The 56,910-nt window shown below is 39.7% G+C and carries 64 protein-coding genes (1 of these 64 only partly in view); 38 read left to right on the top strand and 26 right to left on the bottom strand.

The features are described 5' to 3' along the window. From ACO1QW_RS00650 to ACO1QW_RS00640, 3 genes are all read right to left on the bottom strand, one after another. Positions 1-1,065: the 5' portion of a hypothetical protein gene (locus ACO1QW_RS00650; RefSeq protein WP_486254740.1), read on the bottom strand. The gene continues 21 nt to the left of window position 1, outside the view; 1,065 of the gene's 1,086 nt are visible here — the first part of the coding sequence; its start codon is at positions 1,063-1,065; its stop codon lies off the left edge, out of view. 55 nt (positions 1,066-1,120) lie between these two features. After that, complete coding sequence (crcB, locus tag ACO1QW_RS00645; protein WP_486254738.1) at positions 1,121-1,483, bottom strand: fluoride efflux transporter CrcB; 363 nt, start codon at positions 1,481-1,483, stop codon at positions 1,121-1,123. A gap of 95 nt (positions 1,484-1,578) precedes the next feature. Further along, positions 1,579-1,980, bottom strand: coding sequence for a hypothetical protein (locus ACO1QW_RS00640; RefSeq protein WP_486254736.1), 402 nt, complete (start codon positions 1,978-1,980; stop codon positions 1,579-1,581). Between the two features lie 47 nt (positions 1,981-2,027). Between ACO1QW_RS00640 and ACO1QW_RS00635 the strand changes: the two genes are divergently transcribed. Next, entirely contained in the window at positions 2,028-2,177 is a 150-nt protein-coding gene (locus ACO1QW_RS00635; RefSeq protein ID WP_486254734.1) for a hypothetical protein, read from the top strand. A gap of 8 nt (positions 2,178-2,185) precedes the next feature. Here the strand turns inward: ACO1QW_RS00635 and ACO1QW_RS00630 are convergent, their stop codons facing one another. Next, positions 2,186-3,175, bottom strand: coding sequence for a PhoH family protein (locus ACO1QW_RS00630; RefSeq protein ID WP_486254732.1), 990 nt, complete (start codon positions 3,173-3,175; stop codon positions 2,186-2,188). 280 nt (positions 3,176-3,455) lie between these two features. Between ACO1QW_RS00630 and ACO1QW_RS00625 the strand changes: the two genes are divergently transcribed. The 6 genes from ACO1QW_RS00625 to ACO1QW_RS00600 all read left to right on the top strand — a co-directional run bounded on the left by ACO1QW_RS00625 (position 3,456) and on the right by ACO1QW_RS00600 (position 9,106). Continuing rightward, complete coding sequence (locus tag ACO1QW_RS00625) at positions 3,456-4,994, top strand: DUF4403 family protein (protein WP_486254730.1); 1,539 nt, start codon at positions 3,456-3,458, stop codon at positions 4,992-4,994. A gap of 55 nt (positions 4,995-5,049) precedes the next feature. Next, positions 5,050-5,892 carry an MBL fold metallo-hydrolase gene (locus ACO1QW_RS00620; RefSeq protein ID WP_486254729.1) on the top strand — a complete coding sequence of 281 codons (843 nt, stop codon included), beginning with the start codon at positions 5,050-5,052 and terminating at the stop codon, positions 5,890-5,892. A gap of 78 nt (positions 5,893-5,970) precedes the next feature. Then, positions 5,971-7,287: a hypothetical protein gene (locus ACO1QW_RS00615; RefSeq protein ID WP_486254727.1), complete on the top strand. Its 1,317-nt coding sequence runs from the start codon at positions 5,971-5,973 to the stop codon at positions 7,285-7,287. 11 nt (positions 7,288-7,298) lie between these two features. Further along, positions 7,299-7,958 carry a TatD family hydrolase gene (locus ACO1QW_RS00610; RefSeq protein ID WP_486254725.1) on the top strand — a complete coding sequence of 220 codons (660 nt, stop codon included), beginning with the start codon at positions 7,299-7,301 and terminating at the stop codon, positions 7,956-7,958. Further along, positions 7,958-8,689 carry a tRNA threonylcarbamoyladenosine dehydratase gene (locus ACO1QW_RS00605; RefSeq protein ID WP_486254723.1) on the top strand — a complete coding sequence of 244 codons (732 nt, stop codon included), beginning with the start codon at positions 7,958-7,960 and terminating at the stop codon, positions 8,687-8,689. Before ACO1QW_RS00610 ends, ACO1QW_RS00605 begins: the two co-directional genes overlap by 1 nt. A 78-nt stretch (positions 8,690-8,767) precedes the next feature. Continuing rightward, complete coding sequence (locus ACO1QW_RS00600; RefSeq protein WP_486254721.1) at positions 8,768-9,106, top strand: hypothetical protein; 339 nt, start codon at positions 8,768-8,770, stop codon at positions 9,104-9,106. On the opposite strand, the gene ACO1QW_RS00595 is transcribed toward ACO1QW_RS00600, so the two are convergent. Then, entirely contained in the window at positions 9,107-9,826 is a 720-nt protein-coding gene (locus ACO1QW_RS00595; protein WP_486254719.1) for a hypothetical protein, read from the bottom strand. Beyond that, positions 9,823-10,782 (bottom strand): hypothetical protein, encoded by a 960-nt coding sequence (locus ACO1QW_RS00590; protein ID WP_486254717.1) that lies wholly within the window; start codon positions 10,780-10,782, stop codon positions 9,823-9,825. The genes ACO1QW_RS00595 and ACO1QW_RS00590 overlap by 4 nt, the downstream gene beginning before the upstream one ends. 179 nt (positions 10,783-10,961) lie before the next feature. Between ACO1QW_RS00590 and ACO1QW_RS00585 the strand changes: the two genes are divergently transcribed. Continuing rightward, a complete protein-coding gene (locus ACO1QW_RS00585; protein WP_486254715.1) occupies positions 10,962-11,390 on the top strand; it encodes a hypothetical protein in 429 nt (142 codons plus the stop codon). 1 nt (position 11,391) lies between these two features. On the opposite strand, the gene ACO1QW_RS00580 is transcribed toward ACO1QW_RS00585, so the two are convergent. The 6 genes from ACO1QW_RS00580 to ACO1QW_RS00555 all read right to left on the bottom strand — a co-directional run bounded on the left by ACO1QW_RS00580 (position 11,392) and on the right by ACO1QW_RS00555 (position 18,425). Beyond that, positions 11,392-12,033, bottom strand: a complete 642-nt coding sequence (locus ACO1QW_RS00580) for a class I SAM-dependent methyltransferase (protein WP_486254713.1) — start codon at positions 12,031-12,033, stop codon at positions 11,392-11,394. 22 nt (positions 12,034-12,055) lie between these two features. Further along, the gene (locus ACO1QW_RS00575; protein WP_486254711.1) at positions 12,056-13,699 is read right to left on the bottom strand and encodes an AMP-binding protein; all 1,644 of its coding nucleotides are present in this window, start codon (positions 13,697-13,699) and stop codon (positions 12,056-12,058) included. Between the two features lie 144 nt (positions 13,700-13,843). Then, on the bottom strand, positions 13,844-16,327 hold the full coding sequence (locus tag ACO1QW_RS00570; RefSeq protein ID WP_486254709.1) for a TonB-dependent receptor: 2,484 nt from the start codon (positions 16,325-16,327) through the stop codon (positions 13,844-13,846). Positions 16,328-16,373: 46 nt separating this feature from the next. Continuing rightward, complete coding sequence (locus ACO1QW_RS00565) at positions 16,374-16,826, bottom strand: hypothetical protein (RefSeq protein WP_486254708.1); 453 nt, start codon at positions 16,824-16,826, stop codon at positions 16,374-16,376. A gap of 89 nt (positions 16,827-16,915) precedes the next feature. Next, positions 16,916-17,563, bottom strand: coding sequence for a ribulose-phosphate 3-epimerase (rpe, locus tag ACO1QW_RS00560; RefSeq protein WP_486254706.1), 648 nt, complete (start codon positions 17,561-17,563; stop codon positions 16,916-16,918). A gap of 37 nt (positions 17,564-17,600) precedes the next feature. Then, entirely contained in the window at positions 17,601-18,425 is an 825-nt protein-coding gene (locus ACO1QW_RS00555) for a tetratricopeptide repeat protein (RefSeq protein ID WP_486254705.1), read from the bottom strand. A gap of 92 nt (positions 18,426-18,517) precedes the next feature. Here ACO1QW_RS00555 and ACO1QW_RS00550 point away from each other — a divergent pair, with 92 nt between their 5' ends. Beyond that, positions 18,518-19,624, top strand: coding sequence for a TolB family protein (locus ACO1QW_RS00550; RefSeq protein WP_486254704.1), 1,107 nt, complete (start codon positions 18,518-18,520; stop codon positions 19,622-19,624). Between the two features lie 97 nt (positions 19,625-19,721). Here ACO1QW_RS00550 and ACO1QW_RS00545 read toward each other — a convergent pair whose 3' ends face one another. Beyond that, positions 19,722-20,087 carry a hypothetical protein gene (locus ACO1QW_RS00545; RefSeq protein ID WP_486254702.1) on the bottom strand — a complete coding sequence of 122 codons (366 nt, stop codon included), beginning with the start codon at positions 20,085-20,087 and terminating at the stop codon, positions 19,722-19,724. 76 nt (positions 20,088-20,163) lie between these two features. Between ACO1QW_RS00545 and ACO1QW_RS00540 the strand changes: the two genes are divergently transcribed. Continuing rightward, complete coding sequence (locus tag ACO1QW_RS00540; protein WP_486254701.1) at positions 20,164-20,643, top strand: hypothetical protein; 480 nt, start codon at positions 20,164-20,166, stop codon at positions 20,641-20,643. 37 nt (positions 20,644-20,680) lie between these two features. Here the strand turns inward: ACO1QW_RS00540 and ACO1QW_RS00535 are convergent, their stop codons facing one another. Continuing rightward, positions 20,681-21,106 carry a nuclear transport factor 2 family protein gene (locus ACO1QW_RS00535; RefSeq protein ID WP_486254700.1) on the bottom strand — a complete coding sequence of 142 codons (426 nt, stop codon included), beginning with the start codon at positions 21,104-21,106 and terminating at the stop codon, positions 20,681-20,683. 121 nt (positions 21,107-21,227) lie between these two features. Continuing rightward, complete coding sequence (locus ACO1QW_RS00530) at positions 21,228-21,728, bottom strand: metallophosphoesterase family protein (RefSeq protein ID WP_486254699.1); 501 nt, start codon at positions 21,726-21,728, stop codon at positions 21,228-21,230. Between the two features lie 325 nt (positions 21,729-22,053). Here ACO1QW_RS00530 and ACO1QW_RS00525 point away from each other — a divergent pair, with 325 nt between their 5' ends. Beyond that, on the top strand, positions 22,054-23,211 hold the full coding sequence (locus ACO1QW_RS00525; protein WP_486254697.1) for a homogentisate 1,2-dioxygenase: 1,158 nt from the start codon (positions 22,054-22,056) through the stop codon (positions 23,209-23,211). A 44-nt stretch (positions 23,212-23,255) separates the two neighbouring features. Here ACO1QW_RS00525 and ACO1QW_RS00520 read toward each other — a convergent pair whose 3' ends face one another. Further along, complete coding sequence (locus ACO1QW_RS00520; RefSeq protein ID WP_486254695.1) at positions 23,256-23,627, bottom strand: SPOR domain-containing protein; 372 nt, start codon at positions 23,625-23,627, stop codon at positions 23,256-23,258. Between the two features lie 99 nt (positions 23,628-23,726). On the opposite strand from ACO1QW_RS00520, the gene ACO1QW_RS00515 reads away from it, so the two are divergent. The 7 genes from ACO1QW_RS00515 to ACO1QW_RS00485 are packed head-to-tail and all read left to right on the top strand — an operon-like array spanning position 23,727 to position 30,504. Next, complete coding sequence (locus ACO1QW_RS00515) at positions 23,727-24,344, top strand: TetR/AcrR family transcriptional regulator (protein WP_486254693.1); 618 nt, start codon at positions 23,727-23,729, stop codon at positions 24,342-24,344. A gap of 46 nt (positions 24,345-24,390) precedes the next feature. Further along, positions 24,391-25,641: a TolC family protein gene (locus ACO1QW_RS00510; protein ID WP_486254691.1), complete on the top strand. Its 1,251-nt coding sequence runs from the start codon at positions 24,391-24,393 to the stop codon at positions 25,639-25,641. 6 nt (positions 25,642-25,647) lie between these two features. Next, positions 25,648-26,583 carry an HlyD family secretion protein gene (locus tag ACO1QW_RS00505; protein ID WP_486254689.1) on the top strand — a complete coding sequence of 312 codons (936 nt, stop codon included), beginning with the start codon at positions 25,648-25,650 and terminating at the stop codon, positions 26,581-26,583. A 5-nt stretch (positions 26,584-26,588) separates the two neighbouring features. Beyond that, positions 26,589-27,506 carry an ABC transporter ATP-binding protein gene (locus ACO1QW_RS00500; RefSeq protein ID WP_486254687.1) on the top strand — a complete coding sequence of 306 codons (918 nt, stop codon included), beginning with the start codon at positions 26,589-26,591 and terminating at the stop codon, positions 27,504-27,506. Position 27,507: 1 nt separating this feature from the next. Then, on the top strand, positions 27,508-28,254 hold the full coding sequence (locus ACO1QW_RS00495; RefSeq protein ID WP_486254685.1) for an ABC transporter ATP-binding protein: 747 nt from the start codon (positions 27,508-27,510) through the stop codon (positions 28,252-28,254). Between the two features lie 28 nt (positions 28,255-28,282). After that, positions 28,283-29,389, top strand: coding sequence for an ABC transporter permease (locus ACO1QW_RS00490; RefSeq protein WP_486254684.1), 1,107 nt, complete (start codon positions 28,283-28,285; stop codon positions 29,387-29,389). Next, positions 29,386-30,504: an ABC transporter permease gene (locus ACO1QW_RS00485; RefSeq protein WP_486254682.1), complete on the top strand. Its 1,119-nt coding sequence runs from the start codon at positions 29,386-29,388 to the stop codon at positions 30,502-30,504. Before ACO1QW_RS00490 ends, ACO1QW_RS00485 begins: the two co-directional genes overlap by 4 nt. 2 nt (positions 30,505-30,506) lie before the next feature. Here the strand turns inward: ACO1QW_RS00485 and ACO1QW_RS00480 are convergent, their stop codons facing one another. Together ACO1QW_RS00480 and ACO1QW_RS00475 are read right to left on the bottom strand one after the other, a co-directional pair. After that, positions 30,507-31,118 carry an outer membrane beta-barrel protein gene (locus ACO1QW_RS00480; protein WP_486254681.1) on the bottom strand — a complete coding sequence of 204 codons (612 nt, stop codon included), beginning with the start codon at positions 31,116-31,118 and terminating at the stop codon, positions 30,507-30,509. Positions 31,119-31,139: 21 nt separating this feature from the next. After that, positions 31,140-31,697, bottom strand: coding sequence for a DUF4136 domain-containing protein (locus ACO1QW_RS00475; protein ID WP_486254680.1), 558 nt, complete (start codon positions 31,695-31,697; stop codon positions 31,140-31,142). A gap of 217 nt (positions 31,698-31,914) precedes the next feature. Between ACO1QW_RS00475 and ACO1QW_RS00470 the strand changes: the two genes are divergently transcribed. The 10 genes from ACO1QW_RS00470 (at position 31,915) to aroQ (ending at position 37,911) form a co-directional block, all read left to right on the top strand. Then, positions 31,915-32,322, top strand: coding sequence for a hypothetical protein (locus tag ACO1QW_RS00470; protein WP_486254678.1), 408 nt, complete (start codon positions 31,915-31,917; stop codon positions 32,320-32,322). Positions 32,323-32,373: 51 nt separating this feature from the next. Then, the gene (gene infA, locus ACO1QW_RS00465; protein ID WP_486254919.1) at positions 32,374-32,661 is read left to right on the top strand and encodes a translation initiation factor IF-1; all 288 of its coding nucleotides are present in this window, start codon (positions 32,374-32,376) and stop codon (positions 32,659-32,661) included. A gap of 59 nt (positions 32,662-32,720) precedes the next feature. After that, on the top strand, positions 32,721-32,837 hold the full coding sequence (ykgO, locus tag ACO1QW_RS00460; protein ID WP_010519235.1) for a type B 50S ribosomal protein L36: 117 nt from the start codon (positions 32,721-32,723) through the stop codon (positions 32,835-32,837). Positions 32,838-32,884: 47 nt separating this feature from the next. Beyond that, positions 32,885-33,265: a 30S ribosomal protein S13 gene (rpsM, locus tag ACO1QW_RS00455; RefSeq protein WP_486254676.1), complete on the top strand. Its 381-nt coding sequence runs from the start codon at positions 32,885-32,887 to the stop codon at positions 33,263-33,265. A 169-nt stretch (positions 33,266-33,434) separates the two neighbouring features. Then, positions 33,435-33,839: a 30S ribosomal protein S11 gene (gene rpsK, locus ACO1QW_RS00450; RefSeq protein WP_294906200.1), complete on the top strand. Its 405-nt coding sequence runs from the start codon at positions 33,435-33,437 to the stop codon at positions 33,837-33,839. Between the two features lie 141 nt (positions 33,840-33,980). Then, entirely contained in the window at positions 33,981-34,586 is a 606-nt protein-coding gene (gene rpsD, locus ACO1QW_RS00445) for a 30S ribosomal protein S4 (protein WP_486254673.1), read from the top strand. A gap of 68 nt (positions 34,587-34,654) precedes the next feature. Further along, positions 34,655-35,653 carry a DNA-directed RNA polymerase subunit alpha gene (locus ACO1QW_RS00440; RefSeq protein WP_486254671.1) on the top strand — a complete coding sequence of 333 codons (999 nt, stop codon included), beginning with the start codon at positions 34,655-34,657 and terminating at the stop codon, positions 35,651-35,653. Between the two features lie 94 nt (positions 35,654-35,747). Continuing rightward, positions 35,748-36,251, top strand: a complete 504-nt coding sequence (rplQ, locus tag ACO1QW_RS00435) for a 50S ribosomal protein L17 (protein ID WP_486254669.1) — start codon at positions 35,748-35,750, stop codon at positions 36,249-36,251. Positions 36,252-36,322: 71 nt separating this feature from the next. Beyond that, positions 36,323-37,444 (top strand): glutamine-hydrolyzing carbamoyl-phosphate synthase small subunit, encoded by a 1,122-nt coding sequence (carA, locus tag ACO1QW_RS00430; RefSeq protein ID WP_486254667.1) that lies wholly within the window; start codon positions 36,323-36,325, stop codon positions 37,442-37,444. A 47-nt stretch (positions 37,445-37,491) separates the two neighbouring features. Beyond that, the gene (aroQ, locus tag ACO1QW_RS00425) at positions 37,492-37,911 is read left to right on the top strand and encodes a type II 3-dehydroquinate dehydratase (RefSeq protein ID WP_486254665.1); all 420 of its coding nucleotides are present in this window, start codon (positions 37,492-37,494) and stop codon (positions 37,909-37,911) included. On the opposite strand, the gene ACO1QW_RS00420 is transcribed toward aroQ, so the two are convergent. The 6 genes from ACO1QW_RS00420 to ACO1QW_RS00395 all read right to left on the bottom strand — a co-directional run bounded on the left by ACO1QW_RS00420 (position 37,856) and on the right by ACO1QW_RS00395 (position 43,508). After that, the gene (locus tag ACO1QW_RS00420) at positions 37,856-39,082 is read right to left on the bottom strand and encodes a sulfatase-like hydrolase/transferase (RefSeq protein WP_486254663.1); all 1,227 of its coding nucleotides are present in this window, start codon (positions 39,080-39,082) and stop codon (positions 37,856-37,858) included. The two genes, aroQ and ACO1QW_RS00420, sit on opposite strands and share 56 nt — an antisense overlap. Before the next feature lie 385 nt (positions 39,083-39,467). Continuing rightward, positions 39,468-40,844 (bottom strand): class I SAM-dependent methyltransferase, encoded by a 1,377-nt coding sequence (locus tag ACO1QW_RS00415; protein WP_486254662.1) that lies wholly within the window; start codon positions 40,842-40,844, stop codon positions 39,468-39,470. Continuing rightward, on the bottom strand, positions 40,825-41,001 hold the full coding sequence (locus tag ACO1QW_RS00410) for a hypothetical protein (RefSeq protein ID WP_486254660.1): 177 nt from the start codon (positions 40,999-41,001) through the stop codon (positions 40,825-40,827). Before ACO1QW_RS00410 ends, ACO1QW_RS00415 begins: the two co-directional genes overlap by 20 nt. Continuing rightward, the gene (locus ACO1QW_RS00405) at positions 40,998-42,107 is read right to left on the bottom strand and encodes a M20/M25/M40 family metallo-hydrolase (RefSeq protein ID WP_486254658.1); all 1,110 of its coding nucleotides are present in this window, start codon (positions 42,105-42,107) and stop codon (positions 40,998-41,000) included. The genes ACO1QW_RS00410 and ACO1QW_RS00405 overlap by 4 nt, the downstream gene beginning before the upstream one ends. A gap of 84 nt (positions 42,108-42,191) precedes the next feature. Then, a complete protein-coding gene (locus tag ACO1QW_RS00400; protein WP_486254656.1) occupies positions 42,192-43,022 on the bottom strand; it encodes a UbiA prenyltransferase family protein in 831 nt (276 codons plus the stop codon). A gap of 12 nt (positions 43,023-43,034) precedes the next feature. Continuing rightward, entirely contained in the window at positions 43,035-43,508 is a 474-nt protein-coding gene (locus tag ACO1QW_RS00395) for a hypothetical protein (RefSeq protein ID WP_486254655.1), read from the bottom strand. Positions 43,509-43,558: 50 nt separating this feature from the next. Between ACO1QW_RS00395 and ACO1QW_RS00390 the strand changes: the two genes are divergently transcribed. The 6 genes from ACO1QW_RS00390 (at position 43,559) to ACO1QW_RS00365 (ending at position 50,503) form a co-directional block, all read left to right on the top strand. Beyond that, positions 43,559-44,539, top strand: coding sequence for a LuxE/PaaK family acyltransferase (locus ACO1QW_RS00390; RefSeq protein WP_486254653.1), 981 nt, complete (start codon positions 43,559-43,561; stop codon positions 44,537-44,539). Positions 44,540-44,627: 88 nt separating this feature from the next. Beyond that, a complete protein-coding gene (locus tag ACO1QW_RS00385; protein WP_486254651.1) occupies positions 44,628-45,575 on the top strand; it encodes a class I SAM-dependent methyltransferase in 948 nt (315 codons plus the stop codon). Positions 45,576-45,690: 115 nt separating this feature from the next. Further along, positions 45,691-47,910 (top strand): ATP-binding protein, encoded by a 2,220-nt coding sequence (locus ACO1QW_RS00380; RefSeq protein ID WP_486254649.1) that lies wholly within the window; start codon positions 45,691-45,693, stop codon positions 47,908-47,910. Positions 47,911-47,990: 80 nt separating this feature from the next. Further along, the gene (locus ACO1QW_RS00375; protein ID WP_486254647.1) at positions 47,991-48,689 is read left to right on the top strand and encodes a CoA transferase subunit A; all 699 of its coding nucleotides are present in this window, start codon (positions 47,991-47,993) and stop codon (positions 48,687-48,689) included. Positions 48,690-48,789: 100 nt separating this feature from the next. Then, entirely contained in the window at positions 48,790-49,446 is a 657-nt protein-coding gene (locus ACO1QW_RS00370) for a CoA transferase subunit B (protein WP_486254645.1), read from the top strand. Between the two features lie 187 nt (positions 49,447-49,633). Next, a complete protein-coding gene (locus ACO1QW_RS00365; protein ID WP_486254643.1) occupies positions 49,634-50,503 on the top strand; it encodes an OmpA/MotB family protein in 870 nt (289 codons plus the stop codon). 72 nt (positions 50,504-50,575) lie between these two features. Here ACO1QW_RS00365 and ACO1QW_RS00360 read toward each other — a convergent pair whose 3' ends face one another. Beyond that, positions 50,576-51,286: a choice-of-anchor I domain-containing protein gene (locus ACO1QW_RS00360; protein ID WP_486254641.1), complete on the bottom strand. Its 711-nt coding sequence runs from the start codon at positions 51,284-51,286 to the stop codon at positions 50,576-50,578. Between the two features lie 23 nt (positions 51,287-51,309). After that, positions 51,310-52,113 carry a choice-of-anchor I domain-containing protein gene (locus ACO1QW_RS00355; RefSeq protein ID WP_486254639.1) on the bottom strand — a complete coding sequence of 268 codons (804 nt, stop codon included), beginning with the start codon at positions 52,111-52,113 and terminating at the stop codon, positions 51,310-51,312. 309 nt (positions 52,114-52,422) lie between these two features. Between ACO1QW_RS00355 and sufB the strand changes: the two genes are divergently transcribed. The 4 genes from sufB to ACO1QW_RS00335 all read left to right on the top strand — a co-directional run. Beyond that, positions 52,423-53,868: a Fe-S cluster assembly protein SufB gene (gene sufB, locus ACO1QW_RS00350; protein ID WP_486254637.1), complete on the top strand. Its 1,446-nt coding sequence runs from the start codon at positions 52,423-52,425 to the stop codon at positions 53,866-53,868. 32 nt (positions 53,869-53,900) lie between these two features. Continuing rightward, the gene (gene sufC, locus ACO1QW_RS00345; RefSeq protein WP_486254635.1) at positions 53,901-54,665 is read left to right on the top strand and encodes a Fe-S cluster assembly ATPase SufC; all 765 of its coding nucleotides are present in this window, start codon (positions 53,901-53,903) and stop codon (positions 54,663-54,665) included. 167 nt (positions 54,666-54,832) lie between these two features. Then, complete coding sequence (gene sufD, locus ACO1QW_RS00340) at positions 54,833-56,140, top strand: Fe-S cluster assembly protein SufD (RefSeq protein WP_486254633.1); 1,308 nt, start codon at positions 54,833-54,835, stop codon at positions 56,138-56,140. 87 nt (positions 56,141-56,227) lie between these two features. Beyond that, on the top strand, positions 56,228-56,910 hold a 683-nt coding region (locus tag ACO1QW_RS00335), incomplete at its 3' end, for an aminotransferase class V-fold PLP-dependent enzyme (protein WP_486254631.1).

Below are 56,910 nucleotides of genomic sequence, written 5' to 3'. Positions count from 1 at the left end.
TCCCATAAATCCGTGTAATACATTTTCGTAACGATAGTCGGCTTTTATCATCAGGTTTGGAAGTACGTTCGCTTCAATTCCTGCACCGCCTATTATATTGCCGCCATAATTGCGCTGGAAACCTTTTTCGTCTTCATAACCGGGGCGATCTGCTTTGGTGTTGATATAACTAAAATTGAAACCCGCAAACAAGTAAGGTCTCACCTTCTTATTAAGTAAATTTTGTTGAACAAACACGGGGATTGAGGCAATTGACCTGGTGCTGGTAACAAGCGAAGCAGGGGAGTAGGTAGTTTTAAATTGGTAATGATAGTAATGCAAACCAAGGTTAACCGAGGTGCTTCGACTAAGGTCTGTTACGTATAACCGGTAATTGACGAAACCAAAAACGCCATATGGGTAGGCTTTTGATTTTTTAAATTCGACTCCTGCTATCCAGAAGCTTTTTTTCTCGGCCTTTCTCTTTATTATTTCTGACGGAGTATCATTGAGTTTATTATACTCCAAAATCAACCGGCTGATATATTTTTCATCGAACTCTGCCCTTGCAGCTTTTACACGAAGGGGATCAGGAGCATCTCTTAATGCACTTAGGAGGAATGAATTATAATGATGTCTTTTTATTTCAGGATCGAGTGAAGAAAACTCGTCTTTTTGCATAGGAAAAATTTCATCGGCCTTCAGTGCTACCAGCAAAAGATTGTTACGCTGGTAAACCTGCAAGAGAGTGATTTTACCCGTTACCAGCAATCTTCCCAGCACGGTTATCGTGTCAGTAGTGCCATGGGCTGTAAACGTAACCTGTCGGAATTTTTTCCCGTTTTCAAATTCCAACTCTTTTATTTCCGATGCGGAAAAAGTTTGTTTGCTTTTTTTATGAGAAGAATCTTTTATTGAAACTGAATAGTTGAGCTTTTCTGTCTCCTGGTTTAGCACCATCGCCGATATACTTCTACCGTCAGAGAAAAGGATTGTTGCTTTTAAGTACTGATCGTGTAGTTGTGCTTTTGGAATGAGAACAGCAAAGAAAAAAAGGATGAAGAGGAATAGAGCGGATTTGGGCATGGCCGTTAATAATGATTTCGGCTAAAGCTATGGGCTGACAAATAAATGAAAAAAATTATTTTATAACTGTGTAGCCTGCCCATGTAGCTGCGAGTCCCAACAACAAACTTCCAATTACATACATGAAAAACATTCCTATCCGTTGCTGTTGCAGCATCACCAGGCTTTCCATAGAAAAAGCAGAGAAAGTTGTGAATCCGCCGCAAATGCCTGCAGCCAAAAATAAACGCCAATTGCTGGCAAAGCTTTCACTTCGCAATGCATAGGCAAACACCGCCCCTATAATAAAGTTGCCGATTATATTTACAAGAAAAGTAGCGAGTGGGAAACTGGCATGTTTAAACCATACGGCAAATGCATAACGCATCATACTGCCTGCGGCACCACCAAAACCAACGAGGAGAATGTTTCTGAGCATAAGCAAGAAGTTAGAAGATAGAATATAGAATTCAGAATGAAACGGACTCAAGGCTTGTTTTCCTTCTCTCTGCTATCTTCTGTATTCTAAATTCTCTAAAGGTTTCCAGTAAACGTATAATTAAAATCAACCTGCCACAAACCGTCACGCTTGATCACTTTCACCGGCATCGGTTTCTTTTTATATGAGTTGGAATAGTTGACAATTACCACGCTGTCGCTCACATTATCTACTGAATGAATAAGAATGGATGAAGCTTTGTAACCTTCTTTGTCTTTCTTGCTCATTTCATCTTTGTACTTCTTTTCAATTACATCAAGTTCGTACAGGTTGAGGCTGTCTTTGATCATTAATTCTCTTGCCCAGTCATAATCACCATCCAGTGAACTGCGGATAAATTCACGTGCTGTATCCAATGCTTCGGTTGGGCGTTCACGTCTTTTTTCACATGCAAATAAACCTAAAGCAACAACAAAAATGATGATGAGTTTCTTCATGATGCCCAAATGTACAAAAGGGATTGATTGGCAGAACAGTTTTAACAATGGATTCCATCACTGATGATAAGATGCAACAGATAAAAATGATTCAGTTGCCTCCGCATCAATATCATCACCCAAATCTCCCAATCAGCGGTAAAAAAAATCCCGTCTCATTGCTGAAACGGGATGCGGTTGTATATGCTGCGGTGTAAGTACCTTATTAACGTCGATAGTAACTATTAGGCTGTTCGGGTTCTGTTTGATGATCTTTATCGTAAGCACGGATAATGGCTTTCACTAACCTGTGACGTACAACATCTTCTTCATCCAGCTCAATATGACTGATACCGTCGATGTTCTTTAAAATGCGGATACCTTTTTCCAAACCACTGCGTTGGTTCTTCGGCAAATCCACCTGTGTGAGATCACCTGTAATGATGGCTTTTGCATTGGCACCAATACGTGTAAGGAACATTTTCAACTGCAGATCGGTTGTGTTTTGCGCCTCATCCAAAATAATGAAGGCATTATCCAAAGTACGGCCACGCATGTAAGCCAGCGGTGCAATTTCAATTACACGTGTGCTCATATAATAACCCAGTTTATCTGCAGGGATCATATCATCCAACGCATCGTATAACGGGCGCAGGTATGGATCGATCTTTTCCTTCAGATCACCGGGTAAAAAACCAAGACTTTCGCCCGCTTCAACAGCAGGACGTGTAAGAATGATTTTCTTCACCAACTTGTTCTTCAATGCCCGTACTGCAAGGGCAACAGCCGTATAGGTTTTACCTGTACCGGCAGGGCCAATGGCAAATACGATATCATTTTTATCAATTGCACCCACCATCCGTTTCTGGTTTTGAGTGCGTGCACGAACAGTTTTACCATTTGGACCAAACACAAGCACTTCGCTCGGGTTCCTTTCAACAAATGCATCAACTGTTTCCTGATCGTCGCCGCCCAGGATCTGTTCAAGATAATTTTCGCTGAGTTGTCCGTTACGTTCTAAATAAGCTATCAGCAGATCAATTTTTTCTTTTGCCTGATCTACCTGTTCGGGACTGCCACTAAGTTTAATTTGTGTGCCCCTTGATAAAATTTTTAAGAGTGGAAACTTTTTCTTGAGGATGTCTAATTTACCATTGTTAACGCCAAAAAATTCAATCGGGTTAACGGTTTCGAGATTGATGATCGTTTCAGTCAAAGTTTTTTCAGTTTAGCGGTTGGGACCGGAATTAGTGTACTACGTTGCGCCGGCGTAGTAAGATCTTCAGAACCAAACCATGTTCACAATAAGTATCATTTGGGAATGATACTTCTAACCCTTCCATCTGTTACCAATATTAATGATTGAAAACAGAATTTCATAAAGGTACTTATTAACAACCTGTGGAAACGTTAACGTATAACGAAATGTATTTTTCGATAAATAAGTAACACAGGTTGCAACTGCCGGAAGCAGGTTTACGTAACTAAATCAAAGCTTGTACCAGAGTTTTCATTTTTCGGTATTGTTTATGCCTTATGATGCATGGTTAATGAAAACAACAAGAGGTATTGATTACATTCATAGCCAACTCCAAATGAAATTAATAGTTACAATACTTATCAGCGGCATCATTGTTTTTATGATAGCAGGTTGTCGTGGATGCAATAACAAAATTGCTACGCCTGCACCATTACCTCTGTCAGACAGTGTGTCGGTTGAATTGCCTTTGTCGGTCTTTAATTTACCCGTGCGGTATGAGGTTGCCAATTTTGAACAATGGATCAACAATGTAATCAAAGGAAAATTTCTTGAAACAGTGATCAATCCTTTGAACGATGAACGTGATGAAGCAAAACTTACACTTACAAAAGCAGGTAACATCAGCATAAGATCAAATGGAAAAGAATTGATCTGCACCGTTCCTATGCAAGCTGAAATTACTTTGACAAAGAGCAGGATGGGAAAAGGTCTTACACAATCGGCCGAGCCGGTAATTACATTGGTAAATGTGCAGTTATCAACGCCGGTAAAACTCGACAATGATTGGAACCTCATAACAGACTTCCGCATTAGAAAACTGGAATGGATTAAAGAGCCGGTGTTCAGAATTGGGCCATTCAAGAAAAACCTGACGAAAAAGATAAACAAGTGGCTCGAAGAAAATGAAACAACTCTCACTACAATTCTTAATAAAGAGATCAACAATACGGTATCGATGCGCAAGCCTATTGAAAAAGTGTGGAACGATTTGCAAAAGCCCATGTTGATCAACCGTAAAAAGCAATTGCTCTGGTTGCGTTTCTATTGTACTTCCATTGAAGGAAACATATCACTCGATGAGTCGGCCATTCTTTGCCAGGCAAAAGTTTCTGCAACCACAACAATGATAACAGACACAGTGAATTTGCCACCGGTACTTCCTTTGCCGGCCTTTAAACATTTAAAAGATGCTTTGCCTCATTCCGATATTCATTTGTATGCATTTACATCATTTGATGATATCAATGAGCAGTTGAATCATCATCTGAAAGGAAGGTCATTTAAAGCAGAAGGTTACACGCTTGATATAAAATCGGTGCGTGCTTATGCTTCAGAAGCAGGCGTATCGGTTGAAGTAAAAACCGGGAACGATATCGATGCAAAACTAGTTGCAAGTGGTAAACTGGAATTTGATCCGGAAAAAATGGAGCTCGTGGTACGGGATTTTGATTTTACTGTAAACTCAAACAATGCGCTTGTTACTGCAGGCGATATGATATTGCATAACCAATTAAAAGATACAATTGCATCGCAACTTATTGTGGGGCTTGGTTCGCTAATCGACACGGTGCCTAAGCTGGTAGAAAATGCCATTGCAAAAGGCAAAAAAGGAGATAAACTGGAATTGAATTTTGATGAGCTTGCTGTGCATGACTGTGAAATTTCAATAGGTGCAGAAGGTATTCATATCATTCTGCATGCCGAAGCAAAAGCTGATGTAAGACTGAAAAAATTAAAACCCGGAAAGAAATTACATATCCGCAAAACCTCCTGATCGGTCTGAATTATTTCTTAACAGAGCAGTGCCCGATTTCTTATTTTTGCCCCCGATGGGGATGTATTTTACTTCTTTAAATTCCGGCAGCAACGCTAATTGTTATTATGTAAGTAATGGCAATGAAGCCGTGTTGATTGATGCCGGTCTTTCGTGCAGGGAAACAGAAAAACGCATGAACCGGCTCGGGCTGGAGATGAACAAAGTAAAAGCCATTTTTATTTCGCATGAACACAGCGATCATATAACAGGACTGGAACTCCTGAGTCGCAAACACAAACTTCCCGTTTACATTTCGCAAAAGACATTAGCCAATAGCAATCTTTCCATTGATCCATCTCTGGTACGTTATTTTGTAAAAGAAGATACTGTTTCTATTGATGAGCTGCAGGTAAAATGTTTCAGCAAATCACATGATGCAGCCGATCCTTACAGTTTCATGATCAGTTCGCAAAATATCAATGTATCAGTGATCACAGATATTGGTTATGCATGCAAACAAGTGCTGCATTATTTTCAAAAAAGCCACGCCGTGTTTCTTGAGAGTAATTATTGTGAAACGATGTTGGCAAACGGCGATTATCCCTATCACCTCAAACGCCGCATCAGCAGCGATCATGGTCATCTTTCAAATACACAGGCGCTGGATTTATTTCTCAACTACAGAACGCCCCAATTGAGTTATCTCATTTTATCGCATCTGTCGAAAAATAATAATACAGCTCAAACAGTTGATGATTTGTTTCAACAGCATGCAGGTACAACAAAAGTGATTGTTGCCTCCCGATACGAAGAGTCGGCGTTGTTTTCCATTGATTCCGTTCCTGTGTCAATAAGACGTTCTCTTATGTCAATCAAAAAGAAGCCCAACAACGAATCTCAATTGTCGTTGTTCTGATAACTGTTTTTATTTTTCCAGTGCATTTGTTTTTATTGGCCTGGGAAAATAATATCTTCCCTTACCAAATTGATATGTATGTACCAGATCATGTGGCCGGGAAAACCCGACTGGCCGTTTTGGCAAAAACTACTGTTTCGTTTTTTCTTCGTGTATTTTGTTTTGTACGTAAGTCCGTGGCAATGGCTTGGAATTATTCCCGGCATCAGCTATTTAACCGGCTGGTACGATCAGTTTATTGATTGGTTGGTGAATGCGGCCAATAAGAGCCTTTTTCATGTTTACAAAAACCTGATTCCTCTAAACGGAAGTGGCGATACTTCATGGGCTTTTATTCAGCTTCGCTTGTTCCTGTTAATTGCAGTTGTTGTAATGATCATCTGGTCGCTGCTTGATAGCAAACGGAAACAATACAACCGGCTCGCTTACTGGTTCAGGATCATGCTGCGGTATTTCATCATCATCAATTGTTTTGGTTACGGTTTTGCGAAACTGTTTTTATCGCAAATGCCTTTTCCGAATAATAGTTTATTAGCTACTTCACTTGGGGATTTATTGCCCATGCGTTTATCCTGGGTTTTTATGGGCGCTTCACCGGCTTATGAATTCTTTTCCGGTTTAATGGAAGTAATTGCAGGTATACTGTTACTATTCAGACGCACAGCAACCTTTGGTACATTACTCGCTGCAGGTGTTTTTGCCAATGTGATGGTGATGAACCTTGGCTATGATATACCGGTAAAACTTTTTTCAACGCATTTGTTCATTGCATGTATTGTGTTGTTGTCGTTTGAATACAGGCGTATTCTCAACTTTCTTATTTCTAACCGGTATGCAGAGCAAGGGAATCTTTATTATATCCGTTATTCAAAAAAATGGATGCGCATTGCTGCTGTAACATTCAAACTTTTGTTCCTGGTATTTTTCATCATCATAGCCGGAGTAGAATCATATAAATCATTTGTAAAAAGAAATAGTACGCCTGAATCCAAACCTATTCGTTCAGGTTTGTATGATGTAACTGTATTTGTAAAAAACGGCGACACCATTCCACCGCTCTTGTATGATAGTATTCGCTGGAGAGATATTGTATTTGAGAAAAACGGGGGAGGTAGTGTGGGTACCACTGACACCATGTTCTGGCAACGCTACAGGCGTGGGTATTTCAGCAGCAAGGTTGATACGATGAAAAAGGAAATTGCGTTCAGCAAATTTAACCCCGCATTTGAAAGCTTTAACCTGTTTACTTTGCAGTATGAAATGCCGGACAGTAACAGCATTATTTTAAAAGGCAAGATCAGGAACGATTCTGTTTATACCGTTTTGCAACGTAGCAAGCGGCATTTCCAGTTGACAGAAAAACAATTTCATTGGTTAAGCGAATATAACAGGTAAACAAGTTCAATTTGTACATCAACATACATACACATCATACAAAAACTGTTGAAGAAATCATCAGCATTGGAAACCTATACAAAGACTTCGATGAAATTGAACTCAACAGTTTTTATTCTGTTGGTTTACATCCCTGGTATATTACGCAGGAAACATGGCAAGATCAATTTGCCATTGTAAAAGAAAAGAGCAATTTGAAAAATGTGGTTGCTGTTGGTGAAGCTGGTTTAGATAAAGTATGCACAACAGATTTCGCATTGCAGCAAACAGTTTTTGCTGCACATATTCAACTGGCCAATGAAATGCAAAAACCGTTGATCATTCATTGTGTGCGTGCACATGCCGAAGTGATTGCATTATTAAAAGAAGCGCAGGTAAAAGTGCCGGTGATTTTTCATGGATTTAATAAAAGCAAAGAGCTGGCTCAACAACTGATTGCATTGGGTTATTATCTTTCTTTTGGAAAGGGACTGGAAAAAAAAGCAGTACAGGAAGTGTTGAGTACTTTACCAGCAGGTAGAATCTTTCTTGAGACAGATAACAGCACTGCTTCCATTGCTGAAATTTATACTTATGCTGCAAGCGCTTTTCAAATTGATGAAGATTCGCTTAGTTTGCAGCTCCAAAAAAATGCAGCTACAGTATTTGGTGCTGCTCTTACAAAAGTATGATGACTGATCTTTCCTGGCTTTCACGCACCAGCTTACTGATAGGCGCAGATACATTGCGTGCACTTACCACAAAACATGTAATGATTGTTGGCCTTGGTGGCGTCGGTTCGTTCGCTGCGGAGTTTATTGCACGCAGCGGTATTGGTACAATGACAATTATTGATGGTGATGTGGTTGACCCCAGCAATCGAAACAGGCAACTGCCTGCACTGGCCACCAATCATGGCGTATCGAAAGCTAAGATCATGGCCGAGCGTTTAAAAGCCATTAATCCCGAACTGGAGTTGAATGTAGTGAAGGAGTTTATTAATCCTGAAATGGTAAAGCAATTACTGGCCGCAAAACCTGATTATATCATTGATGCCATTGATAGTGTTACACCAAAGCTTACATTTATCCGCCTTGCTTATGAAAGTGGTTTGCCACTAGTGAGCAGCATGGGTGCCGGTGCGAAACTTGATCCAACGCAATTAAAAGTGGTTGATATTTCTAAAACATATAATTGTCCTTTTGCACAACAGGTACGAAAAACATTGAAAGGCTATGGTATACGCAAAGGAGTGAAAGTTGTATTCTCACCTGAACAACCCATCAAAGAAAGTTTGATGCTGACCGATGGAAAGAATTATAAAAAATCTGCTTACGGAACAATTTCTTATTTACCTGCTGTGTTTGGTGCCGTAACTGCTTCGGTGGCGATAAGAGATTTGATTAAGGATATAAAAAGCTAAACATCATCCGGCGATTGAGGAATACAATGAGTTTCACATTCGGCCAGTGTTTCAAATGGCGAATGAAAAGGGGATTCTTTGTATTTGCCATTTTTTTGTCTCAGCATTAAAAAGAAGACGCCGTTTTTTTCCTTGCATCTACATTGTGGTTCTGTCAAAACAGCTTCTGTTGACTCCGGTTCTGCTCCGGAAGTCGCTGATCGTCTGGAAGCAGTTCTTCGTGCCGCTTTTTTAGATCCGGCTTTTTTAACTGCTTTCTTAACCGGTTTCTTTTTCACTGCTTTCTTCTTCGCTCCTTTCTTTTTTGTTGCAGCTTTTTTTACTGCTTTTTTGGGTGCCGGTTTCTTTTTCTTAGTCGACTTGGATGCTGCTTTTTTCTTCTTTGATGGTTTTGATGCCTTGGCCATGGTTCAGTAATTAAAATGTTTTTAAATGTTCAAAGTGCAACGCCCGGTCGTCTTCAAAAATTGATGCGATATTAAAAACAAGCGGCTTATTGCCGCCAAACCGGTTGGGGGCGATGTTGTACACGTTAATGATTTTGAAATCGGCAAGGGTAGATATATTCTTTTTCGAATCTGTTTCGAATTTGATCTCCACTTTAGTGATGCTTCCATCCTTTGGGTCAGCAATATTTCCAGTTCTGCCAAACTCGTTTTCCTTAGGCGAATATTCCCACCTGGCTTCATGGGTTTTTCTATTAGGTTTGCAATGCAGACGTTTAACATATTTTAACTGACCAGCGCCAAAACTACCCACCAGCGCAGGACCCAGACCAATACATTCATCATCTGCTGTAAAAATAGCAGGTAAGAAAATGCTCCTGCTATTCGGACTGTTGGCAGTAATAATAAAAAGCTTGTAAGAATTCCCAATCATTGCAACACCTGATCGGGGTTTGTTACTTTTTTTATTTATGATCGTCTGCTCCGCTATTCCATCCCTGTTGATCATGTCTTCTTCCAGTTCAGCAACAAAAATGGTTCCGCTGGTAAACGAAGTGTCTTTTTCTTTAGCTGTACGCAGCAGCTTTTTTACATAATCCACGTTAATATCATCAGCCGAAAAACTCACCTGTGTTGGTTTACATCCAACCAAAATAAATAAGACTGCTATTGCGATTAATATCTTTCTCACCATTTAATATTTTGCAGGTTATTGTATGAGCCACCAATAAAGAAGCGTGTATAATCTTTGTTAGGATGAAAAGGATAATTGCCTTTCAAATGGATCCAATCCTGTACACCCCAGAAACGTCCCTGGCGATCGATCATTGAACCGGCAAAGCCTACGTCAAAACTTGTGTAGGGTCCTGTGCCGATCTTCAACTGGTAAACCGATGTATTGAAATTATTGGGTGTTTCTTTTTTCTTCTGAACAGAATCGCCATAAAGTGGAACGCTGATGCCGATGATATTTGCCAACTCATATAACAATGGTTTATAGCCGGTGTATTGATCGTAACCAAATTCCACCCTGTTGAATTGTAAAGGATGATGTACGAACATGGTGCCGCCACCTGTCCAGTAACGATCAAACCCATCAGATAACCCTAATAAATTAAACGGAACAGCATCGTTGTTATAAGTCACACTTACATCGCCAACGGTAGCGGTGGCTGCACCAAATACCTGGTGACGTTTATGATTGTTTAACAGGGAATTTGTACTTAAGAAAAGCGCATATCGCTGGTTAGTAATTAGGTTATAAAAATCACCATTGTGCAAAGTGCGCAATTGTTTTACATATTGCATCGGCCTGTCGAAACCGTAGCCAATAGAAAATGTATTCGTGAAATCGACCTGGTAATCGCCCACTAATGGATTAAGACTTGCTGCAATTGTTTTTGTGTAAATGCTTAGTGACGGACCATAGTGGATCATGTAATGTTTATCATAAGTGCCCATGATACTCATGGAGCCATAGATACGTAAGCCCGGAAATTTTTGTTGCTTGCTGCGGTACAACCAGATATTACAACCAACATTTCCATATACATCTGTTACCCATTTTGATTGACCGATGACGTTACTTGTTACGATAAGAACAAGTAGACACAGAAGGAGGTAGATCCTGTTGGTATTAAAGCGCATGAGGTGCAGGTTGCAGTGGTTAATACACACAAGAAAAAACATTTTCATGAAAAATGAAAGGGTTTATTCACGCAAGTTTTACACCGTCATTTTACGATTGAAACAACTGGCAGTAAAATTACGGATGCACTTTGGCACTGATTGCCCTTCGTTAGATTGTGTTTTCTTATTTTCACAACATGCAACGAAAAAAAGCAGATGTAGATGTGGTAAGAGATGTGCTGCAACAAATGTTAGCGGCACGACCTGATTCTACATTTATTAGAAGTCTCGCCTTTCAGTATGAAGAACGTGGAAGTTTAAGTAAAAAGCAACTGGAAGGGTTGCTACAAAAAGCAACGAAGGTTGCTGATATACCGGAACATAAGCTTGCCACACTTGAAGCCATTATTCTAAAGAAGCCTACAAGAGAAAGAGCTGCAGCATCGGCACCAACGGCGTTTTTTACAAAAGATGAAACTGTAGGATTAATTATAAATGCGATACTTGAAAAATATCCCCGGCACAAACAAGTGTTATTCCTGCAAGCGAAATATGAAAACAATGAAATTCTTTCGCCGGCTGAACTAACTGATCTCAAACGTTTGGAAAAAGTGTTGAAGAAATAATTCAGCTATTGTTCTTCAAAACAAATACTGAACAATCGACGGAATGTTCAAGTTCTGTAATGGTTAATACGGAACGATGTACAACGAATGATTGCAATCGCTCAATAAAGGGTTTGGCCATTAAGCGTTGTGGTGTGGACAGAACAATACTGCAGCCTTGCTGAATGAACTGTTGAATAACATTATACAGCGTCTCAAATTGCTGCGGTTCGTAATTGATATCACTTAATAGAATCACATCAGCTGAAAGATTAGCTGGGAGAGCATTCCAATCGAGTACCGTTGCCTTGCAGTTGCTGAATTGATTTTGAATGATTGATTGTTGCATTAATTCAACTGCGTCAGCCGAAACATCACTGCAGATAACCGAAGTTGAAATTTGCGCTGCAAGAAAGGAGGGCAGGCCAAGCCCGGCAGCCAGCTCGATTACTTTTTTGTTTTGAATATATCCAGGCTCCGCTGCAAGAAAATGGCAAAGAGCATAAGCTGCGGCCCATACCTGTGCCCAATAGGGTGCAGGCGTTGATGGATCTTTCTGCAGTTGATCAGCAAATGATTGTTGTAGCGCCAATGGCTCAGGAATAAACGCATTGAATTGGTAATCGCCAAAATGAAATGTTTGCAGAGTTGTCTTCAATTCCATTACAGCAAAATAACGGCAACATTTATTCCCAAATTACTTTTCCTTTTTCCGCAAACCATTTTGGGTAAAACTGCTGGTGAATTTTTTCTACCTGGTTTCGTTTTACTTTTAATGTTGGCGTTAGTAAACCGTTTTCCATACTCCAGTTTTCTTTCATTAGCACAATCTTGTCGATATGCTCATGATGTTCGAGTGTTGGATTCAGCGTTTCAAGTGTTGCAGCTAAACTTTCAATCAATTCTTCTTTGGTTTTTTTCTTTCCCAATTCAGAAACGGTCACCAATGCAATTGGCTGTGGTATACCCATGCCTACTACACACACCATTTCAATATCGGTGTTGTGGCTAAGCTCTAATTCAATGGGCGTGGGCGAAATAAATTTGCCCTTATCTGTTTTAAACTGGTCTTTCAATCGACCTGTTACAAATAAGAAACCATCATGATCATACTCACAAATATCACCCGTACGTAAATAACCATCTTCATCAAATACTTCAGCAGTGAGTTCGGGTTCATTGTAATAACCTTTCATTATGGCTGCACTTTTCAAACGTAGTTCACCAGCTTCAGCAATTTTCACCTGCAATCCTTTAAATGGTTTTCCAACAGAACCAAAACGTCTTGCATCTGGTCGCTCAAAATGTGCCAGCAGGCAATCTTCTGTCATACCCAATGCCTGCAATATTTTTACATCGAGCAAGTTAAACCAGTTTTGTGTTTCTTTTGAAAGTGGGGCCGAGCCACTGAAAATAAAAGATGCTCTTGAAAGCCCCAGTTTCTTTTTGATACTTTTTTTGATCACGTTGTTGATGATGGGAATTGATAACAACAGATCGAGTTTCTTTTGCGGAATTTTATTGAGAATACCTTCCCTGAATTTGCCCCACAAGCGAGGCACGGCAAAGAATATATGTGGCTGCACTTCACCAATATTTTTTGCAAAGCTTTCAATGGTTTCAGCAAAAGAGTAAGTGGCACCTAAATAAATACCAATGCATTCAATACCTATCCGTTCAGCAATATGACTTAAAGGAAGATAAGACAGCATAGCCGGATATTGTGGCAATCCTAACTCAGCAATTGCAGTTGATGCAGTAACATGCACATGATTAAATGTGTGCATCACACCTTTTGCTTTACCCGTTGTACCTGATGTATAAATAATGGTGAACACATCATCCGGTTGCCATTGATGGAGTTGGATAAGCGGAGCGGTTGAAGAAATTAATTGATTCCAGTTGTATTGCTCGTTGCGATTATAACTATCAAACCCGATGCGAATAAGATTTGATGGAATGCCGCTTTCCTGCGAAGAAAAATCATCGAGTTTGCCAATGAAGATGGCTTTGGCATGGCTGTGTTCAAGAATAGGTTGTATTGAATGTGCAGTTAATGTTGGATAGATAGGAATGGATACACATCCCGCCATCATGATTGCAAGATCGGCCATGAACCAATGTGCACAGTTCTTTGAAAGGATGGCTACATGCGAGCCTGCAGTTAAGTTCAAGGCATGTAATGCAGCAGCCATTTTTCTGCACTCGGTTCCGGCTTCTTTCCATGTCCATTCTTTCCACTGGCCCTTAAAAGGTTGACGGAGAAAAACTGCATCAGGTCTTTCCTGTTCATGCTTTAAAAATTCAAGGAGGACGGTGGAGAATGGCATAACAATGAGTTTGTAATTCTAATCTACAGAAAATATTTGTTAACCCACCTCTTTAAACGTTTCTCTATGTAACGGATTTCTAAAACATGATAGGAAGCACGGCGAATGATAGTGTCGGTCATTCACCATACACAACTCAGCACTCTACCATCTCGCCACAACCTTAAAATTGATCAGCCTTGGAGTTAAGCGATTAGGAATAGAAAAAATAGTGTTGCTGAAATCTTTTATCAGCAAATAAGAAATCGTATTGGGCCGGTCGATCACATTAAACACTTCTAAACTTGCCCAAATATTATTGAACTCACGAAAAGGATTGCGGCTGCGGCGTTTACTTTTTTCACCATCGAGCAGCAATGCACTGAAACCAAAATCAACACGGATGTAAGGATCGATGGTCAACGCATTTCTATACTTTGCACTATTAGGAATATTGTAAGGCAGGTTAGTGCCGTACAAAAAGTTCATGGAGAACTTAAAGTTCTTATTGGTAGAAAGATAATCCTGGTAAAACATTCCAAAGCTCAGGAAACGATCGGTTGGTCTTCTAATCCAGCCACCTTGCACCAGTGTACTGTCGATTGGTTTATTAAGCGAATCGAGTTTATAATTATACCATTGATCATTATCTAAGTTTTCACGTGTACGCATGATGCCGATACTCACCCAGCTCTCAGCATCTTTTACCAACTCACCAAATAAACGTGCTTCAATACCCGTTGCATAAGCTTTCGCACTATTGCTGCCGAAATAACGGATGCGTACATTATCTACATCGTACGGCACAACATCGGTCATGTGTTTGTAGTATGCTTCGGCTTGTAATTTAAACGGACGGTTGCCCCAGCCTTTAAAATTATAATCGATACCTGCAACCAGCTGCCAGCTTTTTTGCGCTTTTACTGATTCATTTACCGTGCCATCGTAACGACGTAACTCACGGTAGAAAGGAGGTTGATGATAAGCGCCTGCCGCAGCACGAAATACAATATCTTTTTTGCTAAGCGGCTGCATGGCAAACTGAACTCTTGGTTGAATTAATACTTCGTTATTAAGTGTATTGTAATTATAACGTACGCCAACCTGCAAGGTCATATTCAAAGAATCGTTCAAAATAATATTGTCCTGCACATAACCCGATGTGCGGAAGAACACAAGATCAGCTTTTGACTTAATGACCTTTGTTAACTGTAATTGGTTTGGATTAAAGGGCAACGTGTATCCGGCGCTGTCTGTCAATTCCCATTCATTCAGTTTATCTTCTATGCTTTGGCGTTCGAGGCTATGTCCCCATTGAAAAAAATGCCTGTCTTTTGAAAGACTGCCTTTATGTGTTGCGTTTTGTGTAGAGATGTTTAAGTTATTGCGTGCAAAATTCTGGAACACGCCAGCACCTAAGGGATTTACAATTAAACCAAAGGTTGTGCGGCTGCGATCGAAATCACGTTCACCAAATAAATAGGCACCCTGTATGTCAAACGATTCTTCTTCTTTATTGTTGAAATGACTGAGCATGAATTTCAACTTTAAATTCTTGCGTGGTTGAAAGGTGGTGGCAATACCAGCCATTGCTGTGCTATAACGGTCACGCTCAGCTCCTGCAAAATAAATATCCAACCCAAGATTGGCAGTGAAGAAAGGAGAAAAAACAGATGCCGTTTGGCTACTGAATTCAGGATTTAATTTGAATTGTGTGCGTGAATAATTGCCCATTGCTTCGAACAACCATTTCGTATTCGGCTGCCAGGTGATATAACCTTGCACATCGTTGCTCGATGGAACATAATTTCCTTTTGTTTGCTGACTACTCAACAGGTTTTGGTTACTGCGGTTGCGGGCACCGACAATAAAACTTACTTTTTCATTTCTTGTTCCTCCTTCAAAATGCAAACCTTGCTCTAACAACGAAACATAAGCAGAGCCGCCAAATTTCTTTGGTTGTTTGTATTGAATATCGAGCACGCTGCTCATCTTATCTCCATACTTCGATTGAAAGCCGCCATTGTAAAATGTAAGATTGCGCACCATCTCTGCATTGATAAAGCTTAATCCTTCCTGCTGGCCCTGGCGAACAAGGTAAGGGCGATACACTTCAAAATCGTTAACATAGATCAGGTTCTCATCGTAGTTACCACCACGCACAGAGTATTGTGAAGAAAGTTCGTTGTTTGAAGAAGTAAATATTTTGATCAGTCCTTCAACCCCACCAACAGCCGATGGAAGCAGCAAGGCATTTTTTGGATTCATGCGAATGGCGGATGCTTCAGCACGAATGCGGTTGTCGGTAACTGTTACTTCCTGCAGTTCTTTCCCGCCACGTTCAAGTCGCAATACAATGCGTTCCTGCTCATCATCATTTAAAAAGAAATTACGTTGTTCATCACGATAGGATGTATAGCTGAAAACTAGTGCAAAGGCTTTGCCGGATGGCACTTTGATAGTAAAATAACCAGAGTCGTTTGTTGTAGCACCGTTGCTTCGGCCAAGAATGATTACCGATACATTTGCCAACGGATTTTCATTTTCATCCAATACCTTACCGGTAACTGTTGCCGATTTCTTTTGGGCGTAGGAAACAGAGGTTGCAAGGAGAAGCAGGAGCAGGATGCAGGTTTTGGTTGCCTTCATGGAAGATAAAACTAAGCCTTTCTGCTAAAACGCAAAGCCCTGCCAATTATTTTTTAAGGTAAAGATCTTCGTAAGAAAGCGTTTGTTTGGTTCCGTTCACCTTGCAGGAAACGATCTGGTTCATGCAATAGACCTTTTGGCCATTCTTGATACCTGTTTCCTGCGGTTCGTTCAAGTCGGTAATGCTGTAAGTTGTATTGGTTGATGGTATGAAGATCTTATAATCAAAACCGGAAGGAAGAAGTGCATTGCGGGTATAATAAACAAGGCTGAGCGTATCGTTGCTTTGACGAAAACGTATTTGAGCCGAATCGAATGAAACTGTGTTCAGCAGTTGGGAAAAGTTGGTACCTTTTTCATAACGGCTGATGTTGAAATTGTATAGTTCTGAAGATTGATAAGAAACAAAGTTGATGCGTAACCCTTCAGACTGCCCGCAAGGGTAACTGCAACTGCCGGCAGCCAGCATTAATATAAGTATATAGTTCAGTCGTTTCATAAAGGGTTGACTCTGGAAAGTGCAGAATCGCTGCATCAAAATAAAAATCCGGAAGAATGTCTTCCGGATTTAAAACTTTCGATTGAGTTTTATATTTTCTTCAACAACGAGATCATTTCTGTTGGGTTGGGTGCTTTGAACACTGTATTGCCAGCTACCAATACCGTTGCTCCTGCATCAACAATGCTTTTTGCATTTTCCAATGTAACACCGCCATCAATTTCAATATCCACTTTAAATCCTTTTGCATCGATCATGTTACGCAGCTCACGGATTTTAACCAGGGTTTGCGGAATAAAACTCTGACCGCCAAAGCCCGGGTTCACACTCATCAAACAAACCATATCAATATCGGCCAATATGTCTTTCAGCAATGAAACAGGTGTGTGGGGATTTAAAGCAACACCCGCCTTCATACCCAATGATTTTATTTGTTGAATATTGCGATGAAGATGCGTACATGCTTCGTAATGCACAGTAAGTATATCGGCGCCGGCTCTTTGAAATGCTTCAGCATATTTTTCCGGTTCTTCAATCATTAAATGCACATCGCACACTTTTGTAGTGGCTTTGCGAAAGAAATCAATGATCATGGGTCCAAAGCTGATGTTAGGTACAAAACGTCCATCCATTACATCAAGGTGAAACCAATCAGCTTCACTGGCGTTAAGCATATCACAATCGGCCTGCAGGTTAATATAATTGGCGCTTAATAAAGAAGGAGCTACAATTGGCATGTTACTTTTTTATTTTCGATTTTTAATTTTTCATTTATTATTTAACCGCTCCCAATCTTTTCAACGCATCTTTTGCTTCAGTAATACTTTGATCGAGTGCAAGTGAACGTTTATAATTATCCACGGCTTCCGTTGTGCGGTTGAGTTTTTCTTCTGCTTTCGCCATCCAGAAATAGCCATCCGCAAATTTGTTACTCACATTAGTACTTTGTTTAAATACACTATGTGCTTCTTCAAATTTTTTCTGATCGTAATAGATCAATCCTTTTTCAATGTACGCATCGAGATAGGTATAATCTTCACGGATGATCTGGTTGTAAACCGCCAGTGCCTTTGAACCTTGTTTGATCTTGTTGTAATAAGCAGCTTTTACAAAAAGAATATCACTACGGAACTGAACAGCGTTTGCATCTTTCAACAACGCATCGCACAACAACTCTGCTTTTTTATTTCCCGTTTCTGCATAAAGCGAAGCAAGCCTTAACTCTGCTTCGGTAAACAAACCGGCTGCCGCAATTGATTGCTCGTACGATGCAATAGCATGAACTGTGTCGCCTTTCCTCTCCAAGGCATCAGCTTTCATGAAATGATAAGCCGGGTTATTAGGTTGCTTTTGCAAAAGTGTTTCCACCTGCGCCAATGCTTTATCGTATTGATTAGATTGTACTAACTGTTCAACAAATTGTTCACGAATACTGTCGGCCTGTGGTTCCTTGTTCAGCTTGGTTTCCAGTTCTGCAATTTTAGCATCAGCGGCGGGCGTGATGAGGGTATCCTTACCATTATCGGCAGGTTTATCGTTGGTACAGGCAAAGAGGAAAATGCTGGTAAAAACAGAAATCAGGAGGGCTTTCAGCTGCATGGCGCAAAGCTAAATTATTTTGAGGTGCTGGTTCTTACATTTTCCTGACATTTGCGGGCATTTCAAAATCTACATTTGCCCAAATTATTTATATGAATAAATCTGCGTTGTTGCTTGCCCTGCCTCTCGTTGTGGTGGCAATGCTATCGTTTAAAACTGTGAGCAAAGAAATAGCGAAAGCTGCAGCAAACAACGATACCATTCTTTACCCCGATGAAAGACATTTTAAAAACATTCAGCAGTTAACGTTTGGTGGCGATAATGCAGAAGCTTATTTCAGTTTCGATGGCAAGTGGCTCATTTTCCAAAAAACATATGCAAAAGAAGGTATTCCCTGCGACCAGATGTATATCGCAAAAGTTCCAACCAAAGCAGGTGAAAAATTCATACCTAAATTAGTGAGCACAGGCAAAGGTCGCACAACATGTGGTGCTTTTATGAAAGATGGGAAACACATTATTTACGCATCTACGCATATGGGAAGCAGTGATTGCCCGCCCATACCTGACCGCAGCAAATACGGCAATAAATATATCTGGCCTTTGTACGACAGCTATGATATTTTCATGGCTGATCTCAATGGAAAAATTGTAAAACAACTCACCCACAGCAAAGGTTATGATGCGGAAGCAACGCTTTCGCCCGATGGAAAGAAAATGCTTTACACAAGTACAAAAGATGGTGATATTGACATGTATGTGATGGATTTAAAAACAGGCAAGGAAATAAAAGTGACTAACCTGTTGGGTTACGATGGTGGTGGTTGGTTTAGTCCCGATGGAAAAAAAATCATCTGGCGTGCAAGCCGTCCAAAAACAGAAGCAGAGATAAAAGAATACAAAGAATTACTGGCACAGGGATTAGTGGCTCCAACAAATATGGAAGTGTGGGTGGCGAATGCTGATGGCACAAATGCAAAACAGGTTTCTTCTTTTGGACAAGCCAACTGGGCTCCTGCTTATATGCCCGATAATAAACGCATCATCTTCGCAAGTAATCATGAGTACAAGCGTGGCTTCCCCTTTAATTTATACACGATGAATGAAGATGGAAGTAATCTCACTAAGATCAGCAGAGACAAAGGTTTTGATGCTTTCCCGATGTTCAGCCCCAACGGAAAGAAGATCGTTTTTTGCAGCAACCGCAATAACGGCGGCACAAGAGATACCAATATTTTTATTGCTGATTGGGTGGAGTGAGCAAGGCGAGTGATGAGTAGTGAATTGAGCGTCCTGAGTGAAATCGAAGGACGGGATAGTCAATCGAGCGGTAGTCGAGAGTAGCGTTTATAAACAATTACTCAATTTTCTTTTTTACATCGGGTATTGGTTTGTACTGATACCCTTTATTTGTTGGTGGAAGTTTTTTTATCTGTGGTTTTACGGGATAAAAAGGATTGGGCATTACGGTGCGGGATCGATTACTTTGTAATGCAATGGGCATGTTGGAAATAACTGAACTATCCGGCACCAACACAGGCATATTGTCCTGCGGCAATGCATACACCGTTTCTTTTTCAGTTTTAGCAATGATCCTGTTTTGAAATAATAGTTGCTGTTGCAAAACAGGTTTGGTTGAATCGCTTACAAATACTTTTGGAGATTGTGCAAACAATGACTGTGTGCAAAGCACAACCAAAAGGGTGAAAATAAATTTCTCCATAGCAGCTTTTTGTAGAACTGTAAGATACTATTTTCTGTAAAACAGTTTTGTATAATGCTTTTCTGCACCTTACTTTGTGGCGAATTTAACTTTACTCATTTTCAAAATTTATAAAGCCATGTACCAGGGACTTGTTCATTTGCATAGCGCATTACGTTGGGTTATTCTTATTCTTTTGTTGATCACAATTGTGCAGGCTTTTTCAAAAAACAGCAGCTTGCAAAAAACAAGTTTGTTTTTGCTGATCTCAGCTCATATCACATTATTGTTGGGTTTATTTCAATACTTCAATGGCGATTATGGTTTTCATATTATTGAACGTGTGGGTGGTTTTGGGAATGTAATGAAAGACGGATTTGCACGTTTCTGGGTGGTTGAACATATTTCTGCTATGATCATTGCCATTGTATTGATCACGATGGCAAGAGGTAAAGCCAAAAAGCAAAATTATAGCGCTGCGTCATGGATGTATGTAGTTGCGCTTATCCTGGTTCTGGCAGCAGTTCCCTGGCCTTTCCGTGAAGCAATTGCCAGGCCGTGGTTTCCCGGTATGTAAATCATAAATTGAAACGCCCCGATTAATGGGGCGTTTTTTATTTTTTCTTGTCTTCCCGGTAAAATATTTTACTAACGATCTTCCAGCCATCTTTTGTTTTAATGAGGCTCATCATATCGTGGAAGTAAAAAGTTGGGTATTCAATCGTGAGTTTGGCAGTAGCCGCATTTCCGAATACCTCAATACGATCGATCTTTGTTGTGCGGTTTTGTTTTGTACCTGTATTTCTTGTGCGAGCCATAAAATCTTTCAGCGATACATTCATCAAGGTATCGTTCCGCATATAACGCATTTGCCCGGCAGGATCAAACGCTTTTGAGAACATCACACTATCACCATTGGTGCCGCCTTCGAGATAATAGTTACAAACTGTTTCAATGTCTTTGATAGTTTGAGCATCGGCCTGCGCTCTTACATAACTGTGAATGAAAAGAATACCGATGATAAGGAGAACTGGTTTCATGTGATGTATGTTTTAAGGAAAAGTAATTTTTGCCTTTCATCTTTTGCTGTTAAAATTTGATGAGTGAGCGTAAACAGTGTTAAACGTTGTAGTGAGGGAAATATTCGTTAGATGAAAGGCATCAACGTTTACCTAATTCAATCACTTCACAATCTTTCATATTATTTCCATCGATCACAAAACGTATGACGGTGCGTATTTTATGCCAGCCTTGTTTGCCGGCAGCGCCGGGGTTCATGTGCAGACAATTGATCTTGTCATCATACATCACTTTTAAAATATGCGAATGACCGGCGATGAATAAGTTTGGTTGATGGAGCTGCAATTCCTTCCTTGTTTCAGGATTGTATTTTGGCGGCGCACCACCAATATGCCGCATCATTACTTTTATTTCTTCGCAATGGAAAACAAGTTGTTCGGGATGAACTGATCTTACATCCTGCCCATCAATATTGCCAAATACTCCACGGAGCGGCAAACCAGTTTCAGCAATTAAGTTATTCGCAAGCTCAATATTTCCAAAATCTCCGGCGTGCCATATTTCGTCGCAATTTTTAAAATGATCAAAAACTGCTTCGTCTAAAAAACCATGTGTATCGGAAATAAGGCCTATTCGTGTCAAATCAAGTTTGTTAAAGGTGTGTGATCTGCTGTTGTTTCGACAATATTTGCGGAAGATAAATCTAATTGTAATTTTTGCAAACTGTGATGATGCTTCGCTTATAACCCAAGCAGATTCGTTAGCTTTGGATATGCCATTTTTCAGAAACTTCACCTACGGGATTGATAAGCGAAAATGCCCGCCCGGATGATCCGTTCAGACGGGGACGTACATTTTTTGCTTGGTACACTCAAGCTTTCAAGACGTTGATGTGCATCTTTGATGTTCGGGACATAAACGAACCTATTTTTCAAATTTTCAAATCAACTCATTTTCAAATTTAATCATGGCTCACTATTATAAGTTGGGAACTATTCCCCACAAACGTCATACACAGTTCCGCAAACCTGATGGTGGTTTGTATAGCGAACAATTATTTTCTACAGAAGGTTTCAGTGATGATTATTCATTGCTTTATCATTGTCATCCTCCCACACAGATCATTAAAACAGAACCGCAGGTTGATGTGTCGCCCGTTATTGCGGAAGAGAAAATGCTGCAGCATCGTTGCTTCGAAGGATTTCATCTGAAGGCGGGTGGCGAATTTTTAGAAAGTCGTGTTCCTGTTTTGGTGAATAACGATTGTCATATTGTGTTGGCAGCCCCAACAAGCGGAACAAAAGATTATTTCTATAAGAATACTGATGCCGATGAACTGATTTTTGTGCATGAAGGGAGTGGCACAGTTAAAACACAATACGGACAACTGCCATTTGGCTATGGCGATTATATTGTGTTGCCAAGAGGAACCATTTACCAGATCGAGTTCAATGATGATAAAAACCGCTTGTTCATTGTCGAATCGTTTACGCCGCTTCGCTTTCCCAAACGCTATATGAGCAGGTTCGGACAATTAATGGAGCATGCTCCTTACTGCGAAAGAGATATTCGTGAACCGCAGAATCTACAAACATTTGATGAGCATGGTGATTTTCTCATAAGGGCAAAGAAAAAAGGAATGTTATATGGTTTGCATTATGGCACGCATCCGTTCGATGTGGTGGGTTGGGATGGTTGCTGCTACCCCTATATTTTTTCTATTCATGATTTTGAACCAATTACGGGTCGTGTACATCAGCCGCCGCCAGTTCATCAAACATTTGAAACGAATGCCTTTGTTGTTTGTTCTTTTGTGCCGAGGTTATACGACTATCATCCAAACGCAATTCCTGCTCCCTACAATCACAGCAATATTGATAGCGATGAAGTGATCTATTATGTAGATGGAGATTTTATGAGCAGGAAAAATGTAACAAGAGGAATGATCACACTTCACCCTGCAGGCATTCCGCACGGACCACATCCCGGTGCTGTTGAAAAAAGTATTGGTGCAAAAGAAACGAAGGAGTTAGCTGTGATGGTAGACACATTTCGTCCCTTGATGCTCACCAAACAAGCTCTAGAAATTGAAAATGGAAATTATGTAATGAGCTGGGCCGAATAATCAAAGAGGGTAACAGATCTTAAGAGTTGCAAAGCAACTCTTTTTTATTCTCTCACTTTCACTTCAAATTTTGCTGGTATAACAAACACATTCGTAAAATGCGTTTTGATTTTTTTCTGGTAACTGCTGGCTTCGGTTTGTGTTAGAAAATTGCCAAACCGAATTTTATAATAAGGGCTTTGGAACATTAAAAATGTTTTCTGTTGCGGGTATTTTGAAAGCAGCAATGATTTTGCATTAAGCGCCTCTGTGCGGTCGGTAGTATTCAATACCTGCAATTGGTATCCGTTCACCGTTTTCCTGGTAACTGTTTTTTCTTTTGTTTCAGTTGAGCCCGATGTAGTTTTGTTTGGACCAGTACAGGCTGCCAATGCAATGGGTATAAAAAAGGTATAAATGAGGTTTTTAAGCTGCATAAGTTGAGTTAGAACTGAAATTGCAAAATCCACGCCAGAGAAAATAAAGTTGCTGAAATAAAATAGTTTTTTACTTTTGTTAACCATTTGGTTAAAAATATGGCAAAGAGGCTGAAAGATCAAAATACGGAGGAAGTTATTCTTGAAGCGGCACGCAAAGTGTTTTTGAAGAGGGGAATGTATGGTGCCCGTATGCAGGATATTGCTGATGAAGCAGGGATCAATAAAGCGTTACTGCATTATTATTTTGAAAGCAAGGACAAGCTGTTTGAAAGGATATTTATGGAAGCGGCCAGTCATTTATTTCCCAAAGTAAATGAGGTATTAAATTCGGATGCGGCTTTGTTCGAAAAGATTGAAAAGTTTTGTGACGAGTATATCACGGTTGTGATGGAAAACCCTTACCTGCCCTTGTTTGTAATGAATGAAGTGAACCAGGACCCCGAGTATTTTCTGAAGAAAGTATGGGGTGCAAAAAACAAACCTGACCCCTCAAAATTTCTTGTTCAAATTGAAGCTGAGGTAAAAAAAGGAAACATCAAACCCATCAGCCCGTTGCAGTTGATGATGAACCTGCTTTCGATGACCATTTTCCCATTTGTTGCTAAACCCATCTTTCAGATGAACCTTGGGCTTGATGAGTTTCAGTTCCGTCATGTGATGGAACAACGAAAAAAAGAGATTCCGAAGTTTATCATTGACTCAATCAGGAAATAATTTTTTTGAACACAAATTAACTACTTGGTTAAATAAATTTAATGTTATGAAGCAACTGCTTTTTTTGTTTCTTGTCTTATCCAAATGGTCGTTTGCGCAAACGATAACACTGGAGCAGGTTCAGGCAAAGGCGAGGGAACATTATCCGCTCATCAAGCAAAAGGATCTCATTCGCCAAACAAAGAACATCACAATTGAAAATCTGAATAAGGGTTTTTTGCCGCAGCTTACCTTGAGCGGCCAGGCAACTTATCAATCGGAAGTAACAACGGTGAAAATTCCTGTGCCCGGCGTAAAGATCGATCCGTTGAGTAAGGATCAGTATAAAATTGTGGCCGATATTAACCAGATGATCTATGACGGAGGTATGTTAAAACAACAACGAACGATCCAACAATTAAATGCTGATGTGGAAGAACAGAAAGTGGAAGTGGAATTGTATAAACTGGACGAACGCATCAGCCAGCTTTATCTCAGTGTTCTTTACATCGATGAACAGTTAAGGCAAACACAGCTTATTCGTGATGATCTGCTGTCAGGTTCAAAGAAAATTGAAGCACAGGTAAACAATGGGGTTGCCTTCAAATCAAACCTCAATTTATTAAAAGCTGAATTGCTGAAAATTGATCAACGGGTGATTGAGCTCAATGCAACCAAAACAGGTTTGCTGGATGTATTGAGTTTATTTACCGGGGAAAACTATTCGGTGAGTACCAGTTTTACCAAACCAACCGTTGCAACTGTAAATGATGAAAATATTCTTCGGCCGGAGTTGAACCTGTTTCAAAAACAACAGCAATTACTCGGCGGGCAACGTAATATGATCAAAGCAAGAAATCTTCCTAAAACAAGTTTCTTTTTTCAAGGCGGATATGGCCGGCCGGGTTTAAATTTTCTTGAAAACAAATTTGCTACTTATTACGTGACAGGTATTCGTTTCAATTGGGCCTTTGGCGGATTGTATACGGCAAAAAAAGAACGGGAACTCATCGGCATCAATCAACAGATCGTTGCTGTGCAGAAAGATGTATTCCTGTTAAACACCAATACGCAGTTAAAACAGCAGCAGTCAGAGATCAACAAGATCAATCAGCTTATTGCAAAAGACCAGGAGATCATTGAACTAAGGTTGAAAGTAAAAGAAGCGGCAAAGGCACAATTGGAAAACGGCGTCATCACTGCAAATGATTATTTACGTGAAGTTAATGCAGAAGACCAGGCAAGGCAGATGCTGATTGTACATCAACTACAATTTATACAGGCACAAATTAATTATCAAACCACCAAGGGAAAATAAACGACTATGCGTAACATTTTTATAGCTATGCTGGCAATTGTTTTAATAACATCGTGCCGTAGCAACGAAAACAAATTTGATGCGTCGGGCACATTTGAAGCAACAGAAGTGATCGTTTCGTCGGAGTTAAATGGGAAGATATTGTCGCTTACATTGAATGAAGGCGATACTGTTTCAGCCAATCGTGTTGTTGGCACAGTGGATGCAGAAGGTATTGCATTGCAGAAGGAACAGGTTGAAGCGAGCATCAGTTCACTAAGTGATAAAACAGCCGATGTTCGTCCGCAGGTAGCTTTATTGCAAAATCAATTGGCTGTGCAGCAATCGCAACTAAATAATTTGCAGCATGAAAAACAGCGTATTGAAAACCTGTTAAAGCAAGATGCAGCAACAGGAAAGCAACTTGATGACATCAATGCACAGATCGATGTTGTTCGTAAGCAAATGACAGTAACGCAACAACAGATCAATGTGCAACGCAGCAACACATCCACACAAAACAGAAGTATTCTCAGCGAATCAAAGCCTTTGCAAAAAAGAGTGGAGCAGTTGAATGATCAGTTGAAACGTGCAGATATAATAAACCCCATCAACGGAACTATATTAACGAAATATGCAGAGGCGGGTGAATTGACATCAACCGGAAAAGCATTGTATAAAATTGCTGACCTCAGCGAAATGAAGTTGAGAGCTTATGTAACAGGCGATCAATTATCACATATAAAATTAGGCCAGCAAGTGAAAGTGCTGGTTGATGACGGGAAAGATAAATACAAAGAACTTAAGGGGACTATCAGCTGGATATCTGATAAAGCTGAGTTTACACCAAAGACAATTCAAACAAAAGAAGAGCGGGCCAATCTTGTGTATGCGGTTAAGATCAATGTGAAGAATGATGGTTATCTCAAGATCGGTATGTATGGTGAAGTGCTATTCAAATAAGTAACATGCAATCAGTATCGGTCCAACATATCATTAAAAGCTACGGTGATAAAAAGCAAAAGACCACTGCATTGAATGATATTTCATTTGATGTTGCGAAGGGTGAGTTGTTTGGCATTATTGGTCCTGATGGCGCAGGTAAAACATCACTCTTTCGCATTCTTACAACGTTGTTACTGGCCGACAGTGGAACAGCAACAGTTGAGGGACTGGATGTAGTAAAAAATTATAAAGCCATCAGGAAACAGGTTGGTTATATGCCCGGTCGTTTTTCATTGTACCAGGATCTTTCAGTAAAAGAGAATCTGGATTTTTTTGCTACCATTTTTAATACAACAATCGAAGAGAATTATGATTTCATCAAAGATATTTATTCGCAGATAGAACCATTTAAAGATCGTAAGGCGGGCAAACTTTCAGGTGGTATGAAACAAAAGCTGGCGTTAAGTTGTGCGTTGATTCACCGGCCAACTGTTTTGTTTCTAGATGAACCGACTACAGGTGTTGATGCAGTATCAAGAAAGGAATTTTGGGAAATGCTGAAGCGCCTGAAAGAACAAGGTATCACTATTCTTGTTTCCACACCTTATATGGATGAAGCAAGTATGTGCGACAGGGTTGCGTTGATACAGACGGGTTCCATTCTCAGCATTGATACGCCTCAACAGATCGTTGCATCATTTGGTCATTCCATGTTTGCAGTGCGTGCCAAGAATATGTTGCATTTGCTGAACGATCTCAAAACGTTTGATGCAGTTGCGAATGCATATCCATCGGGTATTTATCATCATGTAGTGATGAAAAATGATTGTGGTGCAGATGTACTACAACAATTTCTTTCAACCAAACAACATGCAGAACTGGAAATTGTGCAAGGCAAGCCAACGATTGAAGATTGTTTCATGCAATTGATGCGTAATTAATATGAGCAATGATAAGATCATAACGGCACAGGAACTCAGTAAGCGCTTTGGCCATTTTACTGCGGTCGATGCTATTACGTTTGATGTACATAAAGGAGAAATTTTTGGATTCCTTGGTGCAAACGGTGCAGGTAAAACAACAGCGATGCGAATGCTGTGTGGTTTATCGAAACCCACAGGAGGGAAAGCGACAGTTGCAGGTTTTGATGTGTACACTCAAAATGAACAGATCAAAAAGAATATCGGTTACATGAGCCAAAAGTTTTCGTTGTACGAAGATTTGACGGTGAAAGAGAATATGCAATTGTACGGTGGTATTTATGGAAAGAGTAATGCATTTATTAAAGAGAAGACTGCATTTATACTTGATCATCTTCATTTGGAGAATGAAGCAAACAAGTTGGTTGGTTCATTACCACTTGGCTGGAAACAGAAGCTTGCATTTTCCGTAGCCATTTTTCATGAACCCGAGATTGTTTTTTTAGATGAGCCAACCGGTGGTGTTGATCCCGTTACCCGTCGTGAATTCTGGAATATGATTTACCAGGCAGCAGATAATGGCATCACCATTTTTGTTACAACGCATTATATGGATGAAGCAGAGTATTGCAACCGTGTAAGTATTATGGTGGATGGAAAAATTGAAGCATTGGATACACCAACAGAATTGAAAAGAATATACCAGTCAGATTCAATGGACGATGTGTTCCTGAAGCTGGCACGCAAAGCAGTAAGAACAGGCGATTGAGAAAACAAAACTTTTGTTGAAAGCAGGCATGAAACAATTCATCTCATTTGTAAAAAAAGAATTTCTTCATATATGGAGAGATAAACGCACCATGTTTATTCTCCTGGGCATGCCCATTGTGCAGATCATCATCTTTGGTTTCGCCTTAACGAATGAAGTAAAGAATTCAAAGATAGCTGTGTTTGATCAATCGAAAGATGCAGCAACAGCATCGCTCATCAGCGAATTAAATTCAAGCCGTTATTTTGATGTGGAGCGTAATCTTATTTCCGCTGATGAAATTGAACCTGCTTTCCGCAGTGGTAAAATAAAGCTGGCTATTATTCTACCGAATCAATTTGGCGAAGATCTGCAACACGTAAATAAAGCAACCATTCAATTAATTGCTGATGCATCAGATCCAAACGTTGCGAACACACTCACCAATTATGCAGCAGCAGTAGTAATGGATTACCAGAACCGCATCACAAACAATAAAAAGCTGCCGTATACCATTAACGTTGAATCGAGAATGTTATACAATCCGCAGTTGAAAGGCGCTTATAATTTTGTGCCCGGTGTAATGGCAATGGTTCTGCTGCTGGTTTGTACAATGATGACGGCTATTACCCTTGTGCGTGAAAAAGAAATGGGCACTATGGAAATAATGCTGGTGTCACCAATGAAGCCACAACTGGTGGTATTTGCAAAAGCAGTTCCATATTTATTATTATCAACTATTAACATCGCCAGTATTTTGTTGTTGAGTGTGTATGTGCTGGAAGTGCCCATTAATGGAAGTCTTGCTTTGCTGGTTGCCGAAAGCATCTTGTTTACGCTTGTATCATTGTCGCTTGGCTTGTTGATCTCTTCGGGAGCAGAATCACAGCAAACAGCTATGTTCATTTCATTAGTTGCTCTGTTTTTGCCCACCGTCATGTTAAGTGGATTCATGTTTCCAATTGAAAATATGCCCTTGCCCTTGAGAACAATTTCAAATATTGTTCCAGCAAAATGGTATTACATTATTGTGAAATCGGTGATGATAAAGGGAGTGGGAATTGCAGCAGTTTGGAAAGAAACATTGATCCTTACAGGTATGATGGTCTTCTTTTTAACGCTGGCGATAAAACGGTTTAAAATCAGGTTGCAATGAGAACACTTCGATTTTTATTACAAAAAGAATTTCGGCAGATCTTTCGTGATCCATCCATATTGCGTATCATTTTCATTATGCCGGTTATTCAATTAATGATACTTCCTTGGGCAGCTGATTATGAGATCAAGAATATTAAACTGTCAGTGACCGACCTAGATCATTCCTCCTATTCACGTCAGCTTATTTCAAAGATCACAGCATCGGGGTATTTTCAACTCACGCATTATTCAGGTTCATTTGAAGAATCGTTTGAAGAAATAGAAAAAGATAATGCTGATCTTGTTTTAGAAATACCTCCATCGTTTGAAAAACAATTAGTAAAAGAAAGCGAGGCGAAATTATTTGTCGCCAGCAATGCAATTAATGGTGTAAAAGGTAGTTTGGGCAACGCTTACCTGCGAAGTATTCTGCAGGATTTCAATCGTGAAGTTCGGTTAGACTGGATACAAATGCCAAGACTTAGTCCGCAAACGCAAATTGAAGTAACATCATCTATCTGGTTTAATCCATTGATGAACTACAAATTTTTTATGGTGCCAGGTATATTGGTGTTATTGTTAACAATGGTAGGAGCCAATTTAACAGCCATCAATATTGTAAAGGAAAAGGAGATCGGTACCATTGAGCAGATGAATGTAACACCGGTAAAGAAGTTTCATTTCATTTTAGGAAAACTAATTCCTTTCTGGATCTTAGGAATGATCGTTTTAACATTGGGCTTATTGATCTCCCGTTTACTGTATGGCATTATACCACTTGGGGGCTTCTTCACTATTTATGTATTTGCTGCAATTTATTTGCTGGCGGTTTTGGGGCTGGGTTTATTAATATCAACCTATGCAGCAACCCAACAACAGGCCATGCTTATTTCTTTTTTCCTGATGATGATCTTTGTTTTGTTAGGTGGTCTTTACACTTCAATCGACAGTATGCCTGAATGGGCACAATGGATCACAAGATTCAATCCTGTATCTTATTTTATTGATGTAATGCGAATGGTTGTATTAAAAGGCAGCGGCCTAAGCGATATTAAAAATCATTTATTGATTATGACAGGATTTGCCGTTGTACTAAATGGCTGGGCCATTTTCAACTATCGCAAACGCAGTTGATATTAATTCCTGTTAAAGAAAAACACGCCAAGGTTGAGTGAAATGCTTTGCAGGTTTTTTACATCATTATATTTAAATGCCGTGTAGTTGTAACGGAGACTCACATCAACACCAGCCAGTGAATATTTATTAAAGGCGATGCGTGTACCTATTTCAGGCGCTACGCTAAAACGAAAACCGCTTTTCTCATCCACTAATGTTCCAAACCATTCCTGGTAGGTGAGAAGATTACCGCCAATTCCAATGCCTGCATAAGGTTGTAATAATGACCCTTCTTTTATTTTACTATAACTTCCTTTCACTAATATAGGTATCGACTGCAAAGAATGTGATTTTACAGCTGATATATCAGTTTCTGAATAAGAATAAGTTTGCCGATCCTTCTTTTGATAGAGATCGCTGTAACCACCTGCAATTCCAATGGAAAAATTATTGTTGATGAAATATCCGTAATCGGCCGAAAATCCTCTTGGAGAAATACTTTCTGTAAAATCACGTACACTTCCAATAGGTAAATGCGTTGAATGTTGGATGCTGATTTTCGATAATCCCTTTTGCGCCGTTGCAACAGTAACTGAGCAAAAAGTTAATAGTAATATGCTAAGTTGTTTCATTGTAAATTTTTTGGTCTTCAATTAATTCTTCTTTATATATGGTGCAGTATCAAACAGGCCTTTTACAAGTAAGGGTACTGCTTCAGGATTAAATATTTCTTCCCCACGGATGGTTCCGCTCCATAATATTTTTAATGAATTACCACTGGTATTCTTCAGATCAATAATATCAATGGCCCAGGCCGATTCATTGGTATTATAAAAAACAAATTGGGTCGGCGTCCAGCCATACCCAGGGTATCCCCAAAAAGTCGGGTCCCAATAACCATAGTAGGGATCCCACCAACCGTTAACTGTGGACACATTTGTATAACTATTATCGATCCTTGCAATGCTGATGCCGAGATCAGGATTATTTGCCTTGCTTGTAATGCTGTAGCCCCGTGATTGCAATGTTGTCTTTATCTGGGTTATCATTGATTGCGCAAGGGCATTGGTTTCATAATTATTGCTGCCTTGCCTGTTACTTATAAGAATGACGGAATCGGGAATGGTAATTGTTGAAAAAGAAGAAAAATTTACGCCGTTCTGTCCACTGCTGATATAAACCCAGCTTTCTTCCACAGTCAGATTTTTCATCGGATTTTTTCTGCAGGCGATTAATACAAGTATTAGCAATAACGGTAAAAAGATGAGGCTCCTCGGTTTCATGTCCTTGTTATTTATTTATATAGAAACAAAAAAGAGGCCAGTTGAGTCATAAACCAGCTCGTAAGAATCATTTCCGCTTAGTTTTCGCTCCGTGTCGTATTTATCATTATTTGTTTAAATTAGAGCAAACAAAAGCGCTTGCGTTATGATTAAAATCTCTGATCTCAAAGACGGTGATCTCGTAATGGTCGATTTCGAAGGCACACTCATGGAAGGAGAGGTGCTTGAAGTAAATAACGGGCAAAAGCTGGCAAAGGTGCTTACCAACGGTCAAAATGAATTTTGGTATGCGGGTGAGGTGCTGAAGCCAATACCTTTAAGCGACGCCGCCCTCCAAAAAATTAATTTTACACGGGAAGATCTGGCCGATGGTTCGGTCAAATATTCAAAAGGAGCTTTCCGGGTTCAGTTGGATCGGCCTGACGATTTCAATAACATCAATTTTTGGTACCGGGAAGACAAGCGTCATGTAAATCAACCCATTGCGCTGCACCAATTACAGAATTATTATCTCGATATGACCAATGTGCATCTCACGGCACAGGCGATTTAAAACATAGAAAATTATATATTTGGCCCTGGCCCGGGAATTTTTTTTTTGAAAATGCCCGCCGGGGCTGATTTTTTTGTATTCTTTTCCAGAAATCCTCCTATCTTTGCGACCCCAAAAAGTATGGCGAAACAAGCACTTATTAAGCAAGACGGAAAAATTTTAGAGGCATTGAGCAATGCTATGTTTCGGGTACAGCTTGAAAACGGACACGAAATTTTAGCCACTATCTCAGGAAAAATGAGGATGCATTACATCCGAATACTACCTGGCGATAAAGTTGGAGTTGAAATGAGTCCTTATGATTTAAGCAGGGGCCGGATCATTTTCAGGTATAAGTAATTTTAAAAGCTATTAGCTGCTAGCTACTAGTTATTAGCAAATAGAAAAAAACAAATAAGATGAAGGTTAGAGCTTCAATTAAAAAACGCAGTGCAGATTGCAAGATCGTAAGAAGAAAAGGCCGTCTGTATGTGATCAACAAAAAGAATCCTCGCTTTAAACAGCGTCAGGGGTAATCGTTGCTGATTAAAAACAAACAAGAACAATAAAAGTAAAATAAGTTATGGCTCGTATTGCCGGTGTTGATTTACCAAAAAACAAAAGAGGTGAGATTGGTCTTACCTATATCTATGGTATTGGTCCTGCTACTGCTCGTTACATCCTTGAGAAATCAGGTATTGATGTTAACAAGAAAGTGAACCAGTGGAACGATGACGAATTAAATTCAATTCGTAACGTTATCACCAACGAGTTCAAAGTAGAAGGTCAGTTGCGTAGTGAAGTGCAAATGAGCATCAAGCGTTTGCTTGATATTGCTTGCTACCGTGGCTTACGTCACCGTAAAGGATTACCAGTTCGTGGACAGCGTACGAAGACAAACAGTCGCACACGTAAGGGTAAACGTAAGACAGTTGCAGGTAAGAAGAAAGCAGCTAAGAAGTAATAAGAATTAAGTTGAAAGCTGGTAGCAAAACGCTAACAGCTTTCGACTTTTCTATATACACCAGTTCTTACAGGTTAACAGCAGATATCACGGTGTAGATGGAGCGTTGATCTGGTCCCGAAAAAATCGGGATAATTTTTAAACAAATAGATTACCTCGGTTTTCAATTATGGCAAAAGCACAACAGGTGAGCGCTAAGGCAGCCGCCAAAAAAAGAGTTGTAAAGGTTGATGCACATGGTGACGCACATATCAGTGCCACTTTCAACAACATCATTATTAGTTTAACAAACAAGCAAGGACAAGTTATTTCCTGGAGCAGCGCCGGTAAAATGGGCTTTAAAGGTTCTAAGAAAAACACTCCTTATGCTGCACAGGTAGCATCTGCAGAAGCTGCAAAAGTTGCTTTTGATGCGGGTGTGAAACGTGTTGATGTATTTGTAAAAGGACCTGGTTCTGGTCGTGAAAGCGCTATCCGTGCTTTATCACAATCAGGTATTGAAGTAGCTATGATCAAAGACGTTACTCCTTTACCACACAACGGTTGTCGTCCCCCTAAAAAGAGAAGAGTTTAATTGATCGGTGCGTTTTACGCATCTGTCCAGACATATTTGAATCGCCAAGATTCATTCATTTTATTAAAGGGTTCCTCATTAATTTTTAACGCTTTTACTGATGAGAGAACCGGTACAAAAAAGCGTAAATGAATAAAAACTATGGCACGTTACACTGGTCCTAAGACCAAGATCTCCCGTATTTTCGGTGAGCCAATCCTCGGCAATGGCAAATGGTTGGGTAAAAACAGCAACCCTCCCGGCCAACACGGCGCACAACGTAAACGTAAAACTTTAGGTGAATACGCTTTACAGCTGCGTGAAAAACAAAAAGCTAAATACACTTACGGTGTATTAGAGAAGCAATTCCGTAAAACATTTGAAGAAGCTGCACGCTTGAAAGGTGTAACTGGTGAAAACCTGATTCGCCTCCTCGAAGCTCGTTTGGATAATACCATCTATCGTTTAGGTATTGCTCCTAGCCGCCCTGCTGCTCGCCAGCTGGTAAGCCACAAGCACGTTACTGTAAACGGGTATGTTGTGAATGTTCCTTCTTTCCAATTGAAACCAGGTGATGTCGTTAGCTTGAAAGACAAGAGCAAGGATAACACTTCTGTAACAAGTCCGGCAAAAGGTAAGAATCCTAAGTTTAACTGGATCGATTACAACGAAGCTGAAATGAAGGGTACGTTTATTGCCTACCCTGAGCGTGAAAGTGTTCCTGAAAATATCAAGGAGCAACTGATCGTGGAATTGTACAGCAAGTAATAATGAATGATCAGCGATGTGTTCATCAATGATCAGTCAATTCAAAAATGTAAAACAGAAACTTCAATATGGCTATTTTGAATTTCGTAAAACCCGACAAAATTGTTCTTCAGAAAGCAAGTGATTTTGAAGCACAATTTGAATTTCGTCCGCTTGAACCCGGTTATGGTGTTACTATTGGTAACGCACTGCGCCGTGTATTGCTGAATTCATTGGAAGGTTATGCAATTACCGGTATTAAAATAGAAGGTGCCGACCACGAGTTTGCTACTGTAAAAGGTATCAGCGAAGACGTTGTGGAAATCATCCTCAATTTGAAACAGGTTCGTTTTAAAAAGAAAGTTGAACATGACATTGCTCATGAGAAAGTTACTTTGAGCCTGAAAAACAAAACAGAATTTACTGCTGCAAATATTGGCGAAGCTACTCAGAGCTTTGAAGTAATGAACCCTGAGTTGCTCATCTGCACAATGGATCCGAGTGCAAAGCTTGATATCGAAATCAACATTGCAAAGGGCCGTGGTTATGTTCCTGCAGAGGATAACAAACCAAAAGATGCTCCATTTGGTTACATCGCTACTGATTCAATCTTTACACCCATTAAAAACGTAAAGTACCTGATCGAAAATACTCGTGTGGAACAACGTACTGATTTCGAAAAATTAGTAATGGACGTTGTTACGGATGGTACTATTCATCCGGAAGAAGCAGTAAAACAAGCAAGCCGTATTCTTATTCAGCACCTGATGATCATTACTGATGAAAACATCACGTTTGATAATAAGGAAGAGAAGAAAGAAGATGTGGTTGATGAGCAAATGCTGCAACTGCGTAAGGTATTGAAAACACCTTTGGAAGATCTCGATCTTTCAGTACGTGCCTTCAACTGCTTAAAAGCTGCGAAGATCAATTCATTAAGTGAGTTGGTTCAGTACGAACAGGAAGACTTGATGAAGTTCCGCAACTTCGGTCAGAAATCTTTGGCTGAAATTGAGCAGGTGTTAGGCGAAAGAGGCTTACACTTCGGTATGGATCTTCACAAAATGGGATTAGATAATATCGATTAATATTTTTTACTCAGCTGCAGTATTGCAGCTGAGTATTTTTTTAAACTTAGTCTTGTAATTCCTGACACGGTACAAGACTCTAAATTCAAACGTCATGCGTCACGGAGACAAAATCAAAAATTTAGGACGTACCGCTTCTCACAGAAAAGCGTTACTGACTAACCTCGCAATTGAGCTGATCCAGCACAAGCGTATTGTTACAACCTTAACTAAGGCGAAGGCTTTACGTACATGGATCGAGCCATTGATCACCAAGGCAAAAGATAACTCAACTCACAGCCGTCGTGTTGTGTTCAGTTACTTACAAAACAAAGAAGCTGTTACTGAGTTGTTTAGCACAGTTGCAGAGAAAATTGCAAGTCGCCCGGGTGGTTACACACGTGTACTGAAATTGGGAATTCGTGTAGGTGATAACGCAGAAAAAGCCATGATTGAACTCGTTGATTTCAACGAAATCTACGGTAAAGGAAAAGGTGAAGCTGCTGCCCCTGCTAAGAAAACCCGTCGTGCGGGTGGTGCGAAGAAGAAAGCTGATGCTGCAGCGGAAGCTGTTGTGCCTGCTGCTGAAGAAAAAACAGAAGAAAAATCAGCTGAGTAAATTAAATGTTGAAAATTTTCTGATACAGAGGCAGGCCATTTGGCTCTGCCTCTTTTATTTTGCACTTAATTATGACACAACCACATAAGCCAACAGGAACTCAAACCGCTATCTTGATGTTGGAAGATGGCAATGTATTTTACGGTAAAGCATTTGGTAAGATCGGTACCACTACTGGTGAAATCTGCTTTAATACAGGCATGACAGGTTACCAGGAAGTATTTACAGATCCCAGTTATACCGGCCAGGTAGTTATCATGAATAATGTGCACACTGGTAACTATGGCACATATATCAAAGATGTAGAAAGCAATAGTGTAAAAATCAAAGGCCTTATTGGTCGTAATCTCGAAGATCGTTATTCAAGGTACTCTGCTGACAAATCGTTGCAGCAATATCTTGAAGAGCAAAATATTGTTTCCATTGAAGACATTGATACAAGAGCACTTGTTACACATGTACGTACAAAAGGTGCAATGAACTGTATCATTTCATCCGAAATATTGGATGAAGCAAAGTTGAAAGAAGAGTTAGCGAAAGTGCCCTCAATGGAAGGATTGGAGCTGGCAAGCACAATAAGCACAACAGAGGCTTACAATGTGGGTGATGAAAATTCTCCCGTACGTATTGCAGTAATGGACTATGGTACAAAACTCAACATCCTCCAGTGTATGGTTGATCGTGGAGCGTATCTGAAAGTGTTTCCCGCAAAAACCACGATCGAAGAACTAAAAGCGTTTAACCCCGCAGGTTATTTTATTTCAAATGGTCCCGGTGATCCAGCAAGTATGGATTATGCAATTGAAACCGTAAGGGCAATTATTGACGAAAAGAAACCAACATTCGGCATTTGCCTTGGCCATCAATTGCTGGCATTGGCAAATGATATCACTACGTTTAAAATGCACCATGGTCATCGTGGATTAAATCACCCTGTGAAAAACCTGATTACAGGTTTGTGCGAAATCACAACCCAGAATCATGGTTTTGGTGTTGATCCCGAATCTGTGCGTAAAGCAGACAATGTTGAGGTTACTCACGTGAACCTGAATGATGAATCGATTGAAGGTATTCGTTTGAAAGATCGTCCTGCATTCTCGGTTCAATATCATCCTGAAAGCACGCCTGGCCCACATGACAGCCGTTACCTGTTTGATGATTTCATCAGCATGATCAAAGGCAGTTTAAATTAATAGCAGCCCCGAATTTACTTCGGGGCTTTTTATTTTATATTTATGCCATGAAGAAGATCGCCATCATTAATGGGCCTAATCTGAATTTGCTTGGCAAACGTGAGCCGGGTGTGTACGGTAATCAATCATTCGAAGAATATTTTGAAGAACTGAAAGCGAAATTTTCGGAAGTTGAATTTCATTACTATCAAAGTAATGTTGAAGGTGAGCTGATCAACGAATTACAACGTGTGGGTTTTTCATATGATGGTATCATTATGAATCCCGGTGGTTATACACATACTTCTGTTGCCATTGGCGATGCTATTGCTGCTATCACAACGCCCGTAGTGGAAGTGCACATCTCAAACGTGCATGCAAGAGAAGAATTTCGTAAACTTTCTCATGTAAGTGCAAAAGCTGCAGGAAGTATTATTGGTTTGGGGTTGAAGGGGTATGAGTTGGGAGTATCTTTTCTGATTTCCTAATTGTTTCTTTTGCTTCGGGTACAACTAAAGAACTACTATCTTTTAGTAGTGGCAAACCTGCGTTAAAATATTTGTTCAAAACAAATCGAAATGTATTGACAGGCGATGCTGACTTGTAGAGTGTGCTGTAATCTTTGTCGGGAAAATAGAACGCAGAATAATTATTGAATGTATAACCTTCTTGCCTGGCTTCTTTAGTTTTAAAACCATGATCTCCGGCAACAATAATGATCGTGTTTTTTTTGTTATTAGTCTGAATGTAAGTAACCAAATCACGGATTACAATAGTTGTGTATTTAAGCTGCTGATAATAGCCCTCCAAATCTTGTTTAATGGTTCGCACAACTGTTTCTCCTGGAGATTTTAACCTGCCGGTGCTGTCAAATACATAGGGATCATGTGGTAGCATAAAATGTCCGTAGATAAACTTAGGAGAACTTTTAGTGCTGCATGATTTTTTAACAAGATCAATTGTGGTATCGAAATCATGTTTTTTATTTAAATTTCTTTGAGTCAAAGATTGCAATTGCTGTTTATGGATAAAATCAATATCAATTCTGGTGTAATTCCAGAAAATGTCTTTGTACACACGGCCCGGAAGAGTTTTGAATGAGTAGTGATATTTTTTCAATGAATAGAAATATGGATGACCTGGCCATTGTTCATTTTCGAAGGAAATGGGTTGAAAACTATTGATTGCATAATTTTCTTTTCTCAATATTCTGAATAATGAATTGTCTTTAAACGATGACGAACCCCAGAAATAAACCTTTAAATCATTCATTACAGGTGCAATCCATGGAGGCAGATACTCCATGTTTAAGGTAGTAGAAAGTGAATGTATTGTCCAGTTGTAATTTGCCCTCGCATCAGAAGCGAGATAAAATCCTTTACTGGTTAAGAAACTGTCGAGATGAGTAATGTTTTTATCGGTGGCATGTTCTACACTTTTTGAAGCTGCCATTGCATCAAAGACGAGAAAATAGATATCGGGTTTAAGCGAATCAATTTGCTGGCTAGCAGCAGCGTATTCATTTGCCACCGAAAATCGAAAATCAATCAGGTTATGCACACTCTTATCTAATCGATAACGCTTAATGCTGTTAGGAATTTCGCTTAGAATCAGAATTAAAAACAACAGATTAAGAAATGTATAGAAACCCGTCGACACTTCTTTTCTTTTAACTGTCCAAAAAAGTATTACAAACAAAATAAGTATGACAGGTATGAGAAAAATGTATCGGGCGAAGAATTGGAGTGACTCAACGTTTTTTATGCTGTCTATAATGTACCCAAACGTAAGACAAACAAGGGCAATAAAAAACGTAAAAATTGCAGCCTTAGTTTTTGCCTTCAGGAAAAAAAGAGAGATAAAGTAAATTGCAAAAACAGAGGCTGAGATAATTGTGAGATTAAGAAGAACAAAATGAAAAGAAAGAAATCCAAATAGCTCATTGTAACCACTGTAAATAAAAAAAACAGGCAAAAGGAATAAAAAGAGCGGATAGTTTCCGATTACTTGTTTTGTCTTTTGAAAGAGACTGGGCATAATAAAGTTATCTTTTTCTATACAAGAACATTGTTCTGTTCGACCCTGGGATGATTAAACTTTGCAATTTCAGAAACCTCTTCTCAAATGCTCGTTCAAACTCTTCTTCAGTATAATGATCAAATATATCTTCCCGCCAATTCAACATATCCTTCACTTTGGCATCACTCTTCGGCACAAACTCAATAACCAGCACATTGCAAATAGATGCAAAAAAACTTGCCAGCTGTTCAAATGTAATATTCTTTGCAATAGCCAAGTGATGTATTAATGCCAAAGCCATGCACATATCTACTTTAGTGCGATTAAAAAAAGCCGGGCGTTCCTCATTCATCCAGCCCATTGATGGTGAGGGGTAAGAAAGATCGATCACAAAGGGATAAATATTTGATCTTTTCTCCTTTTTTAGACGGGTATAGAACCTGTTGATACAATCACTGTCAAAATCAGTTGCAATGACCATTGCCTCTTTTCGACATAACAACGAAAACTCGCCTTCGTTGGCACCTAAATCAAGAACAGAATTGTATTCAAGGCTTTCCAAAATTGAGCTCACTGCTTTTTGCTTTTCAGCAAAATATTGTTCGCTTAATATTGTTTCAGAATAATAATTATTCCAGGTGGTGGTCCTTGGTGGCAAGGCCAGGTAGCTTATGCAGCTATGCAGGCTTTCTAATATTTGTTCAATATTCTTCTTTGAAATCTTCGTGTTTGTTTGCTTTTGCCCTGCTGATTGCTTTCCCGCAAGCTTTGCCTGTAAATGAACATGCAGGTAAATCGAAGCTTTGAATTTTGTTTTGAAAGGAAGCAAACTGGAAGTAACAGCAGCTGGTACGCCATCGGGATAACTCAACATGAGTTTGTGTACTTCCATTCCGGTATGAACAGCAACGAGCAACGGATTTAAAAAACATTCGCAAAATTGTCGATAGGCAACCCAGGCTTCACCTTCATTGTAGGTTTCAAATGAAAGAGTATCGATCAAAGTAAATCTCCCTTCCACCAACTGCACATTTGTTGGCGTTGCGTCTTTCAGGATCATTCCCTTTTGCAAAGCCAGCTTGCAAATGTTGAGTGTAGTTAAAGCAGCATCTTTCAGCTGTTCAAAACTCCATTCCCATGCATAAGAAAGAATAGGAAGTTGTTTTGGTTGTAATGTCTTGTACCAATCGGGCTTTTCCGTATGATTATCAGAAAGCTCAGTAAAGGGAAGTAGTAATTTCTTTTTGAGTAGTTCATCTGCAAGACCGCTCTTCATCAAAAGATCATAATTTTTACTATAAGAAGAAGAAACGAAGCGATAGATCGTTCCATCCTTATTATAAATAAAACCGGAAGGATCACGAAATGAAGCAGGATGCTGATTAATCTGTTGTTGACTCATTCTCTTCCTCTTCAGTTTTGGGTGGTGTTTTTACAAAGAAGCTTTTGATCCAGTTCCATCCGCTCTTAAAATAAAAGATCACACCCAACACTGCAGCAATAATTACCTGTATAAGGTAGCTGCCGCTTCCCGGATCAAGATATAACAGTTGCATCATAGATAACGAAGATTGGTTTTTGGAGTTAAGGCCAGCAATGTTTCATACATCAGTTGAATAGTGTTTTCTATATCACTTCTATGTAACATTTCAACTGTTGTATGCATATAACGAAGAGGAATACTGATGAGCACCGATGGACAACCATCATTTGCATACGCAAACGAATCTGTATCCGTGCCTGTGCTACGGCTTAACGAACGCCATTGTACCGGTATCTTTTTGTTTTCAGCAATATCCGTAACGAAATCGAGTAATTTATTATGGATTGCAGGGCCAGTTGCCAAAGAGGGACCCTTGCCGCAGCTAATTTCACCTTCAACAATTTTACTGATCATTGGCGTTGTGGTATCATGTGTAACATCTGTTACAATGGCAATGTCAGGTTTAATACGGCGAGCAATCATCTCAGCACCACGCAAACCAATTTCTTCCTGTACTGCATTCACCACGTATAAACCATAAGGAAGTTTCTTTTTATTTTCTTTCAGCAAACGTGCAACCTCAGCAATCATAAAACCACCAATGCGGTTGTCAAAAGCACGAGCGATATAATAATCATTAGCAAGCTCATCAAAACCTTCTTCATACGTAACAACACAACCTACTTTAATACCAAGTTCGTCTACTTCTTTTTTATTGCGTGCACCGCAATCGAGCCAGAGATTATCAACACGTGGTTGGGTTTCTTTTGCATCGCCACCTAAACGTGTGTGAATGGCAGGCCATCCAAATACCGCCTTTACAATTCCTTTCTTTCCGTGAATGAATACACGTTTAGCAGGAGCAATCTGATGATCCACACCACCATTACGTTTCAAATAAATTAACCCTTCAGGATTGATATAATTTACAAACCAACTGATTTCATCGGCATGCGCTTCAATTACTACTTTGAATGAATGTTCGGGATTAATAACGCCCACCGCTGTGCCATATGGATCAACAAAATGTGTATCGATATATGGTTTCAAATATTCTAACCATACTTTTTGGCCACTGCTTTCGAAACCTACAGGCGAATGTGTATTATGATAATTCTTTAAAAATTCAAATCCTGTATCGGTAATGATCGATTTTTTCTTTGCTGCCTTCGCTTTTGCCATCGTTTTAATGCTTTCAGCAAATGTACGGTTTAGCGTCTTGTAAAAAGCTCCGCTAACCATACTTTTTACCAACGTGAAAGAAGCTTACAATAGAAGGAAAAGGCTGAGAAGAGAAGAAAGTATTAAAAGCCCATCGACCCAACCCAGGTAGAAATAATCGCTGTGCTGTGTTTTTGAAATCCGCAACAGGTAAATAGCAACTACTCCTGGAATTAATTGGAGTAAATGAAGATAGGTTTCAAAGCGGATTGCGAGGAATATCACTGAAAACGAATAGACGATCACATTAATAATGAAAAACACCTGGAACTGCCGCTCGTTCATGATATTGGCCGGGGTATGAACTCCCATTTCAAAATCCCGGAGGCGGTCACGGTAATCAAAGATCATGGTGGCAAGTGCTACCAACAAAAGCCGGCTGATAAAAAGAAATACTTCATTCACATTTGGCTGCACGTTGAAAAAAGCAAGTGGCAATACAACAGTTGCATATGACCACACAAAACCAATAAAATAACTTTTAATAAAGGTGAGAATAGATGGAAGCTTAATTGGATTTTTTAGCAATAAGGGAGCTGTATAAGCTGCATTGAAAATAATAGCCAGGATGATATGTGTATTGATGCTACGTATCTTCCACCAAAACCAAAGCGTTGCAATAAGTGTGAGGATATTGAGAATTAACGTAGCGCTCTTTGCTTGCCTGAACCACAACAACTGCTCCGATGAGCTGCTTTTTCCTGCTGCAAAACTAAAATGGAGATTATAGCTAAGCAACGTCGCAAAAAATACAAAAGCAATAAGGGTGAGGGGATATTCAAAAAGCGAATAGAACAGTTTGGTTTGCATGCAAAGCGTAGCGGCACTTACAGCAATAACGATATGATAAAAAAGAAGAAACCTGGTAAAACGCATTACAACCTATCCTTAAAAATCCAATTTAATGGGTTCCGATTGCACAGCATTGCTTGTATCTCCCGATTTGTCAACGACACGGAACCGGAATATTGCAACGTGGTCGGCCGATGTACAATCGTTACCCGATAAAATAGCGTAGCCTAGAATCTGCGTATTCGAAAATTTTACTTTAACGTTCACTTTCTGGTTGGCTTCGCTTGGAAACTGGGGAATTGTATAAATAAGATCGGTAAGCGAATTTGTTTGACAGGCAGGTGAAGGAGCATCTAACTTGTCGATAATAATTTGATTCTGGATATCGCCCTCTTTGTCCGTTACAGTTAAGTCGAACTCAAGAAATTTCCCTGAAACGCCGGTTTGCGATTGAATATTACCTTGTTTCACCGACTTAATTTCTACCTGTGGCTTGGTTGTATATTTATCTTTTCCGCAGCCTGCAAGCAAAGCAGCGAATACAAAAAGAAATAATAGTTTTGCTTTCATGTCATCAAGGTTCTTATTTCAAATTTAAGCATTAATACCCCACCAAAAAATTGATTCCTTCTTTTGTTAACAATCTTTTTGAGTTAAGCGTTACCCGGTTTAATGAGCTGGCGCAGAAATCGTTTAAATTCCAGTATAAAAACAACGGCGTTTACAGATCGTTTTGTGAAGCATTACATATAGAACCTCTTGAAATTTCTGGTATTAAGAAATACCCCTTTTTGCCTATCAACTTTTTTAAAACGCACAAAGTGTTGAGCACGGAGTTTATTGCTGAAACGATCTTTGAAAGCAGCGGTACATCTCAAACTATACAAAGTAAGCACTATGTTAAAAGTCTTTCGTTGTATGAAGATGCGTTTACGAGAGCATTTCAGTTACAATACGGTTCTCCTGGGAAATATTGCTTTCTTGGGCTGTTGCCCTCTTATCTCGAACGAGGCAATTCATCGCTGGTGTATATGGTGCAAAAGCTAATGGAGAAGAGTAATCATCCAATGAATGGATTTTATCTCAATAATTTCCAAGAGGTATTCGACAAGTTGCAACAGGTAGAAAAAGATGGGCAGCCCACTATTCTTATTGGCGTTACATTCGGTTTGCTCGATTTTGCAGAGCAATATCATTTACCGCTGAAGAATACGATGATTATGGAAACGGGAGGAATGAAGGGCAGAAGAGAAGAAATGACAAGAGAACAGGTGCATCATAAATTAAAAGAAGCATTTTCCTTAGAAGCAATTCATTCAGAATATGGAATGACCGAGTTACTTAGTCAGGCTTATTCAAAAGGTAGTGGTATTTTTCAATGCCCGCCATGGATGAAAATTCTGGTGCGTGATGAAGATGATCCTTTTCATATTCGTACATCCGGTAAAGGGGCAATTAATATCATTGACCTCGCCAATGTTTACTCAACCAGTTTTATAGCAACCGATGATGTTGGCGAAGTATTTGAAGATGGTAGCTTTCGTGTATTAGGCCGTATGGATAACAGCGATATCCGTGGATGTAGCCTGCTGGCACTTTAGCAAAATCGAAAGTGGTAAATCTAAAATTCAAAGTAAAGTCCAAGACCCAAGCTGTAAACTAATCATTCATCACTCATTACTCATCGTTATGCTCTCCGATAAATTAAAAATGTTTCATAACAGGCTTAGCAAAGTGCACAAACACCGCAGTAAGCAGGCCAAAAGAATGGGCATCAGTTGTTATCGTTTATATGATAAAGATCTGCCTGAGTTTCCGGTAAGCATTGATGTATATGATACAATGGTTTGTGTAAGCGAATACAAAGCCAAACATAATCTTACGGATGAAGAACATCTCGATTGGCTGGAAGGAACAGTGGATGTAATTGCTGATGTGTTACAGATGGATGAAGAGTTGATCTATACCAAGGAACGCCGCAGAAAAAGCAATCGGCAATCGCAATATCAAAAAACGGCTGAGGAGAAAGAATTTTTTGAAGTGCAGGAAAACGGGTTGAAATTTTTGGTAAATCTTGCCGATTATTTGGATACGGGTTTATTTCTTGATCATCGCACTACACGTAAGATGGTGATGGATGAATCAAAAGATAAAAAAGTACTGAACCTGTTTGCCTATACCGGTTCGTTTAGTGTGTATGCAGCTGCAGGAGGGGCGGAAGAAGTGGTAACTGTTGATTTGTCGAATACTTATATCGATTGGGCAAAGAAAAACTTTGAAGCAAACTTTTTCATCGATCATAAGAAATACAAATTTGTTGTGGCCGATGTGAAACAATATTTCGATACACTTACGCCAAACAGCTTCGACTTGGTGATAATGGATCCGCCTACATTCAGTAACAGTAAAAAAATGAAGGATTTCCTGGATATACAGCTCGATCATGTGGAACTCATCAACCAAACCTTAAAAGCAATGAAGCCCGGCGGAGTTTTGTATTTCAGCAACAATGCAAGAAAATTTGAATTGCATGAAAGTGAACTGCAGGCATCAATTATTAAAGACATTACCAAAGCTACTACCCCTTTTGATTTTGAAGGTAAGCTGCAGCGTTGGTGCTGGCGAATGATACGCTGATAGTAATTGCACTCGTATTTTTACTTATTCTTCATAGGGATAAAACATGCACGCAGGATTGGATTTGAATCAGAATAGAAGTAATTTTTCATTCTGATATCCTAAATCCAGTACTATGAAACCAACTCTTCTCCTGCTTAGGGATCGTCCCCGTTTAAAAAAAGTGCTTGCATTTACATTTGTCGCTATCATTTTAGTTGGAGGTATAATTGCAAACTATGCCATTGAATCTAGCGTACTGCAATCTGTTCAGGATCATTCTGCACAAAACGATTCTGTTATTAAACATCAGCAGTATCAACAGATCGTTGAAAAAACAATGTTCCTTGTTACACAAAGCGATCATAACCTTGAAGACTATGTGCAGGCCGGCGAACTTCAAAAGAAAGAGGCTTTTACAAAAAACAGTGTAGCGATTGAAAAAAATCTGCAGGAGGTAAAAAGTACTTATGCAGGTTATATTCCTAAATACTTAGTAAATGTGTTTGTACACAAGGCAGCTAATCGTATTCAGTTAAACCGGGATATTGTTGCGATGTATGATACAGCGGGACAGTCAAGGGCCCTAGAAATGATCAACAGCGTTGCTTACAAATCATCCTTTAAAGAAATTACGTTTGGTGAGCAGGAACTGGTGAATGCGTTGGGAATAAAGATCGAGCAGTTGAATAAAAAAATTACCATTGAAAAGGCAGAGATGGTAAGCCTCGATCGCAAATGGAATATTGTTTCTCTTATTTTCATGTCGCTTATTGCTTTGCTTGTAGTATATAAAATGATTGAAACAAACCGCTTGAACAATGTATTATCAGTTGCTATTCAAAAAGGGCAGCAGGCGCAACTTGTAAAAGACCAGTTTATTTCAAACGTAACTCATGAATTGCGTACGCCATTGAATTCTATTATTGGTTACACCAACCTGTTAATGAAAAAAGATCATGCTCCCGAAACCAAACAATGGATTCAATCAATGAAAATTTCTGGTAATCTTTTGATGGAAGTAATCAACGATGTGTTAGATTATTCAAAACTGGAGTCAGGCCATTTTCAATTTTCGAATGAGCCGTTTAATGTAAAACAGGTGATGAGTAATCTAAATACTGTATTGCAAAACCGTGCTGAAGCAAAAAATATTTCATTGCATGTGGAGGTTGATGATCAATTGCCCGGTTGTGTTTCCGGTGATGCAAGAAAGCTGATGCAGATATTAGTGAACCTTACAGGTAACTCTATTAAGTTTACTGAAAAAGGCTATGTAGCAGTGTCAGCAAAAACATTGAAGCAATCAGGCGAAAAAGCATGGATACAATTTATAGTCAGCGATACAGGCATTGGTATTGATAAAGAAAAACTCCCGTATGTGTTTGAACGCTTTTACCAGATCGAAAGCAAAACATCAAAAAAATATTATGGAACAGGTTTGGGGTTACCAATCGTAAAGCAATTGGTGGAAATGCAGGGCGGTGAGATCGAAGTGTTTTCTGCGCCTGGCGAAGGCACTCAGTTTGTATTGCTCCTGCCATACACCATCGCTGCAACTGTTGAAGTTGAAAATGAAACCGAGATCGTTATTGATAAAGAAAAACTTGTACAGAAAAAAATATTGATTGTTGATGATAATGAAATGAACCGTGACCTGATGGGTTATTTGCTTGCTGAACATAAATTTTTATTCGACAAAGCTGAGAGTGGCATAACAGCTCTTCAGCTGTTGAAACAAAAGAGCTACGATTTTATTTTAATGGATATTCAAATGCCGGGCTTAAGTGGTATCGACACCACTAAAAAGATCCGAGCAGAGTTAAACATGCAAACACCTATCATCGGGCTGAGTGCTTTTTGCCAAAGTGCAGAACAGCAAAATGCAATTAACGCCGGAATGAACGCATACCTCACCAAACCTGTTGATGAACGCAAACTGCTTGAACTGCTCAATCATTACAGCGATTGGGACACAGAACCAATTACTCCGCAGCATTCACAATTGAAACTGGTGAATATTGATTACCTGCAACGCTTAACAGGTGGCAATAAAGAAAATATACAAGACTTGCTCAGCAAGGCATTCGATTTTCTGCCGGGTGAAGTAAAACGCCTGCAAGAATCTTTTGCGGCAGAAGATCAGCAGTTGATCAAAGAAACGGCACATAACATGAAATCGACATTACGCATCTTAGGCGTTAATGAACATGTTTCCAGCAAAGTGATCCAGATCGAAAAAGGCAATATCTCTGAGAACAGCGAAAAGGAACGTATAAAAGATTTAATTGCCGAAATCGATTCATCGGTGCAGGTAGTGTTGCAGGAATTAAGAGAGTACCTCGAAGCTGCTTAATGGTTTTTAGGTAAGTCGCTGCTGACTTATCCTCATCATTTATTTTTTCTTCGCTTATCTTGCAATCAAATTCGATTGCAATGAATAAAGTTGTTTCAAATGCCGATGAAGCAATAAGAGACATTCAAGATGGCGCTACGCTTATGCTTGGCGGCTTTGGTTTGTGTGGTATCCCCGAAAACTGTATTTCCGCTTTAGTTAAGAAAGGAACAAAAAATCTTACCTGTATTTCAAACAATGCAGGAGTAGATGATTTTGGTATTGGATTAATGCTCAAACAAAAGCAGGTGAAGAAAATGATCTCATCTTATGTGGGGGAGAATGCAGAATTCGAACGCCAATTGTTGAGTGGTGAACTTGAAGTGGAATTGATTCCCCAGGGAACATTAGCTACCCGTTGCATGGCGGCCGGTTACGGTATGCCTGCTATTTATACACCAGCCGGTGTGGGCACTGAAGTGGCCGAAGGAAAAGAAGTACGCAATTTTAATGGAAAAGATTATTTGCTTGAATATGCATTTGATGCTGATTATGCCATTGTAAAAGCATGGAGAGGCGATACAATGGGTAATCTTATTTTTAAAGACACCGCAAGAAATTTCAATCCAATGATGGCCATGGCTGGTAAAATAACCATTGCAGAAGTGGAAGAGTTGGTTGAGCCGGGAGTGTTAGATCCAAACGAAATTCATACCCCAGGTATTTATGTTCACCGCATTTTCAAGGGCACGAACTATGAAAAGCGAATTGAACAACGAACAGTAAGAAAGGAAATATAATACCCAATGTAGCAATTTGAAAATTTGAAAATGAAATAGTAGTGTTTGCATTTGACGGATTTTCAAATTTTCAGATTAACTAATTTTCAAATTGCTTATAATGCCATTAACGAAAGAACAAATTGCCCAACGCATTGCCAAAGAATTAAAAGATGGTTACTACGTAAACCTTGGTATCGGTATACCCACACTTGTTGCAAATTATATTCCTGCAGGTATCCATGTTGAACTGCAGAGTGAAAATGGATTGCTGGGCATGGGCCCTTTCCCGGTTGCAGGAAAAGAAGATGCAGATCTCATTAATGCCGGTAAACAAACCATCACTACATTACCAGGCTCTGCCTTTTTTGATAGTGCAACAAGTTTTGGAATGATACGTGCAGGTAAAGTTGATCTTACTGTGTTAGGTGCGATGGAAGTAAGTGAGCAAGGCGATATCGCCAATTGGAAAATTCCAGGCAAGATGGTGAAGGGTATGGGCGGCGCAATGGATCTTGTAGCCAGTGCAAAAAATATTATTGTGGCAATGATGCACACCAACCCCAAAGGTGAAAGTAAGTTGTTACCTCAATGCACATTGCCCTTAACGGGAAAGAAATGTGTGAAAAAAATTGTTACCGACCTTGCGGTACTTGAAATAACTCTCAACGGGTTTAAATTATTAGAGCGTGCTCCGGGCGTATCTGTCGAAGAAATTATTGCAAAAACTGCAGGAAAATTAGTGGTGGAAAGCCCTGTTCCTGAGATAGTTTTCTGATTCTTATGCTTAGCTGTTAATTTTTTGGCAAGGTTTTTTATTCATGATGCATAGCAGGTAAAGCAAGTGCTTTACAAGTGTTGTTGTTTGCACATGAAGACAGTCCCAAGATCATTGGGAAAAACATTCTTGTGCTATACTTCTGCGCTTCAACATCATTATTCATGTATTTAAAAAGGGAAATGTTATGAAAGTCAGTTACATCGTTACGATAGCTTGTTCGGTTGTTCTGCTTACCTCCTGTGTAAGTAGTAAGAAGTTTAAAAAATCACAGGATGATTATGCACAACTTTTAACACGCTATACAACATTGGAAGGAAGTCTCACCGATTGTAATAATCAAAAATCAGTGCTTGAAAGAGAAAAAGCAGATCTCAACAAGCGTGTAACGGATCTCAACCAGGAGATGGAGCGTATTAAACAGAATTACACGCAAGCCATTATGCAACTGGAAAACTTATCTGTTATTTCCAAACAACAGGCAGAAAGCATTAAACAATCCCTTCAGAATATTGGTGCAAAAGATGCATATATCCAAACATTGCAACAACAAATGGCTTATAAAGATTCGCTCAACATGGTGTTAGTGATGAATCTGAAAGGAGCTATTGGTAATATAAATGATGAAGACATCAACATTAAAGTAGATAAAGGCGTAGTGTATATCGATATTTCTGATAAGCTGTTATTCAAAAGCGGTAGCTATACCATTACCGACCGTGCAAAAGAGGTGTTAGGTAAAGTGGCGTTGGTGTTGAAAAATCAACCGGACATAGAATTTATGGTAGAAGGACATACCGATAATGTGCCTTACCGTGGAAATGCTTCATTAGTTGATAACTGGGATTTAAGTGTAAAACGTGCAACAACTGTAGTACGTTTATTACAAAAAGAATATGGACTAGATCCGGCGAAAATGGCAGCAGCTGGTCGTAGTGAATATCACCCTGTAAGTACAAACGATTCACAGGAAGGTAAAGCACTCAACAGAAGAACAAGAATTGTAATTCTTCCACAATTGGATCAGTTCTTTAAATTACTCGAACCGCAGAAATAATATTCATCAATTAGCATAAATTAGAAAGGCCACAGTAATGTGGCCTTTTCATTTTTGGGGTAAGATGCTTTATTAGTTGGTTGTATATACTTTAATATAACCATCTGTTTCGCTGCTGGCTATAAATAAACTTTTACCGTTTGGACTTTTATCGGCTGCAATAAACAAAACGCCTTCAGGCCCCACGCCAGTATTGAGCCACTGTTTGAAAACTGGTTTTGTTGGATTCGTAATATCATAAATCATTACCGCATTCGCTCTTTCCAAACCAACGAATAACAAGTTGTTGTTCCCTACACGACCAATAGTAATACCTTCAGGTTCGCAGCCTTTATCATCGCTGCGGCCATCAGGATATTTTCCGAGTTCCGCCGCCTTTGTATCGATCTGATTTTTGCTGTCGTAAACCAACTCGCCTGTTAATCCATTCCATATACTGAACGAACGTGTACCGTAAGAATACAATTCATCATAATCACCATCGCCATCTTTATCACCAAGAGTTGTTGTAATATTTAATCGTCCCAGTTGGGCATTTGTTTTTAATGCAGCAGCATTAGGAAAAGCAACAGGATCCAATACAACTGATGCATTACCAGCACGACGTACTTCAACAGGTGTCATTCCTGCCCACTCTCTTACATCGCCTTCATTAGCTGAATAAATAAACGGCACACCGTTATGATTGTTTACTGCAATTGCATCAGGCAAATACATTCCTTTTACCGGCCATGCGCCAAAGTTGATTCCGCCATCCTGATCGCTGGGATCAATTGTATTCATGGGGTTGATGTAATCTTTAAAACCTAATGGAAAAATATCGGTAATGGTTTTTGTGGTAGATCGATCTTGGCAATCCCATTGTTTTCCTGCAGCGTAACCCACGCAGTGTTACCATTAGGAGATACAGCAATGTATTCGGGTTCAATATCCTGTTCAAAGCTTGCGTTCTTTCCGAACAAACGGAAACCCTTTGCTTTTAATTCAACTGCTCTTGATGCAAAACTGCTGAAGTCGAGTGTTGTTGCAGTATAATTATTCTTTACATCAATAATAGAAACTGTACCCATTGGATCAATTGTGTAAGCATCATTTGGTTCACCTTCGTTTGCTGTGAGAATAAAATTGCCATCGGGTGTGAACGTTACCATATCAGGTAATGATCCTACTGTAACATTGGCAATAGCTTCGTAAGTTTTTGTATTAAATACAACCAATTTGCCTGCACCCACTTTGTCGTCCGCTTCAATTGCAGCTGCAAGCCTGCCATTGTTCACTGAAACGCTATTTACAAAACCACCATAAATAGAGATATTGATAAAACCGGTAATTGATGGATTGGCGGGGTTGCTGAAATCAACAACCTCAACACGGTTGCTGCCAGCACTATTATTTACCACGAACAGCTGTTTTGTTTCATGGTCGTAGGCGCTGATTTCCGCAGCACCTAATCCACCGCCAATAGGAAGGCTGGCAATTTCTGAAAATGTTGTTGATTCCTGGCGTGCCGCAAAGCCGGGGCTTTGTTGCTGTGAATTATCTTCTATACTAAGTTTTGAACAGGCATTTAATAGTACAATGCTGCTGATGAGTAAAAATGATCTTCTCATTATGTAAGTTTAAAAGTTGAGTGGCAATGCTAGAAGGCAAATGTTAAGCCATTATGATTAGAAGGTTATGAAAATATGAAGGAGCGGTAGGGCACAATGCTCGACCGTATTAGGTTTTAGAATACTTTGATTCGAACCCCAAATTCCCAATGACAAAAGGTTCAGGCCACCCCAGTGTCCAAGCCCAATTCCACATATTGTCAACTTTTTCCGCATCTCGAATACTATCTGTACTTTTTCGTATAGATTAATCTGTACTTTTGTGTACAGATTGAAATTCATTGAAAATACGACTAAACAGAACGAATTATGAGTGAGATGCTCAATACACTGGAGCAAACGGCCCTCAGTGAGTACAAATATGGTTGGGTAACCGACATTGAAGCCGACGAGGCGCCTCCCGGGCTTAGCGAAGACATTGTGCGTTTCATCAGCGCCAAAAAGAAAGAGCCCGAATGGATGCTGGAGTGGCGATTGAAAGCCTACCGTCATTGGTTAAAAATGACTGAGCCTGAGTGGGCCAATGTAAAATACCCCAAGGTAGATTACAACGCTATTAAATATTATAGCGCCCCCAAGCAAAAGAAAACCCTCAACAGCCTCGATGAAGTAGATCCTGAATTAAGGGCTACGTTCGAAAAGCTGGGTATTTCGCTGGACGAGCAAAAGCGTTTAAGCAATGTGGCGGTGGATGCGGTTATTGATTCAGTTTCTATTGCAACTACATTTAAAAAGCAACTGGCGGAGCTCGGTATTATTTTCTGCAGCATGAGCGAAGCAGTGCAGGAGCACCCTGAGCTGATCAAAAAATGGTTGGGCTCTGTTGTGCCGATGACCGATAACTATTTCTCTGCATTAAACAGTGCGGTGTTCAGCGATGGTAGTTTCTGCTACATTCCAAAAGGTGTAAAAAGCCCGATGGAGTTGAGCACTTACTTCCGTATCAACGCAGAAAATACCGGACAGTTTGAGCGTACTCTTATTGTTGCCGAAGAAGGCAGTTATGTAAGTTACCTTGAAGGTTGCACTGCTCCCATGCGTGATGAAAATCAATTACACGCTGCTGTGGTTGAAATTGTAGCATTGGATAACGCTGAAGTAAAATATTCAACCGTACAAAACTGGTATCCCGGTGATAAAGATGGTAAAGGTGGTATCTACAACTTCGTTACCAAGCGTGGTATTTGTGCAGGTGTTAATTCAAAGATCAGCTGGACACAGGTTGAAACCGGTAGCGCTGTTACATGGAAATATCCTTCTGTAATATTAAAAGGTGATAATAGCCAGGGTGAATTTTATTCTGTTGCTGTTACCAATAATCATCAGCAGGCCGATACGGGTACAAAGATGATGCACATTGGTAAGAACACACGTAGTCGTATTGTTTCGAAAGGTATTTCGGCAGGCTTCAGTCAAAACTCTTACCGTGGTTTGGTGCAAGTAGGTAAGAATGCAATCAATGCAAGAAACTTTTCGCAGTGCGATAGTTTGTTGCTTGGCGATAAATGTGGTGCACATACGTTCCCGTACATCGAAGTAAAGAACAGCACTGCCCAGGTTGAGCATGAAGCCACCACTTCTAAAATTGGTGAAGACCAGATCTTCTATTGCAACCAACGTGGTTTGGATACTGAAACTGCGGTTGCATTGATCATTAATGGCTTTGCTAAAGAAGTAATGAATCAGTTACCGATGGAGTTTGCTGTGGAAGCACAGAAACTTTTGGCCATTTCATTAGAAGGAAGTGTTGGTTAATCAAATTTTCAAATTCACAATTTTCAAAGTATATGTTATCAATCAAAAATTTACAGGCAAGGATTGAAGAGAAGGAAATCTTAAGAGGTATTAATCTGGATATTAAACCAGGTGAAGTTCATGCCATCATGGGACCGAACGGTAGTGGCAAATCAACATTGGCTTCTGTATTGGCAGGTCGCTCTGATTACGAAGTAACAGGTGGCAGTGTTGAATTCTTAGGTAAAGATCTGTTGGAACTTACGCCTGAAGATCGTGCACGTGAAGGTGTGTTCCTTGCGTTTCAATACCCGATTGAAATTCCCGGTGTAAGCACAACCAACTTTGTAAAGACAGCAGTAAATGAGATCCGCAAGTATCGTGGTCAGGAACCAATGGATGCGGTTGCTTTCTTAAAGTTGATGAAAGAAAGAATGAAACTTGTGAATATTGATCAGGCTTTGTTAAGCCGTTCATTGAACGAAGGTTTCAGTGGTGGTGAAAAGAAACGTAATGAAATTTTCCAGATGGCAATGCTTGAACCAAAGCTGGCGATCCTGGATGAAACAGATAGTGGTTTGGATATTGATGCCTTGCGTATTGTGGCAGAAGGTGTAAACAAACTCAAATCAAAAGACAATGCTACGTTGGTGATTACGCACTACCAGCGTTTGCTCGATTATATCGTTCCTGATTATGTACACATTCTCTACAAAGGACGCATTGTAAAAACAGGCGGTAAAGAATTAGCACTCGAACTGGAAGAAAAAGGATACGATTTCATTAAAGAAGAATTGGGAGAAGAAGTAGAAGCGTAAGACAGCCCCCTCTAACTCCCCCGAAAGGGGAGGATTTGTAAGCCTCCAATTAATTGAAGCTTACAGATGATTAAAATTCAAGAGTTGAAATGCTTAATTACAATTGATAAACAAATAAAACAAAGCTCGGCCTCCCTCTCTACTGGAGAGGGACCGAGGGTGAGGCCATGTCAGAATTAAAAAGGTTAATACAGGATAAACTCAGCAAAGAATCATTCAGCGGGAATGGTTCGTTAAAAGCGTTGAGTCAAAAAGGATTGGAGCTGTTCAATGAGCAGGGTATCCCTACGGTAAAGCACGAAGAGTGGAAGTACACACGTATCAGTGCTATACTCAACAAAGATTTTTCTTATGCTGAAGGCGCTACGGCAATCACTGCAAAAGATGTGGATGAGTTTCGTTTGCCGGGCAATGAAGATGCAAATGAGTTGGTTTTTGTGAACGGTATTTACCACGAAGAACTTTCTACCATCCGTTCATCGGTTGATGAATTGGTATTACTTCCGTTGAGTGAAGCAGTAAAAGGAGAATACAAGTCGATCGTGGACAGCAATCTTGGTCACAGTGCTAACTACCATAAAGACGGGATCAATGCATTGAACAATGCATTTGCATATCAGGGTTTGTTTATTTCTGTAAAGAAAAATAAATCGGTGGAGCATCCTTTGTATTGCTATTATATCAACGATGCAAGAACAGAAAATGTATTGTCGCAACCACGTACGTTAATTCATGTTGCTGTGAATGCAGAAGTAAAGATCGTTGAAGAAGAAGTAACCATCGGCACCAGCGATTCATTTATCAATAAGATATCCGAGATTGTTGTGGAAGAAAATGCACAGGTGCATTTATATAAAATTCAGAACGAAGACAGTCACAGCAGTTGTGTAAAAACAACGCATGTGCGTCAGTTGGGAGTAAGCAAGGTGAATTCGGTAACCATTACACTCAATGGCGGTGTGATTCGTAACAACCTCAACTTTATTTTGGAAGCGCCGGGTTGCCAAAGCAATATGTACGGTTTGTATTGTGTGAAGGGCGACACCCATGTCGATAATCATACCGTCGTTGATAACAAGATGCCAAACAGTTTGAGTAATGAACTGTACAAAGGCATTATTGATGAAAATGCAACAGCTGTTTTCAACGGCAAGATTTTTGTTCGTCAGGATGCACAAAAGACAAACGCTTATCAAAGCAATAAAAATATTTTATTGAGCGATACCGCAACAGTGAACACCAAACCGCAGCTGGAAATTTTTGCTGATGATGTAAAATGTTCACATGGCTGTACCATTGGTCGCCTCGATGAAGATGCTTTATTTTATTTGCAGGCAAGAGGTATTGGTGATAAAGCTGCAAAAGCGTTGTTGCTGCATGCCTTCGCAATTGAAATATTGGAGAAGATAGAATTGGAGCCGATCCGACAGTATGTCGACAAGATCATTTCTGAGCGGTTGGATTTTGAAATTTGATTGAACCACAAAGGCACAAAGATTGCAAAAGGTTCACCAAGTTCATTCGCTGAAACATTTTTGGTTCTCAGCGGTAAAAAATAAAAAATGGTTGAAACTTTAGAAAATATAACTTTTGATGTAAAGGCTATCCGTCAACACTTCCCGGTGTTAAACCGGTTGGTTAAAGGAAAGCCATTAGTATATTTTGATAATGCTGCAACAACGCAAAAGCCACAGGTGGTCATTGATGCGCTTGCAGATTATTATAAAAACTACAACGCTAATATTCATCGTGGTATTCACTCGTTGGCTGAAGAAGCAACTGCCGCTTACGAAGCAACGAGAGATACAGTACAGCAATTCATCAACGCCAAACAGCGTGAAGAAATTATTTTCACAAGAGGCGTTACAGAAAGCATCAATCTTGTTGCATACACATGGGCACGCACCAATCTAAAAGCAGGTGATGAGATCATCATCAGCGGCATGGAACACCACAGCAATATTGTTCCCTGGCAACTGATCGCTGAAATGACGGGTGCAAAGCTGAAAGTAATTCCTGTGAATGATAATGGTGAATTGATCATGGAAAAGTTTCATCAACTCTTGAATGAAAAAGTGAAACTGGTTTCTGTGGTACATGCATCAAATTCGCTGGGTACTATCAACCCTGTAAAAGAAATTATTGATGCAGTGCATAAAGTTGGTGCAGTTGTAATGCTCGATGGGGCGCAATCAACCGTGCATTTAGATATTGATGTGCAGGAACTCGATTGTGATTTCTTCGC

The sequence above is a fragment of the Lacibacter sp. genome (assembly GCF_057361365.1).
This window is presented reverse-complemented; position numbering and strand designations above follow the sequence as displayed.

Excerpts from the sequence above, each read along its gene's own strand:
- ACO1QW_RS00515 (WP_486254693.1), top strand. The coding sequence starts at position 23,727 with ATGGCAAAGAGGCTGAAAGATCAAAATACGGAGGAAGTTATTCTTGAA.
- ACO1QW_RS00565 (WP_486254708.1), bottom strand. The coding sequence starts at position 16,826 with ATGAAACGACTGAACTATATACTTATATTAATGCTGGCTGCCGGCAGT.
- ACO1QW_RS00410 (WP_486254660.1), bottom strand. The coding sequence starts at position 41,001 with ATGATGCAACTGTTATATCTTGATCCGGGAAGCGGCAGCTACCTTATA.
- ACO1QW_RS00585 (WP_486254715.1), top strand. The coding sequence starts at position 10,962 with ATGCAACGAAAAAAAGCAGATGTAGATGTGGTAAGAGATGTGCTGCAA.
- ACO1QW_RS00510 (WP_486254691.1), top strand. The coding sequence starts at position 24,391 with ATGAAGCAACTGCTTTTTTTGTTTCTTGTCTTATCCAAATGGTCGTTT.
- crcB (WP_486254738.1), bottom strand. The coding sequence starts at position 1,483 with ATGCTCAGAAACATTCTCCTCGTTGGTTTTGGTGGTGCCGCAGGCAGT.
- sufB (WP_486254637.1), top strand. The coding sequence starts at position 52,423 with ATGAGTGAGATGCTCAATACACTGGAGCAAACGGCCCTCAGTGAGTAC.
- rpsM (WP_486254676.1), top strand. The coding sequence starts at position 32,885 with ATGGCTCGTATTGCCGGTGTTGATTTACCAAAAAACAAAAGAGGTGAG.
- ykgO (WP_010519235.1), top strand. The coding sequence starts at position 32,721 with ATGAAGGTTAGAGCTTCAATTAAAAAACGCAGTGCAGATTGCAAGATC.
- ACO1QW_RS00525 (WP_486254697.1), top strand. The coding sequence starts at position 22,054 with ATGGCTCACTATTATAAGTTGGGAACTATTCCCCACAAACGTCATACA.
- ACO1QW_RS00385 (WP_486254651.1), top strand. The coding sequence starts at position 44,628 with ATGCTCTCCGATAAATTAAAAATGTTTCATAACAGGCTTAGCAAAGTG.
- ACO1QW_RS00495 (WP_486254685.1), top strand. The coding sequence starts at position 27,508 with ATGAGCAATGATAAGATCATAACGGCACAGGAACTCAGTAAGCGCTTT.
- ACO1QW_RS00590 (WP_486254717.1), bottom strand. The coding sequence starts at position 10,782 with ATGCGCTTTAATACCAACAGGATCTACCTCCTTCTGTGTCTACTTGTT.
- aroQ (WP_486254665.1), top strand. The coding sequence starts at position 37,492 with ATGAAGAAGATCGCCATCATTAATGGGCCTAATCTGAATTTGCTTGGC.
- rpsD (WP_486254673.1), top strand. The coding sequence starts at position 33,981 with ATGGCACGTTACACTGGTCCTAAGACCAAGATCTCCCGTATTTTCGGT.
- ACO1QW_RS00545 (WP_486254702.1), bottom strand. The coding sequence starts at position 20,087 with ATGGAGAAATTTATTTTCACCCTTTTGGTTGTGCTTTGCACACAGTCA.
- rpe (WP_486254706.1), bottom strand. The coding sequence starts at position 17,563 with ATGCCAATTGTAGCTCCTTCTTTATTAAGCGCCAATTATATTAACCTG.
- ACO1QW_RS00355 (WP_486254639.1), bottom strand. The coding sequence starts at position 52,113 with ATGAGAAGATCATTTTTACTCATCAGCAGCATTGTACTATTAAATGCC.
- ACO1QW_RS00375 (WP_486254647.1), top strand. The coding sequence starts at position 47,991 with ATGAATAAAGTTGTTTCAAATGCCGATGAAGCAATAAGAGACATTCAA.
- ACO1QW_RS00485 (WP_486254682.1), top strand. The coding sequence starts at position 29,386 with ATGAGAACACTTCGATTTTTATTACAAAAAGAATTTCGGCAGATCTTT.
- ACO1QW_RS00580 (WP_486254713.1), bottom strand. The coding sequence starts at position 12,033 with ATGGAATTGAAGACAACTCTGCAAACATTTCATTTTGGCGATTACCAA.
- ACO1QW_RS00555 (WP_486254705.1), bottom strand. The coding sequence starts at position 18,425 with ATGCAGCTGAAAGCCCTCCTGATTTCTGTTTTTACCAGCATTTTCCTC.
- rplQ (WP_486254669.1), top strand. The coding sequence starts at position 35,748 with ATGCGTCACGGAGACAAAATCAAAAATTTAGGACGTACCGCTTCTCAC.
- ACO1QW_RS00500 (WP_486254687.1), top strand. The coding sequence starts at position 26,589 with ATGCAATCAGTATCGGTCCAACATATCATTAAAAGCTACGGTGATAAA.
- carA (WP_486254667.1), top strand. The coding sequence starts at position 36,323 with ATGACACAACCACATAAGCCAACAGGAACTCAAACCGCTATCTTGATG.
- ACO1QW_RS00365 (WP_486254643.1), top strand. The coding sequence starts at position 49,634 with ATGAAAGTCAGTTACATCGTTACGATAGCTTGTTCGGTTGTTCTGCTT.
- ACO1QW_RS00535 (WP_486254700.1), bottom strand. The coding sequence starts at position 21,106 with ATGAAACCAGTTCTCCTTATCATCGGTATTCTTTTCATTCACAGTTAT.
- sufD (WP_486254633.1), top strand. The coding sequence starts at position 54,833 with ATGTCAGAATTAAAAAGGTTAATACAGGATAAACTCAGCAAAGAATCA.
- ACO1QW_RS00475 (WP_486254680.1), bottom strand. The coding sequence starts at position 31,697 with ATGAAAAATCTGACTGTGGAAGAAAGCTGGGTTTATATCAGCAGTGGA.
- ACO1QW_RS00470 (WP_486254678.1), top strand. The coding sequence starts at position 31,915 with ATGATTAAAATCTCTGATCTCAAAGACGGTGATCTCGTAATGGTCGAT.
- ACO1QW_RS00570 (WP_486254709.1), bottom strand. The coding sequence starts at position 16,327 with ATGAAGGCAACCAAAACCTGCATCCTGCTCCTGCTTCTCCTTGCAACC.
- ACO1QW_RS00395 (WP_486254655.1), bottom strand. The coding sequence starts at position 43,508 with ATGAAAGCAAAACTATTATTTCTTTTTGTATTCGCTGCTTTGCTTGCA.
- ACO1QW_RS00440 (WP_486254671.1), top strand. The coding sequence starts at position 34,655 with ATGGCTATTTTGAATTTCGTAAAACCCGACAAAATTGTTCTTCAGAAA.
- ACO1QW_RS00505 (WP_486254689.1), top strand. The coding sequence starts at position 25,648 with ATGCGTAACATTTTTATAGCTATGCTGGCAATTGTTTTAATAACATCG.
- ACO1QW_RS00415 (WP_486254662.1), bottom strand. The coding sequence starts at position 40,844 with ATGAGTCAACAACAGATTAATCAGCATCCTGCTTCATTTCGTGATCCT.
- ACO1QW_RS00370 (WP_486254645.1), top strand. The coding sequence starts at position 48,790 with ATGCCATTAACGAAAGAACAAATTGCCCAACGCATTGCCAAAGAATTA.
- ACO1QW_RS00405 (WP_486254658.1), bottom strand. The coding sequence starts at position 42,107 with ATGGCAAAAGCGAAGGCAGCAAAGAAAAAATCGATCATTACCGATACA.
- ACO1QW_RS00550 (WP_486254704.1), top strand. The coding sequence starts at position 18,518 with ATGAATAAATCTGCGTTGTTGCTTGCCCTGCCTCTCGTTGTGGTGGCA.
- ACO1QW_RS00575 (WP_486254711.1), bottom strand. The coding sequence starts at position 13,699 with ATGCCATTCTCCACCGTCCTCCTTGAATTTTTAAAGCATGAACAGGAA.
- ACO1QW_RS00360 (WP_486254641.1), bottom strand. The coding sequence starts at position 51,286 with ATGAATACAATTGATCCCAGCGATCAGGATGGCGGAATCAACTTTGGC.
- ACO1QW_RS00480 (WP_486254681.1), bottom strand. The coding sequence starts at position 31,118 with ATGAAACAACTTAGCATATTACTATTAACTTTTTGCTCAGTTACTGTT.
- sufC (WP_486254635.1), top strand. The coding sequence starts at position 53,901 with ATGTTATCAATCAAAAATTTACAGGCAAGGATTGAAGAGAAGGAAATC.
- ACO1QW_RS00490 (WP_486254684.1), top strand. The coding sequence starts at position 28,283 with ATGAAACAATTCATCTCATTTGTAAAAAAAGAATTTCTTCATATATGG.
- ACO1QW_RS00635 (WP_486254734.1), top strand. The coding sequence starts at position 2,028 with ATGGATTCCATCACTGATGATAAGATGCAACAGATAAAAATGATTCAG.
- ACO1QW_RS00640 (WP_486254736.1), bottom strand. The coding sequence starts at position 1,980 with ATGAAGAAACTCATCATCATTTTTGTTGTTGCTTTAGGTTTATTTGCA.
- ACO1QW_RS00400 (WP_486254656.1), bottom strand. The coding sequence starts at position 43,022 with ATGCGTTTTACCAGGTTTCTTCTTTTTTATCATATCGTTATTGCTGTA.
- ACO1QW_RS00615 (WP_486254727.1), top strand. The coding sequence starts at position 5,971 with ATGTACCAGATCATGTGGCCGGGAAAACCCGACTGGCCGTTTTGGCAA.
- ACO1QW_RS00620 (WP_486254729.1), top strand. The coding sequence starts at position 5,050 with ATGGGGATGTATTTTACTTCTTTAAATTCCGGCAGCAACGCTAATTGT.
- ACO1QW_RS00520 (WP_486254695.1), bottom strand. The coding sequence starts at position 23,627 with ATGCAGCTTAAAAACCTCATTTATACCTTTTTTATACCCATTGCATTG.
- ACO1QW_RS00380 (WP_486254649.1), top strand. The coding sequence starts at position 45,691 with ATGAAACCAACTCTTCTCCTGCTTAGGGATCGTCCCCGTTTAAAAAAA.
- infA (WP_486254919.1), top strand. The coding sequence starts at position 32,374 with ATGCCCGCCGGGGCTGATTTTTTTGTATTCTTTTCCAGAAATCCTCCT.
- ACO1QW_RS00605 (WP_486254723.1), top strand. The coding sequence starts at position 7,958 with ATGACTGATCTTTCCTGGCTTTCACGCACCAGCTTACTGATAGGCGCA.
- rpsK (WP_294906200.1), top strand. The coding sequence starts at position 33,435 with ATGGCAAAAGCACAACAGGTGAGCGCTAAGGCAGCCGCCAAAAAAAGA.